The 57,671-nt window shown below is 37.3% G+C and carries 50 protein-coding genes and 1 tRNA gene (2 of these 51 cut by a window edge); 26 read left to right on the top strand and 25 right to left on the bottom strand.

The features are described from left to right. From asnB to DRF61_RS17255, 15 genes are all read left to right on the top strand, one after another. On the top strand, positions 1 to 1,248 hold the 3' portion of the coding sequence (gene asnB, locus DRF61_RS17325; protein ID WP_111959288.1) for an asparagine synthase B. The gene continues 423 nt to the left of window position 1, outside the view; only the last 1,248 of its 1,671 coding nucleotides appear in the window; its start codon lies beyond the left edge, outside the window; its stop codon occupies positions 1,246 to 1,248. A gap of 284 nt (positions 1,249 to 1,532) precedes the next feature. Continuing rightward, complete coding sequence (locus tag DRF61_RS17320) at positions 1,533 to 2,345, top strand: hypothetical protein (RefSeq protein WP_111959286.1); 813 nt, start codon at positions 1,533 to 1,535, stop codon at positions 2,343 to 2,345. Positions 2,346 to 2,484: 139 nt separating this feature from the next. Further along, positions 2,485 to 3,888 (top strand): MFS transporter, encoded by a 1,404-nt coding sequence (locus tag DRF61_RS17315; protein ID WP_111959284.1) that lies wholly within the window; start codon positions 2,485 to 2,487, stop codon positions 3,886 to 3,888. A gap of 96 nt (positions 3,889 to 3,984) precedes the next feature. Beyond that, the gene (locus tag DRF61_RS17310) at positions 3,985 to 4,860 is read left to right on the top strand and encodes a pirin family protein (protein WP_111959281.1); all 876 of its coding nucleotides are present in this window, start codon (positions 3,985 to 3,987) and stop codon (positions 4,858 to 4,860) included. A 140-nt stretch (positions 4,861 to 5,000) separates the two neighbouring features. Next, a complete protein-coding gene (locus DRF61_RS17305; protein WP_111959278.1) occupies positions 5,001 to 5,312 on the top strand; it encodes a GNAT family N-acetyltransferase in 312 nt (103 codons plus the stop codon). Positions 5,313 to 5,371: 59 nt separating this feature from the next. Next, entirely contained in the window at positions 5,372 to 6,271 is a 900-nt protein-coding gene (locus tag DRF61_RS17300; RefSeq protein WP_111959276.1) for a pirin family protein, read from the top strand. Between the two features lie 23 nt (positions 6,272 to 6,294). Beyond that, on the top strand, positions 6,295 to 6,834 hold the full coding sequence (locus tag DRF61_RS17295) for an NADPH-dependent FMN reductase (RefSeq protein ID WP_111959274.1): 540 nt from the start codon (positions 6,295 to 6,297) through the stop codon (positions 6,832 to 6,834). After that, positions 6,827 to 7,405, top strand: coding sequence for a TMEM175 family protein (locus DRF61_RS17290; protein WP_111959272.1), 579 nt, complete (start codon positions 6,827 to 6,829; stop codon positions 7,403 to 7,405). The genes DRF61_RS17295 and DRF61_RS17290 overlap by 8 nt, the downstream gene beginning before the upstream one ends. A 2-nt stretch (positions 7,406 to 7,407) precedes the next feature. Then, positions 7,408 to 7,626, top strand: coding sequence for a (4Fe-4S)-binding protein (locus tag DRF61_RS17285; RefSeq protein ID WP_111959319.1), 219 nt, complete (start codon positions 7,408 to 7,410; stop codon positions 7,624 to 7,626). After that, on the top strand, positions 7,626 to 8,021 hold the full coding sequence (locus DRF61_RS17280; protein WP_111959270.1) for an OsmC family protein: 396 nt from the start codon (positions 7,626 to 7,628) through the stop codon (positions 8,019 to 8,021). Before DRF61_RS17285 ends, DRF61_RS17280 begins: the two co-directional genes overlap by 1 nt. Before the next feature lies 1 nt (position 8,022). Then, positions 8,023 to 8,310, top strand: a complete 288-nt coding sequence (locus DRF61_RS17275; protein WP_111959268.1) for a GNAT family N-acetyltransferase — start codon at positions 8,023 to 8,025, stop codon at positions 8,308 to 8,310. A 112-nt stretch (positions 8,311 to 8,422) separates the two neighbouring features. After that, a complete protein-coding gene (locus DRF61_RS17270) occupies positions 8,423 to 9,982 on the top strand; it encodes a sodium:solute symporter (RefSeq protein WP_111959266.1) in 1,560 nt (519 codons plus the stop codon). A gap of 48 nt (positions 9,983 to 10,030) precedes the next feature. After that, positions 10,031 to 10,720 (top strand): SGNH/GDSL hydrolase family protein, encoded by a 690-nt coding sequence (locus tag DRF61_RS17265; RefSeq protein ID WP_111959264.1) that lies wholly within the window; start codon positions 10,031 to 10,033, stop codon positions 10,718 to 10,720. A 272-nt stretch (positions 10,721 to 10,992) separates the two neighbouring features. Beyond that, positions 10,993 to 11,847: a transketolase gene (locus DRF61_RS17260; RefSeq protein ID WP_262510838.1), complete on the top strand. Its 855-nt coding sequence runs from the start codon at positions 10,993 to 10,995 to the stop codon at positions 11,845 to 11,847. An 86-nt stretch (positions 11,848 to 11,933) separates the two neighbouring features. Next, complete coding sequence (locus tag DRF61_RS17255) at positions 11,934 to 12,881, top strand: transketolase family protein (RefSeq protein ID WP_111959260.1); 948 nt, start codon at positions 11,934 to 11,936, stop codon at positions 12,879 to 12,881. Positions 12,882 to 13,021: 140 nt separating this feature from the next. On the opposite strand, the gene DRF61_RS17250 is transcribed toward DRF61_RS17255, so the two are convergent. From DRF61_RS17250 to DRF61_RS17240, 3 genes are read right to left on the bottom strand one after another with little or no spacing between them, the layout of a single operon-like run. Continuing rightward, entirely contained in the window at positions 13,022 to 13,534 is a 513-nt protein-coding gene (locus DRF61_RS17250; RefSeq protein WP_228452518.1) for a hypothetical protein, read from the bottom strand. After that, complete coding sequence (locus DRF61_RS17245) at positions 13,531 to 13,995, bottom strand: hypothetical protein (protein ID WP_111959258.1); 465 nt, start codon at positions 13,993 to 13,995, stop codon at positions 13,531 to 13,533. Before DRF61_RS17245 ends, DRF61_RS17250 begins: the two co-directional genes overlap by 4 nt. A 30-nt stretch (positions 13,996 to 14,025) precedes the next feature. Continuing rightward, positions 14,026 to 14,553: a hypothetical protein gene (locus tag DRF61_RS17240; RefSeq protein WP_146896885.1), complete on the bottom strand. Its 528-nt coding sequence runs from the start codon at positions 14,551 to 14,553 to the stop codon at positions 14,026 to 14,028. 482 nt (positions 14,554 to 15,035) lie between these two features. Between DRF61_RS17240 and DRF61_RS17235 the strand changes: the two genes are divergently transcribed. The 4 genes from DRF61_RS17235 (at position 15,036) to gwsS (ending at position 18,392) form a co-directional block, all read left to right on the top strand. Beyond that, positions 15,036 to 15,245 carry a TIGR04139 family peptide modification target gene (locus tag DRF61_RS17235; protein ID WP_111959254.1) on the top strand — a complete coding sequence of 70 codons (210 nt, stop codon included), beginning with the start codon at positions 15,036 to 15,038 and terminating at the stop codon, positions 15,243 to 15,245. A gap of 87 nt (positions 15,246 to 15,332) precedes the next feature. Continuing rightward, the gene (locus DRF61_RS17230) at positions 15,333 to 16,229 is read left to right on the top strand and encodes a hypothetical protein (RefSeq protein WP_111959315.1); all 897 of its coding nucleotides are present in this window, start codon (positions 15,333 to 15,335) and stop codon (positions 16,227 to 16,229) included. Beyond that, positions 16,226 to 17,128: a grasp-with-spasm system ATP-grasp peptide maturase gene (gene gwsG / locus DRF61_RS17225; protein WP_111959252.1), complete on the top strand. Its 903-nt coding sequence runs from the start codon at positions 16,226 to 16,228 to the stop codon at positions 17,126 to 17,128. The genes DRF61_RS17230 and gwsG overlap by 4 nt, the downstream gene beginning before the upstream one ends. Before the next feature lie 172 nt (positions 17,129 to 17,300). Then, positions 17,301 to 18,392 (top strand): grasp-with-spasm system SPASM domain peptide maturase, encoded by a 1,092-nt coding sequence (gene gwsS, locus DRF61_RS17215; RefSeq protein WP_111959248.1) that lies wholly within the window; start codon positions 17,301 to 17,303, stop codon positions 18,390 to 18,392. Here gwsS and DRF61_RS17210 read toward each other — a convergent pair. The 3 genes from DRF61_RS17210 to DRF61_RS17200 form a co-directional block, all read right to left on the bottom strand. After that, a complete protein-coding gene (locus tag DRF61_RS17210) occupies positions 18,389 to 18,766 on the bottom strand; it encodes a hypothetical protein (protein ID WP_111959246.1) in 378 nt (125 codons plus the stop codon). The two genes, gwsS and DRF61_RS17210, sit on opposite strands and share 4 nt — an antisense overlap. A 70-nt stretch (positions 18,767 to 18,836) precedes the next feature. Further along, positions 18,837 to 19,307 (bottom strand): Lrp/AsnC family transcriptional regulator, encoded by a 471-nt coding sequence (locus DRF61_RS17205; RefSeq protein WP_034703315.1) that lies wholly within the window; start codon positions 19,305 to 19,307, stop codon positions 18,837 to 18,839. Between the two features lie 134 nt (positions 19,308 to 19,441). Then, positions 19,442 to 24,232 carry a translocation/assembly module TamB domain-containing protein gene (locus DRF61_RS17200; protein ID WP_111959245.1) on the bottom strand — a complete coding sequence of 1,597 codons (4,791 nt, stop codon included), beginning with the start codon at positions 24,230 to 24,232 and terminating at the stop codon, positions 19,442 to 19,444. Positions 24,233 to 24,236: 4 nt separating this feature from the next. Between DRF61_RS17200 and tsaD the strand changes: the two genes are divergently transcribed. The 3 genes from tsaD to DRF61_RS17185 are packed head-to-tail and all read left to right on the top strand — an operon-like array spanning position 24,237 to position 26,407. Next, positions 24,237 to 25,253, top strand: coding sequence for a tRNA (adenosine(37)-N6)-threonylcarbamoyltransferase complex transferase subunit TsaD (gene tsaD, locus DRF61_RS17195; RefSeq protein ID WP_111959243.1), 1,017 nt, complete (start codon positions 24,237 to 24,239; stop codon positions 25,251 to 25,253). Beyond that, positions 25,250 to 25,660 (top strand): hypothetical protein, encoded by a 411-nt coding sequence (locus tag DRF61_RS17190; protein WP_111959241.1) that lies wholly within the window; start codon positions 25,250 to 25,252, stop codon positions 25,658 to 25,660. The genes tsaD and DRF61_RS17190 overlap by 4 nt, the downstream gene beginning before the upstream one ends. A 45-nt stretch (positions 25,661 to 25,705) precedes the next feature. Further along, positions 25,706 to 26,407, top strand: a complete 702-nt coding sequence (locus tag DRF61_RS17185) for an RsmE family RNA methyltransferase (protein WP_111959239.1) — start codon at positions 25,706 to 25,708, stop codon at positions 26,405 to 26,407. A gap of 54 nt (positions 26,408 to 26,461) precedes the next feature. Here the strand turns inward: DRF61_RS17185 and DRF61_RS17180 are convergent, their stop codons facing one another. Further along, on the bottom strand, positions 26,462 to 27,133 hold the full coding sequence (locus DRF61_RS17180; RefSeq protein WP_111959237.1) for a TrmH family RNA methyltransferase: 672 nt from the start codon (positions 27,131 to 27,133) through the stop codon (positions 26,462 to 26,464). Between the two features lie 81 nt (positions 27,134 to 27,214). Between DRF61_RS17180 and DRF61_RS17175 the strand changes: the two genes are divergently transcribed. Both DRF61_RS17175 and DRF61_RS17170 read left to right on the top strand, forming a co-directional pair. Beyond that, the gene (locus DRF61_RS17175) at positions 27,215 to 28,231 is read left to right on the top strand and encodes an asparaginase (protein ID WP_111959235.1); all 1,017 of its coding nucleotides are present in this window, start codon (positions 27,215 to 27,217) and stop codon (positions 28,229 to 28,231) included. Positions 28,232 to 28,286: 55 nt separating this feature from the next. Beyond that, positions 28,287 to 28,373: transfer RNA gene (locus tag DRF61_RS17170), tRNA-Ser, on the top strand. Positions 28,374 to 28,543: 170 nt separating this feature from the next. Here the strand turns inward: DRF61_RS17170 and DRF61_RS17165 are convergent. The 10 genes from DRF61_RS17165 to DRF61_RS17120 all read right to left on the bottom strand — a co-directional run bounded on the left by DRF61_RS17165 (position 28,544) and on the right by DRF61_RS17120 (position 47,528). Then, complete coding sequence (locus tag DRF61_RS17165; RefSeq protein WP_111959233.1) at positions 28,544 to 29,242, bottom strand: hypothetical protein; 699 nt, start codon at positions 29,240 to 29,242, stop codon at positions 28,544 to 28,546. Positions 29,243 to 29,544: 302 nt separating this feature from the next. Further along, complete coding sequence (locus DRF61_RS17160; protein WP_111959231.1) at positions 29,545 to 31,077, bottom strand: M20/M25/M40 family metallo-hydrolase; 1,533 nt, start codon at positions 31,075 to 31,077, stop codon at positions 29,545 to 29,547. Positions 31,078 to 31,632: 555 nt separating this feature from the next. Next, positions 31,633 to 32,049 (bottom strand): hypothetical protein, encoded by a 417-nt coding sequence (locus DRF61_RS17155; RefSeq protein WP_111959229.1) that lies wholly within the window; start codon positions 32,047 to 32,049, stop codon positions 31,633 to 31,635. Beyond that, on the bottom strand, positions 32,046 to 35,624 hold the full coding sequence (locus tag DRF61_RS17150) for a DUF6443 domain-containing protein (protein WP_111959227.1): 3,579 nt from the start codon (positions 35,622 to 35,624) through the stop codon (positions 32,046 to 32,048). Before DRF61_RS17150 ends, DRF61_RS17155 begins: the two co-directional genes overlap by 4 nt. Positions 35,625 to 35,753: 129 nt before the next feature. Beyond that, entirely contained in the window at positions 35,754 to 39,440 is a 3,687-nt protein-coding gene (locus DRF61_RS17145; protein WP_146896889.1) for a DUF5977 domain-containing protein, read from the bottom strand. 6 nt (positions 39,441 to 39,446) lie between these two features. After that, on the bottom strand, positions 39,447 to 41,015 hold the full coding sequence (locus DRF61_RS17140; RefSeq protein WP_111959223.1) for a T9SS type A sorting domain-containing protein: 1,569 nt from the start codon (positions 41,013 to 41,015) through the stop codon (positions 39,447 to 39,449). 243 nt (positions 41,016 to 41,258) lie between these two features. Continuing rightward, entirely contained in the window at positions 41,259 to 42,701 is a 1,443-nt protein-coding gene (locus DRF61_RS17135) for a TolC family protein (RefSeq protein WP_111959221.1), read from the bottom strand. Next, entirely contained in the window at positions 42,688 to 45,882 is a 3,195-nt protein-coding gene (locus tag DRF61_RS17130) for an efflux RND transporter permease subunit (RefSeq protein ID WP_111959219.1), read from the bottom strand. The genes DRF61_RS17135 and DRF61_RS17130 overlap by 14 nt, the downstream gene beginning before the upstream one ends. 22 nt (positions 45,883 to 45,904) lie before the next feature. Next, positions 45,905 to 46,990: an efflux RND transporter periplasmic adaptor subunit gene (locus tag DRF61_RS17125; RefSeq protein ID WP_174772333.1), complete on the bottom strand. Its 1,086-nt coding sequence runs from the start codon at positions 46,988 to 46,990 to the stop codon at positions 45,905 to 45,907. Between the two features lie 148 nt (positions 46,991 to 47,138). Continuing rightward, positions 47,139 to 47,528 (bottom strand): hypothetical protein, encoded by a 390-nt coding sequence (locus DRF61_RS17120; RefSeq protein ID WP_111959218.1) that lies wholly within the window; start codon positions 47,526 to 47,528, stop codon positions 47,139 to 47,141. Between the two features lie 559 nt (positions 47,529 to 48,087). Between DRF61_RS17120 and DRF61_RS17115 the strand changes: the two genes are divergently transcribed. After that, entirely contained in the window at positions 48,088 to 48,480 is a 393-nt protein-coding gene (locus DRF61_RS17115; RefSeq protein WP_111959216.1) for a hypothetical protein, read from the top strand. 30 nt (positions 48,481 to 48,510) lie between these two features. Further along, positions 48,511 to 48,948, top strand: a complete 438-nt coding sequence (locus DRF61_RS17110) for an META domain-containing protein (RefSeq protein WP_111959214.1) — start codon at positions 48,511 to 48,513, stop codon at positions 48,946 to 48,948. Between the two features lie 73 nt (positions 48,949 to 49,021). Here the strand turns inward: DRF61_RS17110 and DRF61_RS17105 are convergent, their stop codons facing one another. The 8 genes from DRF61_RS17105 to DRF61_RS17070 all read right to left on the bottom strand — a co-directional run. Beyond that, entirely contained in the window at positions 49,022 to 49,279 is a 258-nt protein-coding gene (locus DRF61_RS17105; protein WP_111959212.1) for a SemiSWEET transporter, read from the bottom strand. 86 nt (positions 49,280 to 49,365) lie between these two features. Further along, positions 49,366 to 50,400, bottom strand: a complete 1,035-nt coding sequence (locus DRF61_RS17100; protein ID WP_111959210.1) for an NAD(P)/FAD-dependent oxidoreductase — start codon at positions 50,398 to 50,400, stop codon at positions 49,366 to 49,368. A gap of 54 nt (positions 50,401 to 50,454) precedes the next feature. Next, entirely contained in the window at positions 50,455 to 51,393 is a 939-nt protein-coding gene (porN, locus tag DRF61_RS17095; protein WP_111959208.1) for a type IX secretion system ring subunit PorN/GldN, read from the bottom strand. Positions 51,394 to 51,413: 20 nt separating this feature from the next. Further along, positions 51,414 to 53,006, bottom strand: coding sequence for a type IX secretion system motor protein PorM/GldM (porM, locus tag DRF61_RS17090; RefSeq protein WP_111959206.1), 1,593 nt, complete (start codon positions 53,004 to 53,006; stop codon positions 51,414 to 51,416). Positions 53,007 to 53,059: 53 nt separating this feature from the next. Continuing rightward, a complete protein-coding gene (gene porL, locus DRF61_RS17085; RefSeq protein WP_111959204.1) occupies positions 53,060 to 53,752 on the bottom strand; it encodes a type IX secretion system motor protein PorL/GldL in 693 nt (230 codons plus the stop codon). Positions 53,753 to 53,809: 57 nt separating this feature from the next. Next, positions 53,810 to 55,231: a T9SS ring complex lipoprotein PorK/GldK gene (gene porK, locus DRF61_RS17080; protein ID WP_111959202.1), complete on the bottom strand. Its 1,422-nt coding sequence runs from the start codon at positions 55,229 to 55,231 to the stop codon at positions 53,810 to 53,812. 108 nt (positions 55,232 to 55,339) lie between these two features. Beyond that, a complete protein-coding gene (gene glmS / locus DRF61_RS17075) occupies positions 55,340 to 57,193 on the bottom strand; it encodes a glutamine--fructose-6-phosphate transaminase (isomerizing) (RefSeq protein WP_111959200.1) in 1,854 nt (617 codons plus the stop codon). An 18-nt stretch (positions 57,194 to 57,211) separates the two neighbouring features. Then, positions 57,212 to 57,671 carry the final stretch of a DUF4270 family protein gene (locus tag DRF61_RS17070; RefSeq protein ID WP_111959198.1) on the bottom strand. It continues 1,148 nt past the right edge of the window, so 460 of the gene's 1,608 nt are visible here — the last part of the coding sequence; the start codon falls outside the window, past its right edge — the gene reads right to left on this strand; its stop codon occupies positions 57,212 to 57,214.

Here is a 57,671-nt window from a genome sequence, read left to right as displayed (position 1 = left end):
ATCTGCCCTCTTTACCAGGGATGGGATAAAAACGGAAACTATTATGTCGCTTCTGAATTAAAAGCGTTGGAAGGCATATGCAAAACCATCGAGACATTTCTTCCCGGGCATTTTGTATACAGCCCGGATGGAACAGAGCTTCAGCAATGGTACAAAAGAGACTGGGAGAGCTTTGACAGCGTAAAAGACAACGAAACCGATATTTCAAAAATAAGAAAAGGCCTTGAAGATGCCGTTCACAGACAGTTGATGAGTGACGTTCCTTATGGGGTTCTCCTTTCCGGAGGTCTGGATTCATCTGTTATTTCAGCAGTTACAGCAAAATTTGCAAGACAGCGAGTTGAGAGTGGTGACACTCAGGAAGCATGGTACCCGAGGCTTCACAGTTTTGCAGTAGGCTTAACAGGCTCTCCAGACCTGGCTGCAGCAAGAAAAGCTGCAGACCACATCGGATCCGTTCACCATGAAGTTAATTTCACTGTTCAAGAAGGATTGGATGCAGTACGTGATGTCATTTATCATCTGGAAACTTATGATGTGACGACCATCAGAGCTTCCACTCCGATGTATCTTCTGGCCAGAGTGATCAAATCCATGGGGATCAAAATGGTTCTTTCCGGAGAAGGTTCAGATGAGCTGTTTGGAGGATATCTGTATTTCCACAAAGCACCGAGCGCGAAAGAATTCCACGATGAGACAGTAAGAAAACTAGGCAAGCTTCATTTATATGACTGTTTAAGAGCCAACAAAGCCCTAATGAGCTGGGGAATTGAAGGCCGAGTTCCTTTCCTGGATAAAGAATTTATGGACATTGCCATGGCTGTCAACCCAAAAGACAAAATGATCAGTGTTGAAGAAGGAAAAATCGAAAAATGGGTGCTACGAAAAGCTTTTGAAGATGTTCTTCCAGAATCTATTGTCTGGAGACAGAAAGAACAATTTTCAGACGGCGTGGGCTATTCATGGATAGACACATTAAAAGAGGTTGCCGAGAAAGAGGTTACTGATGAGATGATGGCCAATGCAAGATTCAGATTCCCGTTGAACACTCCTCAAAACAAAGAGGAATACCGTTACAGAACCATCTTTGAAGAACATTTCCCAAGTGAAACGGCAGCAGCAACGGTTCCATCAGTTCCTTCAGTGGCCTGCTCCACTCCCATTGCTTTAGAATGGGATGAGGCTTTCAAAAAAATGAATGACCCGAGCGGAAGAGCGGTGAAAGTACATGAGACAAGTTATAAATGATGAATTCGGGATGCGTGATTCGGGTTTGAGAGCCTGAGCGTTTTTAGTGTTGGCTCTTAATTCAACAATTATTCCTAAAATCTACAACCTCCCGTCTAACATCTAAATCTCTAATTCCTGATCCCTAATATCTAACTTCTAATTTCAAAATTTTATCAATCCTGTAGAAATACAGGATTTTCTTTTGAATAACGTTAATAATATCAATATAATTTAACTGACAATCAAAAATAATATCTAAGAAATAATTATATTTGGACAACGAAAATATCAATTATAAAAAAATGAGAAGAAATCTTACTGTTTTATTTGCCTTACTATCCATCAGTTTTGCTTTTGGACAGGGAAAATATGGCAAATACTTAAATTCAAAGAAGCTTGCTTTGTCTTATAAAAGCGTGAAAGATGTAGATAAGGATGACTATTATCAGCAGTTTTATTGGCTGGTAAAGGCAGAACAGCTTAAAACGTATCCTCACCTTAAAGATGTAAAACCTGTTGTTTTGTATGAGTTTGTAAAAAAAGTAAATCCTCAGAATCCTACCAAAAAACTGGATGACAGAGGAAAAGAGCTCAGAGCCACTGCAGAATTATCTTTGAATCAATATTTTAAGAACAAAAAATTTGAGAACAACTCAGTTTTAATGTACAACCTTGAAACTTATGTTGACCCGTCTAAAGGACAGTTCTATACCAAGGTAGATCCCGAAAAAATCAAAGAGCTGGTTCCAAAAGAGCTTTTTGCTTTCAACTCTTTAAACAGAAACTTAGGCGAAGAAAAAACATATTACCTGTGGATTGATAAGAAAAAAGATGATTTCAATATTGTAGATATCATCCCTGACGAAAAAGAGAACAAAGCTTTCTATGCAAGATTAAAACAATATCTTCCGAGCTATAAATTTTCCAAATACGTTCCATCGGTTAAAAAAGGAAACAAATCAGACAAAACAGATGTTGACTACTACTACATTATGCCGTTTGAACAGAACACCGATAATATTGAGTATAAAACAAAAGATTTCAAAACTTACATCTTGAGCCAATACAGAAAAGCCGGCGATGAATGGAAAGGAGTAGAAAAACCTAGAAAATAAATTAAAAAGTCCTGTGAAAATTCACAGGACTTTTTTAATTTTATATCAAATTCTTTATCTAAGGATCAGACTGATTAAAAACAAAAACTGATTCAATAAAAACAAATCTGGAACTCATCAGGTTTCCAGTCTATACCGAATGACAGAAACAAACCCACAGCCGAACTCCGTAAAAAAAATACTTCCACTCATTCTGGCCACTGCTATTTTCATGCAGATGCTGGATTCCACGATCCTGAACACCTCCCTGCCCTCCATCGCAAAGGACCTTAACGAGTCTCCGCTCAATATGCAGAATGCAATCATCAGCTACGTTCTGACCCTGGCAGTTTTTATGCCTGCAAGCGGTTTTCTGGCAGACAGGTTCGGAACCAAAAAAGTATTTATTTTTTCTCTGGTCCTTTTCAGCTTAGGTTCCCTGTTCTGCTCCATGTCGCAAAATCTTACCCATCTGGTTATTTCAAGAGTAATCCAGGGAGTCGGAGGCAGCCTGATGACACCAGTGGGAAAGCTGGCGCTGATCAAGACTTTCGATAAAAACGAATTGCTTAAAGCAATGAACTTCGCCATTATTCCTGCACTAATAGGGCCTGTACTTGGTCCGCTGGTCGGAGGCTATATGGTAGATTATCTTTCATGGCACTGGATCTTCCTGATCAATATTCCCATCGGAGTATTAGGAATTATTTTAGGCTTAAAATACATGCCGAATTACAAATCTACTGATGTTGACTTTGATTTAAAAGGATTTTTAATTTTTGCTGCTGCATCGCTGCTGCTATCTATTTCGCTGGAATTGTTCGGAGATATGCAGAATATCAGTCCGGTACTTTTTGTCTTTATTCTGGGCTTTTTATTCCTCTACTATTATTACAGACATGCAAGAAGAGGCGGAAACCCTATTTTTCCTCTGGATCTGTTCCAGGTAAGAACATTCAGGGTAGGAATTGTCGGAAACATGGCTACCCGTTTAGGGATCAGCTCCGTTCCGCTTCTGCTTCCCCTGATGATACAGATTGCCTACAAACAGTCGGCAGTAACTTCCGGGTGGATCATTGCTCCAATGGCGCTTACCGCCATATTCGGGAAATCATCCGTTATTAAAATTTTAGACAGATATGGTTACCGGCAGACTTTAATGGTCAATACATTCATTATCGGAACCCTGATCTGCCTTCTTGCCATTCCCAATATCCATACATCATTGTACTGGTTTGTCCCAATTATTGCCATACTAGGATTTTTCAACTCCATTCAGTTCACTTCGATGAATACAATCTCTATTGCAGACCTTAGAAACTTCCAGACCAGCAGCGGCAATTCACTGATATCAGTCAATCAGCAGCTGGCTATCGGCTTCGGGATCGCTTTCGGATTGATTGTTTTAAAATTATTTGAGAATTCTGATCTGATTGAGGGCGAAATGCACAATGCTTTCCGATACACCTTCCTTACCATAGGTATATTGACCATCATATCAGGCTTTGTTTTCAGAAGGCTCCACATTTCGGATGGAAAGAATATGAAATCTAAGGAAGACTAATAAGTTTCTCCCAACTTTTTACTTTTACGAACTTAACACAGATCAATGCAGCTGAATCTTTGCTACCGTACTTTTGTTATATAAATTCACAATATTATGACAACGAAAAAAGTAGAAATCGTAGTATCCCCAAAACCTGCACACTTTGTAGGCGACGGTTTTAGGGTTCATAATTTTATACCGGGGGTGCAGGGATTGGACATGAAAAGAATGGACCCTTTCATTATGCTTGATTACAATTCAAAATTCCATTTTAACGGTTCTGAAAGACCCAGAGGTGTAGGAGTTCATCCGCACAGAGGCTTTGAGACCGTGACCATAGCATACCAAGGTAAAGTAGAACATCATGACAGTGCCGGCGGAGGCGGAATCATAGGTGAAGGCGATGTACAGTGGATGACTGCAGCAAAAGGAGTTCTCCACAAAGAATATCACGAAACAGAATGGTCCAAAAAAGGTGGTATTTTTCAGATGGTGCAGCTATGGGTTAACCTTCCCGCCAAAGATAAAATGAGCACACCAAAATACCAGGCTATAGAAAATTCAGCCATGGAACGTGTTGATCTGGGCGAAAATGGTTTTATCGAGCTCATTGCAGGAGAATATACCGGACATATAGGTCCGGCGAAAACTTTCACCCCATTGAATATGATGAATGCCAAGTTAAAAACCGGTGGAAAAGCTGAATTCAGTTTTCCTGCTCATTTCAATACAGCAGCATTGGTCATTGAAGGAAGCATTACTGTAAACGGAGAAGAAAAAGTAGCGGCAGACCACTTTGTTTTATTTAAAAATGAAGGCGAAACATTCAGCATCGAAGCTCAGGAAGACGCAGTAATACTAATCATCAGCGGAGAGCCTATTAATGAACCGATTTATCCTCACGGGCCTTTTGTGATGAATTCAAGGGAAGAAATCATGCAGGCTTTCGAAGATTTCAACACCGGAAAGTTCGGCTTTCTGGAAGACTAGAGAATTAAAATTATCTTAATCTTAGATTCTTCCTTTTTTACTAACTTTATATACTTGTGTTTGGTGAAATGTAAAGACGCACAGTTCAAACTATTTTGTGTCTTTACAATTCCGCCAACCGACTTACAATACAAAAAATTATGAAACCAGAATTTGAAAATATACCTCTTGTAAAAGCGGGAAAAAGATTTGAAATAGAAATCAACGGACATTTTGCATTTATTGATTACCGTGAAATGGGCCACCAGATTGCTTTAGTACACACGGAGACAGACCCTGAGCTTGCAGGAACCGGGGCAGCTACTGCCGTAGTAGAAAAAACATTGGCTTATATTGAAGAAAACCAAAAAAAGCTTCTTCCGTTCTGTCCATATGTCTTTGCTTATATCAAAAAGCATCCGGAGTGGAAACGTATTGTTGATGAAAGATTTGAAGGTTACGACAAACTGTAAGCACACATCTAAATATCTATTCATTAACTTAAACAGAATTCAAAAACATTTACTTTATTATGTCAAATATCGGACTTATCATAGAAGAAAAAGCAGCAGATATAGGAAATTTTCTGGTGGGAAGACTTCTTCCTTTTCGTGAAAAAAGAGCAGTTGGACCGTTTGTTTTCATCGACCATATGGGACCTTCAGAGCTGAAGGATTACCAGAATCTTGATGTTCCACCTCATCCACATATTGGGTTATCCACTTTAACTTACCTTTTGGAAGGATCTATTTTTCATAGAGACAGCATTGGAAGTGCCGTTGAAATAAAGCCGGGAGCTGTGAACTGGATGACCGCCGGAAAAGGCGTTGTACATTCAGAGAGAACCCCTGAATATCTTAGACACAGCGATAAAAGACTTCACGGATTCCAGATCTGGGTAGGCCTTCCAAAGCACCTGGAACAGTCGGAACCTACCTTCCATCATATTGAAGCAGATGAAATTCCGGTATGGGAAGAAGACGGAATTCAGTATAAACTGATTGCAGGTGAAGCATTTGGAAGAAAATCTGCAGTTCCAGTTCACAGTAAACTGTTTTTTATCGAGATCAAAACAAAAGAAGCGAAGAAAATAAGCATCGGAAAGGATCTTTATGGTGAAGCTGCCATGTATGTCCTGGACGGAACGGTTTCCACAGAAGGCAATTCTTACGGTTCCAAGCAATTGATGATCGCTAAAGACACCAAACTTTGTGAGTTTGAGATGAGTGAGAACGGCACAGTATATCTTTTCGGTGGTGAACCTTTTGATGAGGAGCGTTTTATATTCTGGAATTTTGTGAATTCGGATAAGGAAATGATCGATCAGGCAAAAGTCAACTGGAATGATCAGAACCATGACACATTTCCTCTGGTTCCTGGTGATGAAACAGAATATGTTCCACTTCCTAAGGCCATTTTAAACAGAAAATAACGGTTATTACAGATTAATAAACCATGAAAATATTAGCATTTGCGGGAAGCACATCTTCCACTTCGATCAACAGGGAACTGGTAAAATTTGTTCTGAAAGATTTCCAGGATGAAGAGATCAACCTGATAGACCTCAATGATTTCACGATGCCGGTTTTCTCTGTGGATCTTGAAAAGAAGGGATTTCCAGATGAAGCCCATAACTTTTTAAAAGTGATAGAGGAATGTGACGTCATCATCTGTTCGCTTGCGGAACACAACAGGTCCTACAGCTCGGCTTTTAAAAATGTTTTCGACTGGTCTTCAAGGATCAATGTCAAAGTATTTCAGAACAAACCGATGCTTCTCATGAGCACTTCTCCGGGAGGTTATGGAGGCGGCAATGTCATGAATACCGCAAAAACTTTTTTTCCGCAGTTTGCAGCAGATATCAAAGATACGTTCTCGCTTCCTAAGTTTTATGAAAATTTTGACCTGGAAAGCGGGGTTATCAATCCCGATATGCTTAAGGAACTTAAAACTAAGATAGAAAACTTTAAAAAAGAGGTTAAAAGCAATGACTAAGGGAAGACTGGAGGCTTTCAGTGATGGTGTTCTGGCCATTATCATTACCATTATGGTCCTTGAACTGAAAGTGCCGGAAGGAGGCAGCTGGGCCAGCCTTAAGCCTCTTCTGCCCAGGTTTCTCGCTTATATTTTCAGTTTTATTTATGTTGGAATTTACTGGAACAATCACCATCATCTGTTTCAGGCTGTAAAAAAAGTGAATGGAAGCATTCTATGGGCCAATCTTCATCTGCTGTTCTGGCTTTCGCTGATGCCGATCGCTACGGAATGGATAGGAACCACTCATTTTGCAGAGAATCCGGTGGCAGCTTATGGGATCTGTCTCATCATGTCTGCGGTAGCCTATACGATTTTAGAGAACCTGATTGTCCGGCATGAAGGTGAAGATTCCAAGCTTAAAGAAGCCATACATTCAAAGTTTAAAGAATATATCTCGATCGTATTTTATGTCCTCGGAATCGCTGTTTCATTTTTTTATCCTTATATTGCCATAGGTTTTTATTATCTCGTGGCTCTCATATGGCTGATTCCGGACCGAAGAATCGAAAAATCACTAAAAGAAAATTAAATATGGAAACACACGAATATCCCAACGGCAGCATCACTGTCATCTGGCAGCCCCAGAAGTGTATCCACTCGGCTGTCTGCGTAAAAATGCTTCCCAAAGTCTATAATCCTAAAGACAGACCCTGGATAAAAGCTGAAAACGCAACCCCTGAAGAACTTAAAAACCAGATAGACCAATGCCCTTCAGGAGCATTAAGTTATAAATTCAATACAAAACAATAATGGCTGTAACCGTAAAAGCAAGTTTAGGAAAAACAAAATATTATACTGAAGTAACGGCCGGCGAAAACCAGATCATTACCGATGAACCCATAGATAAAGGCGGTCAGAATAAGGGTTTCAATCCACTGGAAATCCTGGCAACATCTCTGGCAAGCTGTACTGCTGCCACTTTAAGAATGTATATCGAAAGAAAAGAATGGGACGTGGAAAACATCAACGTAGAAGTAGAGCTTGAAAATTTTCCTTTAACGAAAAGAGCTGTATTCAAAAGAGACATCAGTTTTGAAGGTATTCTGGATGATGAACAGCTGAAAAGACTGCATACCATAGCCGATGCCTGCCCGGTACATAAAATTTTAACCAACGATATAGAAATACTAACAAAATTCTCATAATATGACCGAAGTAAAACAAAACAACGACGAAAAACACGGAAGTTTTGAGGCTTTCATAGATGGAAAACGCGCAGGCGTAATGACTTATACCTGGGCCGGAGAAGAAAGATTTATCATTGACCACACTGAGGTGGAAGAAGCCTACAACGGAAAAGGCGTAGGAAAGGAAATGCTTCTGGCAGCAGTAGATTTTGCAAGGAAAAACAACAAAAAGATTATTCCACTCTGCCCGTTTGCCAAAGCAAGTTTTCAGAAAAGTGAAGAACTGCAGGATGTTTTAGTCAACTAACGCTAGTTTTTGTCCTAAAGATACAGACCTTTCAGATGTTTTACTCTGAAAGGTTTTTTCTTTTTGACCAGAACAGAAAAAAACTATATTTGCTAAAATTTAAAATTTCAGCATGAATTCAGGAACTATCCTTTTGCTATTTGTTTTTATCTATTTCGTTGGTCTTTTGGTGATTTCCTATTTCACAAGCCGGAATTCTGATAATCAATCATTTTTTATTGGTAATAAGAAAAGTAAATGGTGGCTCGTTGCATTCGGGATGATAGGAACCAGCTTAAGTGGAGTTACCTTTATTTCAGTTCCGGGAACAGTCGGGAAAATGACAGGCAGTGAATATATTTTCGGAGGCTTTGAATATTATATGATGGTGATTGGCTTTTTCATAGGGTATTTTATAGTTGCAGCCATATTGCTTCCGTTATATTACAAGATGAATCTAACCTCCATTTATACGTATTTAGGAAGAAGATTTAATGTAGAAGCTCATAAAATAGGTTCGATATTTTTTATCATTTCCAGAGCTATTGGCGCCACAGCAAGATTATATCTGGTTGTCAACGTTTTACAGATATTCCTGCTTGAAGGCCTGGGCGTTCCATTTTGGGTAACGGCTCTTGTACTCTTGCTGATGGTTCTTTTATACACTTTTGAAGGCGGCGTAAAAACAATCGTAATTACTGATACCTTACAAACTTCCTTTATGATCATCAGTTTGGTTGCCTGTATCGTTTATATTTTATCCAATCTGAATTTATCCTTTGGTGAAGCATACACCATTTTAGAACAGAAAAACTATACTCATTTTATCAATTTTGATCCCAATTCCAAAACATTTTTCCTTAAAACCATTTTAGGAGGGATTTTCATTACGATCGCTATGACGGGCCTGGATCAGGAAATGATGCAGAAGAATATTTCTGTAGACAATCTTCAGAATTCAAAAAAGAATATGCTGACATTCGCGGGAACTCTTCTTTTTGTCAATCTTGCTTTCCTGTTTTTGGGAGGCTTGCTTTATCTTTTTGCCTTGCAAAACGGTGCAGAATATGGATTGGCAAAATCTGAAACGGTAACCAACATTTTCGGATTCAAAGATGCGGCAGGAAATATAAAAAATATTATGGGAGACGACCTCTTCCCCGCTTTATCGCTTCAGGGACATTTCCCAATGGTGATTTCCGTTATTTTTATTATCGGGCTAATTTCAGCGTTATTCCCTTCGGCGGATGGTGCACTGACGGCAGTAACCAGTTCATATTGTGTAGATTTATTAAACCTTAATGAAGATAAAACTAAAACGGAAAAGGAAAAAAAACACCTTCGTATGAAAGTTCATTTAACTTTCACCGTAGTTTTCTTCATCCTGATTATGGTTTTCAAAGCCATGAATGATAAATCAATCGTTTATCTGATTATGGAAATTGCCGGCTATACTTACGGACCTCTTTTGGGACTTTTTGCTTTCGGAATTTTTACCAAATTCCAGATTTCAAGAAAGTATGCCATTCTTGCGGTTACAATTTTGGCACCTGTTATCACTTATTTAATTAATTTATCGGTGACCACTTATACGGATTACAGAATTGGTGTAGAGCTGATTGTACTTAATGGCCTGCTTACTTTTATTGGTTTATGGCTGGTAAAAAACAAACAATATTTAAAAATAGTCTGATCAGGAAAATAGTTTTAAAGTCTTAGTCATCTTAAAAAAATAACACGTATGAAATCATCAATATTTCTAGCCATTGCCTTGCTTCTATGTGAATTAATAAATGCACAAAGTGCTGTTGATTTTGCCAATCTTGCCAAGTACAAAGATGACAATACAGCAATTTTAAATGCAAAGAAAAAAGTGGATGTGGTCTTTATGGGAAATTCCATTACTGAAGGCTGGGTAAAAAACCATTCAGCATTTTTTGCTGATAATAATTATATAGGCAGAGGAATCAGCGGCCAAACCTCTTCACAGATGCTCCTCCGTTTTCAAAATGACGTTGTATCCTTAAAGCCAAAATTGGTGGTAATTAATGCCGGTACTAATGATATTGCCCAAAACACAGGAGCTTATGATCAGGACTTCACCTTTAACAATATTAAAGCAATGGCTGATATGGCCCGAAGCAACGGAATTAAAGTAATCATCGCATCTGTGCTACCTGCAGCTGCATTTCCCTGGCGTAAAGATATCACTGATGTATCCCAGAAAGTGGATGCCTTAAACAGCAAGTTAAAGCAGTACTCGCTTAACAACAAACTCGTTTTTGTTGATTATAATACGGCAATGCGTAATGAGAAGGGCGGTATGCGTGAAGGTCTTTCAAAAGACGGTATCCATCCTGAATCTGCCGGTTACAGCATTATGGAACCGTTGATTAAAAGTGCTGTCAATAAAGCATTGAGTAAAAAATAAAAATTACATTTTTACTCCTTATTTTAGCAGTAAGCATGTTTCAATTTATTAAAAAGTTTGTTTTTATTTTTAATCTATTAAGAAATAGAGACTTGAGAACACCCTAATGCAGGAACGGAACTTTTCTAAAATTTTTCAACTACATCTATTACAAGAAGACTGTTAAAATCAGTATTTCTTCGAAATAATTCTAAATCCGGATCATCAATCCGGATTTTTGCATTTCCGTAAGCCGTTAAAAAATTGTAAATTCGCGTGCAAATAAATCAGATATAATGAGTAAAAGTATCGAAGAGTTAAAATCTCTTACTACGCAGATCAGAAGAGACATTTTAAGAATGGTTCATGCTGTAAATTCAGGACATCCGGGCGGAAGTTTAGGATGTACGGAATACTTTACAGCGCTTTATGGGAATGTAATGAACTATAATCTTCCTTTCACGATGGAGGGGAAAAATGAGGATCATTTTTATCTTTCAAACGGGCATATTTCGCCGGTTTACTATTCTACTTTAGCGAGATTTAATTTCTTTCCGGTAGATGAATTGAGAACTTTCAGAAAGCTGGATTCAAGACTTCAGGGGCATCCTACTACCCATGAGGGTCTTCCGGGGATCAGAATTGCTTCGGGATCTCTTGGCCAGGGACTTTCTGTGGCACTTGGTGTAGCAGAAGGGAAAAAACTGGACGGAGATAAGTCTCTTGTATATACGCTTCACGGAGACGGCGAACTTCAGGAAGGTCAGGTTTGGGAAGCTTTGATGTATGCTGCTGCCAAGAAAGTGGACAACATCATCTCAACTATTGACTACAATGGACGCCAGATCGACGGAGATACGGATGATGTATTAAGCTTAGGAAATTTGCACGCTAAGCTTGAGGCATTTGGATGGACTGTTTTGGAAGAGAAAAACGGTAACGATCTTGAAGCTGTTATTGCGATCCTGGAGAAAGCTAAAACTGAAACAGGAAAAGAAAAACCTGTAGTAATCATTCTTCATACAGAAATGGGTGCTGGTGTGGATTTCATGATGGGGTCTCACGCATGGCACGGAAAAGCTCCGAATGATGAGCAGCTTAACACTGCATTCAAACAATTATATCTAGAAGCTCCTGCTGATTATTAATAATAAATGATGAATAATCAATGATAAATGATGGTTTAAATCTTTAAGGAAAACATTGTTTATCACTATCAAAAACTTTAGTAAAAATGAAATATACATATACAGAAAAAAAGGATACGCGTTCAGGATTCGGAGCCGGATTAGCAGAACTTGCCGACAAAAATCCTAATGTAGTGGCACTTTGTGCAGACCTTATCGGTTCTTTGAAAATGGAAAAGTTTATTGAAAAAGCACCGGAAAGATTCTTTCAGATAGGTATTGCAGAGGCTAATATGATGGGAATTGCTGCTGGTTTGAGCATTACAGGAAAAATTCCTTTTACAGGAACTTTCGCGAACTTCTCTACTTCAAGAGTGTATGATCAGATCCGTCAGTCTATCGCTTATTCAGGAAAAAATGTAAAAATCTGTGCATCGCACGCTGGTCTTACTTTAGGGGAAGACGGTGCTACCCACCAGGTTTTGGAAGATATCGGTATGATGAAAATGCTTCCGGGCATGACGGTAATCAACCCATGTGATTACAACCAGACCAAGGCCGCCACCATCGCTATTGCAGAGCACGATGGTCCTGTATATTTACGATTCGGAAGACCTACCGTACCTGTATTCATTCCTGAAGATATGCCTTTCGAAATTGGAAAAGGAATTCTTCTTCAGGAAGGTACTGATGTAACGATTGTTGCAACCGGACATCTTGTTTGGGAATCTCTTGTAGCAGCTGATGAGCTTGAAAAAGAAGGTATTTCTTGTGAAGTAATCAACATTCACACTATTAAACCGCTGGATGAAGAAATCATCATTAAATCTGTTGAAAAAACAGGTAAGATCGTTACAGCTGAGGAGCACAACTATCTTGGTGGTTTAGGAGAATCTGTTGCGGGAATGCTTGCCAGAAAGAGACCTACAAGACAGGAATTTGTTGCAGTAAATGATACTTTCGGAGAATCTGCTACTCCTGCAGAATTGATGAAGAAATATAAGATCGATGCAGCTGCTGTGAAAGAGGCTGTGAAGAGAATTTTAGCGAACTAAGATAAGCTATATCATATAAATAAACCCGGGCTGTTTCGAAGAAACAGCCCGGGTTGTTTTTTAACCACCCCGTCAAATCTTTGATTTGTCACCCCTTCCAGAGGAGGAGAAAATGGCTACAGCACTCATTTTAGATCATATTATTGTGGCCTATTTATAGGAATATCAAGTACATCAAGCACAGGATATAATATATTTTCCAGGAATTCCTCTTCTTTTACCCTGGATGCCTTAGAACCTGAAAAATAATTGCTGATTCTGTAGTTTTTAACAAACTGATTTCTTTTTTTTCCGATAACATAAGAGTAGGCACCACTTTCATCATTAATGAAATAAGTCATTTCATCAAAGCTCATGATTTTTTTAGTGAGAAAGAGCCTTCTATAAATGCTCTTCTCCCGTTTATCGAAAATATATTTTACCGGAACTTTAAAAAGAAGATCCCATAAGAAATAAACCATATAGACTCCCCATATAACAGAAGCAATGGTAAAGGTGTTTTCAGATAGTATATTTCTGAAATAATACATCACCGGAATTGCAAGAATTCCAACGCCTAACCACCATCTTAAAGTACGCAGGAAGCTGTAATTAGGCATAAAACTTATTTCACTGCCATTATCTTCAAATTTATATCGGTCTTTGGTATTCATCGCAAGTTTTCATTTAAACCCATAATATCTTCGGTTTCGTTCACCATTTTTTGTATTGCTTTATGGGTAAGGGCCTGCCCTATCATAAATTTCTGTTCTTTTCCATTAACCTCAAAATAAATATTTAGAAATACATTCATAGGAATGAACCCAAGATATTTTGTCGTCAAAACTTCAAAATTTATAAAATCCTGGAAAGCATAGGTCTTTGTAGAAACAAAAACACTGGGTTTACAAGTAATCGTCTGCTGTTGCGGATCGATCACAAACTTTTTTACAAAAAAATTAGCAATAATCAGTCCTACAACCACAATTAAGAATAGGCCCAATAGAGGGAAATTATATTTATAAGCAAACCCTGCAGCAATAAATATAAGAATAGCCAATACCGCACTAAATATGGGCTGGTTTTTGAAGATAAAAAGGTTTCCTTCTTTTTTGTAGAATTGATAAGTGTTCATAATAAATAGTAATGTATTTTAATGTTTTAATTATTTTTTATAACGTTCTGCAATCTCATCGTTATTAATAGTTTTAAAAGTATTCAGGTCTGTTCTGAAGTAGCTGTCATGAATTGAAAAATAGGCATCAACTATAGCTTTTGATTGTTCAGCAGCTTTTTTCCAGCATTCAAAGAACCAGTTTTCAAACAATCCGTATTTTTCATCATTATATTCATCCCAAAAATCATCGAAGTCATCTTCTTCCTCATATTTCTCCTGAAAATCCGAAGCTTGTGTCCATATTTTTTCCGGAAGAAAAGAATTCCATTCTTCACTTTCACCGGCCTGTTTTTTCTTTTGGCAGGACGGAGCCGCCGTGTGGGTAATAATATCTCCTTTTTGATCTTCAGCCCAGAATACAATATCTAAATAATTGTATTCATATTCAAAATATAGGGCTTTGATATCTGTTTTAGTCTTTCCACTGAGAAAATCTACATTTTCTCCTTTAAGCATTTGTACAAGATCTTTAATGAGTCCGTTCCTAATTTCCTCAAGATGATTTTTTAACTCCATATTGAGTTGTTTGAGGTTTTCATACATTGATTTTGTCATTTAAGTTTTGATGCTGTTGTTAGTATGCAAAAATAGATGAAAAAATAAATCTTCCAGTCATGATTTAATGTATTTTATAAACCATTTTTTTGTATGTACAATACGTCATTAACATGTACAGCAGTGATATCAGATTATTTATTTAATGATTCAATTTTATAATGTTCAAACTCAAATTTCACAGTCTGTAATGGATAAAATTACCCGACCCGGTGTTTTTTAAGATTTATTTAAACATGTACAATATGTCTATAAATTCACAAAAAAATTACAAATTACTCACATTGAAGAGATATAATTATTTATAGTTTTGAAATAATCAACGTTGATTGAAATTCGATATTTCGCCTGTAAGTGTACAGTATGGGATGGAGTAAAGAATGACAAACCCCATGTCAGGGCTTATATGGCAACACAGATTTTAACAAAAAAATTATTCAATTATGAAAAAATTAAATGGTATGAAGAACTTTTCTTCATTGGAAAACAAAAAACTGAAAAATTTACAGTCGATTCAAGGAGGAGATGATTCAGCACGAACTTCATCACAAACTGAATGTGGTAACAACTGTTCTGATACAACATACTATAAAGATGGAGTCAAAACAATGACTTTAACTGTTGAGGGAGCCAATCCAACTACTGCTTATTAATTAGTACAAACAGGACTGTTCAGGTCCTGTTTGTTTATCTGTTCGAACAAGTTTTAATGATCAATGCTTGTGATAGCAAATCTGCATATGAAACAAAATCAAAATATCAGATACCTGAGTCTAACTTCAATAATTATCTGTTTTCTCTTTTACTGCTGTAAAAGCAAGAATTATATTATCTACTATAACAAAGTAAACGAAATCGACAGCATTTACAGAATGGCCAAACAGCCTGAAAAAGCCATAAAAAAATACAAAAAACTGTTCAGGAAATATCACCCCCTCAACCAGGAGCGTATAGAGGAATATGAAACCTACATCAGGGTTTCAGATAAATATAGCAAAAATTTCGGAGGCCAAAAAAGCCTTTATCGCCTGATTCCTTTAATTGCTCCTTACTGGAGATATAAAAAGGAAGATAAGGACTTCATAAATCTTTATAAAAAATATGGAATTGACAGCCTGAACATAGAACAGAAAGTTGCGCAATGGGAAAGTAAGCATGACAAGACGCTGATTGATTCGTTTGTTGTTGCAATTGGCCGGGATCAATATAATAACCGTTCTAACAGTTCAGAAATCTTTGAAAATGATCTTAAAAATGCTGAACTATTGAAATGGACTTTTGAGAACCATGGTTTTCCTTCTAAACAAAAAATTGGTTTATACTACAAGGATACTTTTATGCCGATGGATGTAATACTTCTTCACATGGCAGATTATGATGAATACCATCCGTACTTCAAAACAAAAATCCTGGAATATGTAAAGTCCGGCGAGTGTCCTCCACGAGATTACGCTGCTATGGTAGACCGAAATAACCTGCATCATAAAATCCCTTATACCTACGGCGTTTATCAGGGATATCAAAATATAACCGATTCAGCGAAAGTAAACCGGAACCGGAAAAGTATTGGCCTTCCAAGCCTGAAATACCGGAACAAAATAGCAAAAGACTTTTCTGATAGCCTGAAAACCAAATGATACTGATATTTTCTGATAATAACGACAGAACAACGATAGAAGTTATACGTTGGCTGGTAGCACTTAACAAAGACTTTATTCTTGTGAATGAGGATGAGTTTTTTGACATTAAAGCTGATAAAAAGCGGTTCTTTCTGCAAAGCCAAAAAAACAGCTTTTTTCTTGATGATATACAAAGCGTATGGTACAGGAGAGGAGGACTTTTCTTCAAACGCTATCAGTACAGCAATAATTCTATTAATATTTATATGAATGAAACCCAGCACTGGCTGGAAGATTATATACTTAAGACTTTAGCATCCAAAAAGCATATTAATAAACAAGGCAACAGTCATGTCAATAAACTCCTGGTGCTAGAGTATGCGCAGAATATAGGACTAAATGTTCCTGAGTATTTTTTAGCTGAAAATACCGATGAAGTAATTCTCGCAAAAACCATTACAAAAGCAATTACTGGAAATGCGTCTCTGGATAATATTTTAGAAAATAAAGATGGAATGCTGTATACCAGTATCATTGATAAAAAAGAGAAAGACTCATTCTTCATTTCTTTTTTTCAGGAAAAAATAGAAAAAGATTTTGAGATCAGAACTTTTTATTTGAACGGTGAATGCTATTCAATGGCTATTTTTTCTCAGAATGATGACCAGACAAAAACAGACTTCAGAAAATATAATAACGAAAAACCGAATAGAAATATCAGATATTCTCTCCCAAAAGATGTAGAAGACAAGGTTCAAAAGCTAATGCAGGTGCTGGATCTCAATTGCGGTTCTTTGGATTTTATTAAAAGCGGAGATCTCTATTACTTCCTGGAGGTAAATCCTGTAGGACAGTTTGCGAATGTAGCCTATCACTGTAATTATCCCCTATTTAAAAAAATTGCCGATTATTTATGAAAGAAAATTTTGGTGAAAAGCATAGACTGCCTTTATCATTTAAACAGATGGAATATTGTGAACACATAAGTAAAAAGAACAATAAAAACATTATATACGTCCTGAAAAGTGAAAAATATCAAAGTAATTTTTATGTAAGAGAGAAACCCGTAAAACCATTAACCCGATTATTATGAGATATTTCAATCTATTTTCAAATATACTAGTTACGAAAGGCGCAGGCAGAATTTTAATATCAGATCTTCAAAGGAATGTATCGGAACTCTATCCATTGGAATTGTATGATATTATAGAGGAACTAAAAAAACATTGTATAGAAAATATCATCGATGGTTACGACGAAGAATCCCAAGTTATGATTAACGAATATTTAAATATTTTGTTACAAAATGAGTATGGATTTATTACAGAGGATAATTGGGACAAAAATTTCCCGGCTCTTTCCTACGATTATGATGAGCCCAGTATTCTTACAGAAATTTTCATAGAGTTTTCAGAAATTGCTGCTTTGAAAAAAATAAAGCAATCAGCAGAACATCTCAGGATAAAGCATTTGGTTCTTTACAGCACAGAAAAATTCACAGCTGAGGATTTTATAGAAATTGATCAGATCTTTGCTACTTCCGTTTTATCTGGCATAGAAATCTTTTCTCCATTCCATGAAGGTGTAAATAAGCTTTTTGTAGGTACTCTTCATAAGAATACGGAGAGAATATATAATATCATTTTTTACAGTTGCGGAAAAAAGCCTTTCAAAACAAAAGATGAATTTAGATTTAACTTATACTTTACTGAAGAAGAGGTGAAAATTTCCTCCTGCGGAAAAGTAGATCTAAAATATTTCAACACTAATATTTCAAAAGTAACAGAAGCCATAAATCATAATTCCTGTCTCCACAAAAAAATAGGAATAGATATAAACGGCAACATCAAAAACTGCCCTTTAATGGTTGAAAACTTTGGAAACATCAACGACATCAGTCTTGAGGATGCAGTGATAAAGCCGGGATTCAGAAAATATTGGAACCTCACCAAAGATAAGATAGAAATCTGTAAAGACTGTGAGTTCAGGTACATTTGTACAGACTGCAGAGCCTATACGGAGCGAAATCATACAAATAGTGAAGGATTAGACACTTCTAAGCCTCTGAAATGCGGTTATGACCCTTATACAGGAAAGTGGGAAACATGGAGCAAAAATCCTTTAAAACAAGAGGCAATACGCTTTTATGAGCAGCAAATAAATCTAAATGCAGGCCTCTAGCGGAAAAACTTCCATTTTGGAATAATTGCCAGCATCCCGAAGCCCGTAAACAGGAAAAGATTGGTTACATCCGTATACAAGAATGTGGACAGGTAATAATTATGCATAAAAAAATGCAGTACCAGTAATGCAGGAAACATAAAAATCCCAATTTTTCTATAGAAGAACATCAGGATAAGCCCGAGCATCATCAGAGCATCAATAGAAAAAATAACAAAAAAATACCATCTCGGAATCTGAAGATATTCATGCTGAAGATATTCATCGATATCAATTCCCAACCCCATAATAGTAAACAGCATTAATGCTGCAAATGCTGAAATAAAGCCCCATCCTTTCTTTGGATCCTCGTCAAAGTAACTGTATTCTTCCATAGCTACAAAAATAAAGAACTTATGAATATATTCATAAGTTCTTTAATATAATCTTCGTTTAAAATTTGAATTATATAGAAATAGCGTTGATCAATCTGTTTTTGTCGCTCAAGTACTCTTCCATAGAGATCATACTTTCGGTTCTCATTACATCTTGAATGTCGTCTATCTGATAGATAATTCTTTTCGCATCTTCCGTATTCTTAGCTCTTACTTTACAGAAAATGTTATATTTTCCGGAAATAACGCTCGCTTCGATTACATTTGGAAGTACTGAAAGCTCTTTCAATACCTCTTGAGTGCGGTTTGATTTTGTCAAAAGGATTCCAATGAAAGCTGTAAAGTGATAATCCAGCTTGCCATAATCGATATTAAGAGATGATCCCAAAATAATACCTGCATCCTCCATTTTTTTCACTCTTACGTGAATTGTTCCAGCAGAAACATCCATCTGTTTTGCAATTTCAGTAAAAGGCATTCTTGTGTTTTCGACTAAGAAATCAAGAATTTTCTTGTCTATTTCGTCCAGTTGATAGTTCATATTAGTTAAATTACAATTTTCTTAAAAAATCTATGTATTTGTTGCAAATTTATAAAAAATAATTTAACTAAAAAAATTATATCAAACATTAACAATAATTAACACGGATGATAAAAATCATTAAAATATTACGATTATTTACTAGTCGATTTTGTAGAATCTGTTTTTATTTCCGCTTTAGCTTCTGACTGTTTTTTATCTTTTTTCCTCTTTTTAAAGAGAGAATTAAAGCTTTTGCTCCACACAACTCCCCCACCATAGGCCTGATTTGCAGAACCATTGGTACTTACCATCCCAATATTGGTAGGCTTGGAATACCCTCTTAGGACAAGACTTCCATCATTCTTTTTAGAAATATCATATTCAATAGATCCCTCACCAGAAAGATAATTGGTCTGTGTACCTTCTGTTTTTGTCAGCGGAATCCCCAGTCCGGTTTTAATGTTTACCCTTGGTGAAAGGGCCACACTCACCCCGGCATTGGCCCGGTCACCAGTGTTGGAATTTTGGTCACCTTTTACATAATTCAAATCGATCTGGAATTCGTTGCTCATTGTATTAAGAACTGATCCCAACTGTTTCAGAAGCATATTGTATCCAGAAGATTCCGCTACACCTGCCACATCAAAATCCACTCCTCCACTGTTCGAAACATTAAATGTGCTCAGCAGCAGGACGGAACCAAACTGAAGCACTTTTTCACCTTCCTGGCTCATCTTAGCTGCCAACGTCTCTTTTACCTGGCTGGAAACATCAAGGGCAGTCACGTTCAGATCAATTTTAGGATTGATGAGAGACTGGGTAATATTGGCCTGAAGCAGTACACTGATCGGCTGCAGTTTCCCCATGCTTAAATATTCCCCTGCATTGGAAACCATTCTCACATAATTGGCTGTAATATCGAGTGCCGGCTTCATCGCATCACCATCCCATCTGATGCTGCTGTTCTTTTCTATTTGGAAGGTCTTATTAAGAATAGCTTTGGAAACAAATGTTCCGTTATCTACTTTATAAGTACCATTCATGGCAATGTTGCCTTGTCGCCCCATCTGGAACCTCAGCCTGTCTGCAGTTCCTTTTACAGTGATATTACCTACATCATCACCCACAAGAACATTCACCGTAGTTCCTTTATCCACATCAAGACTGAAGTCGATGCGCATATTAGCTCCCGTCTTCTTCTTTTCTTCCAGCGTGATAAGCCCGTCTTTTCCTTCTTTCAGGAATCTCAGCATTTTAAATTCTTCAACATTGGATGTCGAGCTGGAATTAAAGGTAAAATTACTTCCGTTCAGGGCTTTCATATTAGGAGTTGAAATACTCAATCCGGAAACAGGTCCGTCTACATAGAGATCTCCCTGACCGTAAACCCTTCCCCAAAACAGATCATAATCTTTCTGGCTCGTATTCAGCATAAGAAGATTGTCAGCCCTCATTACGAGGTTGACCCCCATTGACGAAATTGTCTCAAACTGGATCGCACCTGAAATTGTTCCCTTAGAATTCGATCTTCCGTCATGAACTTCAATATTGTTAAGAATGGCAAGTCCACGGGAAAGCGGAATCACTGTATCATCAAATGAATAATCTACTCCGGTAAACAGGAGCTTTAAACCGAAACCTTTTAAAGCAATATCCCCGCTATAATCAAGATCACTCAACTTTCCGTTGATCTTCAGATCACCTGTAGCTTTCCCTCTGATATTTCCGAAAACAGTCTGAACAAACTGCTGGGTAAAAGCAAGGTCAAAATCCCGCATTTCTGCAGTGAGATCAATTGTAGGAGAAGCAGTGTTATTATTGACGGTACCTGTCAGATGAAGGTTGTTATTTCCAAGAACCCCTGCTGAAGCTACCTTTACATCTACGTCATACACATTCAGAGAGAAACCGTTTGTAGCAGAAATAGTAAGGTCACCCATCTGGTTTCCGTTCATCACAATATTATCTACAGTAAGATCTACAATTGGTTGCAAAGTGCTTTTATCCATCTTGATCTTTACACTTCCGTTTGCCAGGCCTTTTATTCCCATAGGATTTCCCCCGGACTGCATTTCAAGAAGCTTTTCAATAGCAAATTCGTTAATCTCTGCGTCTAAATAAAAGTCTTTGGCGGATTTGAACTGTGCCTCTTTAATAAACAGGGCACTTTTATCTGAATATATACGCAGGTTCCTGATATCGAAATCTCCTGCGTTTTTTCTGTAAGTAATGGAATGATCCAGTTCGGGGCTTGTATCTATTGCCCAAGTCACCTCATTAAATTTAACTTCTGTAGGTTCAAACCTGAAAACGTAATCCCCGGCAGCATTCGTAGACTGATCTACGTTAATAGCATAAGCTTTAAGATTATCATTCAAATCATCCTCAGGACTTCCATGCTTGAAGGTAGTGGCCAGATGAAGAGCCGTATTGTCTTCATTTTTACCTTTAAGTTCAAAATCCTTAATAATATTGTTATTGTATACCAGTTTGCTGACCCTTGCATACAGCTGTTCATTAAGGTTTGCCGTATTGATCCTCACCATCACGCTGTCGATCATCGCACTGTCTCTGGAAATATTATTTCTGTCATTAATTTTGTATTCAGGATTGGCGGCGGCCAAAGCTTTGTCTGCATCCGAAATTTCTTCCTTCTTCGTCATAATATACTTCAGAGAGGCTGCATCCAGATTCAGGATGAGATCATTTGAATCTCCGTTGTATTCTCCTTCTATCACAGCACCCTGCGGAAGCTTCAGATCGGGCAGGAAATAATTCACAACGCCCTGCTGAACATCAAAATTCATTTTAAAATTCTGACCTCTGTATAATTTTCTCGGTGGTGGGCCTACGAGAATTCTTCCGATTCCATTCTCTACCATACCCGCAAGATCGGCAAGGTTATATCTTCCTGATATTTTACCGCTTGCAGCGCCAGGTGCATCCACATCAATGACACGTCCGCCGGCTTCCACAAAAGTTTTCAGCTTGGCGTTTGGAATAATGTATTTTTGTGTGGCTGTGGCAAAGTGAAGATCATTGGCATCCACATCTAAAGTCAAATCGTTAATATTAGACATAGACATTTTACCTTCCACCCGTCCGCTCACGATCTGGCTTCCCGGTTTATTGGTAAAATAATTCATATTCAGAGAAGTGACATCTGCATTTACATTCATCGCGACCCTTGAGGTACTGAAATCAATAAGCCCTTTAATCGTTGCTTTAGCCTGCTCATCATTCACGGTGATGAGTCCATTATATTTTTTATGATCCAGCAATCCGTCAAGATACACATTACTGATCTGCTTATCCATAATTTCGATGCTGGTGATCTGGGATTTCGTGGTCAGACGCATTGTATTCACGTCAAAACTCTGTCCGTTAAGATCAAATTTACCGGAGATCAGGCCAACACTTTTATTCTTGGTGATGACAGAGGTATTCAGGTCTTTTACTTCGAGATATCCCGAATATTTAGGCATTGCCGTACTGTATGCGGTAAGTGAAAGTTTAGAGATCTTGGCCTGCCCTATTCCTGTCATCAGGTTTCCACTGGAAACGTAAACCTGCTCAGGAGTTACCCTTGCTGCTCCGTTATATTTCAGCTTCCCGAAATCATCAGCAAAGTTCTTCATCTTTTTAGAAATAAATGAAGGCATCATGGCTTTTAGATCCTTATAAGTAAAATCGGTAGAAAGATCGTTCGTTTCAATGGCAAAATTTCCTTTCAGCAGTCTGTCGACCTTCATTGTTTTGGTTGCGATATTGACGTCAGGATTTCTGATCAGGAAATTCTCTAAATGAAATTTATTTAAAGGACCGGTCATTTTCCCGGCAAGGTTGAATGGCTTAAAATTATCCCAGTTGGTCACAAAATAACTGATATCATATCCGCTCAGCTGACTTCCCTGCTGGATTTCCATATCCCAGCGTACACGGTCTGCAAAATCTGCCCATGAACCGTCATGAAGATTAAATTTGATATTTCCCTGGAGCAGTGAATGATCAGTATTCAGGGTAAGGTCTTTTAGTGACAGAAATTCAGGTGTTAAAGAAAGTTCAGTAGAAAAAGTATCTACAAAATGAGATTTCCCCCATCTGTTAGTAACGAAGGACATATTATTAATCAGTGCCGAAATATTGGCCCCGTTAACCTTTACATTAGGTGCTTTTAAATTAAAATTTGTGGCAGTAAGCCATTTTCCAGGTTCTCCCGGAGAGTTTTGACTTACAATAGACACCTTTGAATCAATGATCTGTACACGGGAATCGAGCTGAAAAGGAGGCTTTTTAGGATCTCTTTTCTTCCCACTGTCGAAAAGCTGTGTAAATCTGATAAAATTGGAAATACTGTCCCCTTTATAGGTGATCACCTTTACATCTGCATTAACCAGGGTGAGGGAATTAAAGCTTAGTGAATTACTGTTTCCTGAAATAGCATTGTAAGCGAGAGACATCCAATCTGAATTGGCGCGAAATTCTCTTGCTTTGATAAATTCCAGCCCTTTGTAGTCTTTTATTTTTAATCCTTTTATAGTGACGTCTCCAAAATAATCTACTTCTACACTCTCTGTAGACATCCCTGCTTTAAAGTCTTTATTTACGATCTGAAGCGCCTGATTGGCTGCCCACCGTTTGGTTACCGGAAGGTTAATGGCAGTAAGTATTCCTCCAACAAGAATAACTCCCAACCAGAAAAGGATCAGGAGAAGTTTTGCCCACCAGGAATAGCTGGTGACATCTTTTACAGCCTGCTTTCCAAATTCTTCAGCCGTTTCTACAGGATGATGAATAGCATCTGATGCCAGTTCAGACGCTTCTTTAACGGTCTCCTTTACAGCCCCTTCTACATCCCCAACAGTCTTCTGTACCTGATCACTTAGGTTCTCAGTTACCGATTTTTTATTCTCATTCTCGTTATTATTCTCTAACTTTGCCATTATTATGAGCGACTCTATAATTTTAGGTATTGAATCGTCCTGCGACGACACCTCAGCAGCTATCATCAAGGGAAACTGTATTCTGTCCAACATTGCTGCGAATCAGGCCATCCATAAAGAATATGGAGGTGTGGTCCCGGAACTGGCATCGCGAGCGCATCAACAAAATATAATCCCCGTTGTTGAAAAATCTCTTACTAAAGCAAATATACAACAAAATGCTATTTCAGCTATAGGATTTACACGCGGTCCCGGACTTTTGGGATCACTTCTTGTAGGAACATCATTTGCTAAGTCTTTGGCAATGAGCTTAAATGTTCCATTAATTGAAGTTAACCATCTCCAGGCACACATTTTAGCCCATTTCATTGCAGATGCAAATCCTATGCCGCCTCAATTCCCTTTTCTGTGTCTTACGGTAAGCGGAGGTCATACGATGATTGTATTGGTAAGGGATTATTTTGATATGGAAATTATCGGAAAAACAATAGATGATGCTGCAGGAGAGGCTTTTGACAAGATTGGAAAGATTTTCGACCTTGATTATCCTGCCGGGCCTATTATAGATCGATTGGCTAAGGAAGGAAATCCTGATGCTTTTACATTCAACAAACCTAAGATGGAAGGCTATGACTATTCATTCAGCGGGATCAAAACTTCCGTTCTTTATTATATTCAGAAAGAGGTAAAAAAAAATCCGGATTTTATTAAAGAAAATCTGAATGATCTTTGTGCTTCGGTTCAGAGAACAATCATTGAAATTCTGATGACTAAACTTGAAAAAGCCGCCAAAGAATTGAATATAAAAGAGGTGGCCATCGCCGGTGGAGTTTCTGCCAATTCTGCTTTGAGAAAAGTAATGGAGGACAATCATGAAAAATTAGGCTGGAATATCTACATTCCAAAATTTGAATATACAACTGATAATGCTGCGATGATTGCCATGGTTGCTCAATTGAAGTTTGAAAGAGGTGAATTTACGGATCTGAGAACTTCCGCAACTGCAAAATATGATTTATGAAAATACTATTAGAAGAAAAAATACTGGGAACGCATTCTAAAAAAAACTCAAAATATTATTGGGTTTTAGAAACCGTTATAGGAAAAAATGAAGTGACAGAAAAATCTGAGGACGAAGATTATTTAATGATAAGTTCAGAAATTGGATATGTTCAAAATATAAAGGAAGAGATTATAGAGAAGATCAATTCAGAAAATGTATTTAGTTTTACTTACGAACCCAAAGAAGGAGATTACTTATCCATCAAAAATAATTTAAGAAAAAACGAATATTTGAATTTAATTTTTATGAATAATAAGTGGGTTGAAGAAATTTACGCATGTTCATATAGAGATTGTGAAGGCGATATTTATACCACGATAAAAACCGGTGTAGCATTTATAAGCGATAATGAAATTACCTTTTAATCATCACTTATCAATACAATTCAGGCGCATTCTAAATATCAATATATGAAACTTTTTTTTGGCGAAATCAATAACGGAAAAGCAATAATTAATGATGAAGAACAACAGCACATTGTGAAAGTTCTCCGTATGAAAGATGGTGAAGAAATTTACGTAACAGACGGAAAAGGAAATATTGCTTCCGGAAAATTAGTTATCGAAGGAAAAAAAGCCGGCTTAGAAGTTTCTGAAATTAAAACCAATACTCAGGATTTTAGTCCCCGACTTCATATTGCCATTGCTCCGACGAAAAATATCGACAGGATCGAGTTTTTTGTGGAAAAGGCTGTGGAAATGGGCATTTCAGAGATCAGTATTATTATTACAGAAAAAACTGAACGTAAAATTATTAATATTGATAAGCTCAGAAAGCAGGCTGTTGCTGCTTCCAAACAAAGCTTGCGATTCCATTTCCCTGTCATTAATGATGCGGTGAAGCTTACAGATTTCTTAAAAAACATTGATCCACAGCATACTTTTGTAGCGCACTGTCATGAAAATCTTGAAAGGATTGAGCTTAACCACATTCCTGCTCTGGAACAGATCACTTTTTTGATTGGCCCTGAAGGGGATTTTTCTGAAAAGGAAATTCAATTTCTGTCCGACACTAATGTAAAAGCAGTTTCACTTGGAAATCAAAGATTGAGAACGGAAACGGCGGGTGTATTTGTGGCGGCGTGGAATTATTTCAATATGATGAAAAATTAGAAGTTAGAGGTTAGAAATTAGGAGTGTCTATTTATCAATAAATTAACAAATTCCCTACATTTCCAGGTTATGGTCTTTAAGATATTTTTCGAAAATCTGCTGGCCGCTTCGCATTGAATTGACTGCCCATCGGATCTTCATTTTCATCAGTTTTTCTTCGTTCAACTTATAATCAATACCTGATTTAATCAGTTTCTGTTTCAGTTCGTACATACAGATACCTGCGGCTACGGAAACGTTATAACTCCTCGTCAGACCGTACATCGGAATAGCCAGTGTTTCATCTGCAAAGTCTAAGACTTCTTCTGACACGCCTTCTTTCTCAGTTCCAAATACAAGAGCGATAGGTTCTGTGATTTGATAATCGGGAAGCATAACCGCATTTTTTTCAAGGGATACGGCCAGAATTTTATATCCTCTGTCTTTGATATTCTGCAATGAAGCTATATTTTTAGGCATTTTCTCTACTTCTACCCAGGTTTCGGCACCTTTGGTTACAGTAAGGTTAGGATCGAAAACATTTTCCTCTTCCATAGCCACCACCTTGTGAAACGCATTTGCCTCTACTGATCTTATAATAGCTGCTGCGTTTCTGAACTGGTAGACATCGTCCATCACAGGAAGGACAAAATCGGAACTTTCTTTGGAGAAATGTTCTATTTTTGAGAGTCTTTCCTCTGTTAAAAACTGCTTTAAATATTCAAAAGTTTGCGCTAAATCTTCCATTCATTTTCAAATCTTTGCAAATTAACGTAATTTTGAGCTATGAACCTGAACGAGGCTCAATTTCTTAGAAAAAAGTAATTCATGAAACGAAAAGTCCTGCTCATTTATACCGGGGGAACCATCGGTATGGAAAAAGATTATGAAACCGGAAGCCTCCGCGCATTTGATTTTGGAAATATTTTCGAAAAAATGCCTGAGATGAAATTAATGGAATGTGAAGTATTTGTGCATCCATTTGCCAAACCGCTGGACTCTTCGGATATGGGACCTGAGGAATGGAAGGTTATTGCCAACTATATTCTCAAAAACTATGAACTCTATGACGGCTTTTTGATCCTTCACGGAACGGATACGATGTCTTATACAGCTTCTGCTTTAAGTTTTATGTTGAAAGGACTGAGAAAGCCTGTAATCATGACGGGCTCACAGCTTCCGATCGGAGATCTGAGAACGGATGCGAAGGAAAACCTTCTGACAAGCCTTTATTATGCCAGTCTTTATGAAAATGATGAAGCGGTTATTCAGGAAGTTGCTGTTTATTTTGAGTATAAATTATTAAGAGGGAACAGAACATTGAAATATTCTGCGGAGTATTTTGATGCTTATGCGAGTCCGAATTACCCGATATTGGGACAATCCGGCGTTCATTTAAATATCATTAAGGATAATCTTTACCGGTGTGATCCTGATATAGAATTTCATGTAGATGAAAATATTTCTGAAGATATTCTTTTCTGGAGAATTTTTCCGGGCATGCATCTGAGCCATTTTAAAGAAATCCCTAAAATGAAGGTTCTTATTCTTCAGGTTTTCGGTTCGGGAACTATTTTCAGCAGTGAAAAAACACAGGAAACGCTTGAGGAAATCAGAAATAACGGAACAGAAATCGTTGTGGTAAGTCAGTGTATTTCAGGAGGTATTTCGTTCGGAAAGTATGAAAACAGTAATATTTTTTCAAGGATCGGAGCGATCAGCGGAAAAGATATGACAGCAGAAAGTGCCATCAGTAAAGCGATGCACCTGATAGACAATCCGAATTACTCCGGAACCTTTGCAGACAACTTCACGAAGAGCCTTTGTGGAGAAATTACTGAGTAATTTTAAATAATAATTTGCAGATTCCAGAAATTACCCTATTTTTGCAGTCTCAAATAGAGAGGTGTCCGAGTGGTTGAAGGAGCTACCCTGGAAAGGTAGTATACGGGTAACTGTATCGAGGGTTCGAATCCCTTCCTCTCTGCAAAAAGATAAAGGTCTTAAACTTAATTGTTTAAGGCTTTTTTATTTTACTCATGCTATTAAATAATGAGCGAAATAAAACAAAATCCCGGCATTTCTGCCAGGATTTGTCTGGAAAACTGTTGAAGTTCTTCCATCAATATAATTAGATATGAATGTTTGGTGTAAAATTTAATTGCAGATCGTGAGAAACTGATGGCTCATCTGTACTTTGAACTTGGCCTCTGATTTTAATTTAGCGTAAACCGTGTGCTCAAAGGCCTGTACGGATTTCAGTTTCTTATCGATATATTCTGCGATCTGCACGACAGAAAAAATAAAATCCCGATATACTGCAATATCCACCGTCTGTCCGTAGCAAGGAAGATAAGCCTTCAAAAAAGGAACTGCAGCCTGATGCCTGTTGTAATTCACACAATATCCTGCGCCTTCCCTTGCGGTAACAACCTCACAGTCGTTGATATAATCCAGGATTGTTTTATTTCCGTCCAGAACGCTATCGTTTTTTAACAGGTATCTGTTGATTTTGTCCAGAATATGCTGGGCGTATTCCATCATGGTGATGGTTTTCCAATCAAATATATGGTTCATTCCTTTTGCTTTGAAATGTTTTTCATTTTCACAGTTGGTGCAAAAAGAAATTCCGATTTTTTCATGATAAGGCAAAAAACAATCTTTGATCTCCATGGAAGCATCAGCCAAAAGCTTATCGTCCGCAAAGCTGTAATACAGATAAGGGCTGTAAAGATCTGCAAGGGCCTTCAGATAATCAATTTCGCTGGCGTTGTGATATTTTTCAAACCATTGTTCAAGGGCGTCGTAATAATGGCTTTCAAATTCTTTAAATGTTAAGTAAAACGGCAATTCCATAGCTCTGTAATTTTGATATGACAAAGCTATTGCTGTAATGCGACAAAACTTGACGTGTTATTTTTTTTTGAGAGTCAAGATTTCAGATTTCAGACATGAGATTTTTGATGAGGCTAAGACTAAAACTAAGGGTGATCATAAGACTTAAACCAATTATTTAAAATCTTTATACAGCAACGGTTAACTTTTAAGATGCCGAAATACACAATAGCGACTCCTACTTTAACCCCCGTAATCCAAATCCCGAAACTCTAAGACACTCAAACTCTCCGACTCTCTAACTCCCATCCCGTACCCCGAAATTATTTGTCGTAATTCGTCATCATGTATTCAAAGTAATGGATCATTTTCAGGTAGTTTTCAATACTGATATATTCATTGGTGCTGTGGATGCTTTGCTGTTCTGAGCTGTTAATCCTGATGGGCATAAATCTGTAAATATTTTTGCTTACGATCTGGTATTTATAAGCGTCGGTCCCGGCCATAGTAAGATACGGAGTCACAATGGCCCCCGGATAGATCTCTCTGACTCCGGCTTCTATTAATTTAAATCCTTTTGTATTAGAAGGAGAAACGGCAGAAGCTTCTCTGGTATTGTCGATCTCTTCTACCTCAACATCAAAACCTTCTGTGGCTTTTGCAATATGATCATGAACATCTTTAACTGTATTTCCGGGAAGAAGCCTGAAATTAACGATAAATTCCACTTCGGGAGAAAGAACATTGGTTCCATCGCTTCCTTTCATCATCGTTAAAGCAGTGGTTGTACGTACTAAGGCATTGGTCGTATTATTTTTGGTAAGCTGGGATAAAAGAAGAGGTTTTAGCAGCCACTGGTTAGAGAGAGCCAGCCTGGTGGTCCATGGCATTGCTCCGCCGATATTGTCAAAAAAGCCTTTGATGAGTGGGGTTATTTCAGGCTTCATCTGATCGTCTTCAAGACGCTGCATGATCACTGCAGCTTTTCCTATTGCGCTTTCCATAGGCGGCATGGAGGAATGTCCCCCAAGTCCTTTAACTTTTATTTTTGCGGATAAAAACCCTTTTTCTGCACAGCCCACCACTGCGATATCTGAATTTACTCCAGCCACATTTCCTTTCCGCATGATCAAACCTCCTTCGTCATAAACTGCGTCGAACTGAAGTCCTTTTTTCTTAAAATAATCTGCAATCTGTACAGCTCCTTTTTGTCCGCCCACCTCTTCATCAAAACCGAAAGCCAGATAGATGTCGCGTTTAGGATTTTTTTTGCTTTTAATCATGGTATTGATAGATTCCATGAGGGAAAAAAGCATTCCCTTCATGTCGATGGCTCCTCTTCCATAGATTCTGCCATTGGCTACAGTCCCTGAAAAGGGTTCGAAGTCCCAGTCTTCCGCTACTTTAGAAACCGGAGGCAAAGGCTTGTCATCAGGCCTGAAAATATTCTGATCTTTATTTTTCACATCGGCATCTCCGGGAGGTACGACGTCTATATGGGAAGGAAAAAGTATAGGTTCCAGCGAAGGGTCACTTCCTTTAAGCCTGAAAACCAAAGCATGGGTATTGATCTCTGTATTTTCGGTATACTGATAAACCAATGGATAAGATGCTTTCAGGTATTGTTTAAACTGATCAAAGGGAGCGTAATTGAATTCGCCAAGGCTTCCTGTAGAAACTGTAGGTATCTTGATCCCTCCTGACAACCGAAGTACGGCAGAATCGTTCTTCACAGGCTTCCACCCTTCTGAAGTTTCTGCTGTCATTTTTTTGAACGGGTAAGTATACATTTTGATCAGCAGTACAGCTACCAGAATAACAAGGATTCCGAGAATGATTAAAAGGAACTTTTTCATGACGATAAGATTTGTGTGGTGTTGATTGTTTAACAAATATACCAAAGAAAACTGCTATAATTGCAGTAAAATCTAAGTATTTCCCTAACATTAGATATAAATTACTTTTGTCAATTCCAAAGTCCGGAATTGATATCAAAAAATAGATTGTTATTTTCCAGCCTGAATTTGTCGATAGCTTGTTTTATAGAATTATTTATTGAAAAACACAAAAAACTTAAAGACTTCTTTAACAAAAACGTAGCCGCATTATAATACAAAAACCCCTTGCATTTTGCGAGGGTTTTGTTTTTATCTGCCACACGATACAATCGTGCGGTAGCGAGGGAAGAAGTGGGATAGAAAGGATATAGGAGATTGTTTTCATGGGTTGTCTTTGTGTAAATTTAGTTTTTAATTTTTAACACAAAACCCCCGCAAAACTGCAAGGGTTTTATTTCTATCTATCGGCACGAGTGAGACGCTTGTGCCAACATGAGGCTGGCTCACTTTAATACAGGCTTTTATTTTGTTAGAGGTTGCAGAGACAATACCCCACACAACAATTCAAATACATTATAATAAATCATATAAATACCCCTCTAAGTTAAGCCTTTGTAAGATTTGTATAGATACTAAAATATAAAGACCTATTCCTAAAATCATACTAATTGGTAATATTATAAAATAGCACCAAGTAGGTAAATATTGTTTTTTATGTTTATTTCTATTTAATATATTATTTAATGTTACTTTATTATAGTATTTCTTAAATATTATAATAAGAATGACCGCAACATATATTATATATAAAAATTTTATAATATTTTTACCTATCCCTTTAAATAAATCAATACACAAGCCATAAATTGGTGCAAATAAAAACATATAAACAAATGCAATATATAAACAACTTACAAATGTGGCCGGATAATCTTTATTTAAATAAGCAATATAAACTCTATAAAAAATATTTTCTTCTATCTTTTTCATTTCTTTGACCAATCTATTAATGCTCCATCATCTTTATCATATTTTTCTTCAATGTAATTATCCAAGTGATCTCCTATTGATTGACCAGTAATTCCCTTTGTAACCATATCTGCACCAAAAAAAACACCTCCAACAACCCAACCCCATCCAGGAACGAAACTCACTCCTGTTACGGCAGCATCCAAAATGTTAGACGCTTTTATTTGCTTACTATCAACTACATCATAAATTATAACAGCTCCTGCAACAGCTCCTCCTGCAACGCCTATACCTTTCATTGCCTTTGGAATTTTTGCTCTATACCAACTACTAGTACTTCCAGGAATTTTTAATCCTGTAGTTGTTTTAATAATTTTTTTAGCATCCCATACAAACTTGCTTTTTTGAGCTGTTGACATTCCTTTCCAGGTAATATTTTCAAATAATGAAATATCCGTTGTTGTAAGATCAAAAGCATCTTTCTGACTATATGGAGCCTTTGTAACTAAAACAGATTCAACAACGCCATCGTTATCGTGAGCATCCGAAGCAGTTAGATCAGAATCATTACCTTTAGCATATGATATCATATTATCCCTATCATTTATCGCATAACTTCCATCTTTCTGCTTCTTAATTGATCCATGTAGATCATGCTCTCTTCGGTATTGTCTAGCTTCTTTTCTACTTTCAAATAAACCTTTAGGATCGATATATCTTAGCGGATTATCATATGCATATCTATAAGAAGTCCAACTCGAAGCTAATTCCGAAAGTGGATCAAGTGATGACCATCTTCCAAGATCTGGCATATATTGTCTAAAACCATAATCATACATTCCCGTCTCCTGCAACTCCTTTCCGTTGTACTTATACTTATACGCAGGATTTCCCGACAAAACATTATACCCTTCATGTTTCAATCCAAACGGATAATAATTACTCTCCTCAATGATCTCTGCTCCTGAGCCGTTTTTAAAATAACTCAACCTGACATTTCCAAGATGGTCAGTATAATTATACACATACTTTCCGGTCTCAAAATTAAAATATCCCTCAGCAGTTGGTAAAAATTTCAACGTTCCATTTTCATACTGGAAACCGTCTAAATAATCTGTGGTATCTGTACCGAAGATCTTTTTTACTTTCACCCCATCTGCCCTGTAAGTGTAATCTGTTATTTTAGAGTTTTGGGTAATCTTTTCCGGTAAATTTAAATAATTATATTGAATAGAAGAAATACCTTTATCCTGCTGAACCGTCATATTCCCATTCAGATCATAGATAATTGTACTTCCGGTACTTCCTGATGAAAGCGGATATCCGCTTAAAGCATTACCCGTTCCCACTTCTTTAAGATAGGTTAACTTATTGCTCTGCTCACCATTTTCGTAATGGTATTCAAGGTTATCCATGACTTCTGGTGCCGTATAGCCTGGAAGCTGTTTTCCTCTTCTGAGCAGGGTTTTAATATTTCCATTCAGGTCATAGGTAAACTGCTCATGGTATTCTCCTCTGTCTAAATTCATGGCATCCCAGAAACGTCCTTCTTTAAGACGGTTAAGGGAATCATATTCATAGGAATAATTTCTCATTACTGCATCGCTTTGGGTAATCCAAGACATCTGAGAGATGTTTCCATTGTATCTGGCAGAACCGGAGAACTGGCTGTCCGGTCTGTTATACCTCAACTCGTAAGCAAAGAGTTTATTCTGCAGATCGGAAGGTTCATTAAGTTTTGTGAGCCACCCTCTGATATTGTATGCATATTTAACATTCTGCAAAGCGCTTCCTGTAGTATTCCCTACATTTTTTGTCTGTATCTGGCCAAGATCGTTGTAAAGGTTTTCTGCAAGGAGTTCCTGTGCTCCTCCATTTACTTGATGCCAATGCCTCACAAGTCTTTCCTGATGATCGTACTCAAAAGTTTCTTTGATATTTACTTTTGTGCCATCTGCAGCTCTTTTATGCTCGGTAAGTGTGTATTCCGGGGAACCTGAGAATTTCAGTAGACTTTCTGTTTTGGTATATCCTCCGAGATGGTTTACAGAATAGGTAGATATCACTCTTCCTTTCCTGTCATAATAAGTATAGGTCTTTGTCCAATTATCGTTTTCAACATTTTTTACATAAGAGGCTGTAGGCAGGCTCTTGGTACTAACATTCGAACTCTGAACATCCTGAAGTAACACTTCCTGACCTAAAATTGTTGCCGGAATGGTCGAAGCATCAGGATAAGTATCATAATAATTGACTGAAAGGACCTTATCAATACTTGTAGGATAAGAAACGTTTCCGTATCCTATATTCATTCCGTTCAGAACAAGATTTCCTCCACGGGTTTCATAAGAAGCACTCACCGGCTGGTTATCAATGTATGTCTGAATGTTCTGTCTTGAAGTTCCATCTCTCGAAATTCCAGTGTAAACAACTCTTCCGAACTGATCATACTTGGTAAAAGTCCATGAGTTATCTGCTGTAAAATTAGGTATCCCGTTTTTCAGAACAATATCCCGGTACAGAACAATCTGGTCTTTTTTGTTGTAGACCATCTGCTCTGGACCTTTGCCCGGAAGCTTCTTTTCTACCAGCCTGTTTCTGCCGTCATACTTATACTGATAACATAGGTGGTCTAAAGCTGTAGTAGAAATTGATGCAGAAGCAGAAGCCAAAGGAGGAATTACAAACGCCAGCTGATCATATTCATTGTACACATAATAAGTGTCTGCATTTTCTGAAGAGCTTATGACTTTTCTGACTAATAGGGTTTGTCCCTTACCGTTTTTGTATTCTATGGTTTTACCATTATCTTCATCCGTAACGGTATTTTTGTACAGTTGTGCTTCTCCATAAGTTCCTGGTGTACTTAATACTGAAGAAGTAGCTCCATCAACCCAGTTCGTAACGGTCGCATATTTTTTCACTTCCCCTGCTACATTGGTATCATACCCGAAAGTAACAGGTTTGTTCTGCCAGTCGGTACCTGGGTTTTTCTGGCTCAGGAGTCTGTCAAGCGGAGAATTTTCCAAATTTTGATGACTGAATGGAAAGGAATCATTAATACCGTTTGACTGATAATACGCATTGGTACTTCCTTCCACTGCAGTCTGGATATTTCCATTCTGCGAGGACATAGGCACCGGAAGCCAGCTGTCTACCTGTCTGCCAAATCCATCATAAGGAATATGGGTCACCAGATCTTTTCCGGTAGGAGTAGATTTAATGCTCACTGACTGCTTAGGTCTTCCAAGGCCATCAAAAAACTGGACACTTTGTATCTGCTGCAGAGATCCGTTTGAAACTTCGGTAGGCACTAAATACTGTCTGGTATATACATAATTTTCAGTATTTGAAATATTAGTCGAATAATCAACGGTGATAGGCGTATAGGTATTCCCCGGATTATTGGAAGAAGATCCTCCAATATAGGCTCGAAATGTCCCGCTTACAGAATTAAAGCTGAATCCCGGAAGCATACGTATACTTTGAGGATCTGCTTTTTCCGTATTAGGAACAGGAGGAGAATTCAGGACCACCTGTCCATAGTGATAAATACCCAGTATTAATCCTATGCTTATATATATTTTTTTATACATAATCTTATTTAATGATCAGGAATTGTTCTTTTTAACTGATTATTGGGCAATAATGGAGTTGCCACATGGTTTACAACTCCTGCTGATATAGGTATATCAACAATGAATATTATTTTTTTCATGATGTGTTTATTTTTGATATTCAAATAAGAAATTCAAAGGATTAGTAGAAGATGCATCTACTGTTCCTGAGATCAGGGTTGCAGTACAATTTCCTGTTGTGTCAATAAAAATGCTCCATTTACGATTAAAAGAACTCTCATTAAATGTTATTGTTCGATTTACAGATGGTACACATTCTGGTCCCACCTTACCTATATTCACACCATTTGCCCAATTCTGCCAAATACCATAACCTGAGAAATAAACTTTAAAATAAACAGTTCCGTTTACTGTTGTAGTAGAATTATTACTAAACTGCGGGTTGCCTATAACCGAGGAAAATATAAAGCTACATGAAACAGGAAAAAAACAGGGGCCATTTTGATTAGCCATGTTTTGACCATTAATATTAATATCGTCTAGTGCTTTTTGATTAGCGGCTAATATGCTTACATCAGTATAAGTGCCTGCTGGAACAATATAAGTATATGTCCCTCCAATTCCATTTCCTGTACAATTTGTTCTTGTGAATGTCTCACTTTTTTCTTCGTTTGGATAATTCGTAGATGCAATTGTTGCATATCTATACTTGAACTCTTTTAATATCTTATTGTTGATATCAACAATTTTTTCCAATCTATTAGTCATATCATATTTATAATATTCTCTAATTCCTGAAGAGGGTGTAATGCTTGTCACGCCAATTAAAGGGTCATAAGTATAAGTTGTAATTTGATAATTAGCCAAATTGGCATTTTTTCTTAAATTATCTTCTGCTGTTATTAAGGCCTGTTCATTTACAGGATTTAATGCATCATCATTGGATGTTGAAATAATATCATTAATATACATTGCAATATTGTCGTAATTAGCGCCTTCAATTCTTGCTATTGGTAATGTATAATTATATCCCCAAATAATAGACACAGGAGTCCCATCTTTTGCCGTATATTGAATAAGGTTTCCTTTTAAATCATATTTATTCAATGTTACTTCCGTAAAAGCAGAAGAACTATTTAAAAGATCATATGATTTTACAGATTTAGGGAGAACAAAATTACCTATTTGTGAATCAGGCAATGAAGTTGGATAAACAGTTTCTGTTTTTGATAAAGTTTTGGCAATTCCATTATTTGTTTGGGTGGTAATTATTTCTAACGGAATTCCAACCATATTTTTACTGAGCATAAGCTGATTACCTTTTTCCAGAGCATAACTATATTTAGTTTCAGTAAATGAGGTATCTGGATATGAAGTTTTTTGTATACTTGGCTGATATTTGTTATTATATGTAGTTAAAGTTTTTGTTTCTACATAATTGTTTGATCCTGCTGGAAAATATTCTTTAGTATTAGTTGATTCCAGTAAAGATTTATACAAACTTATTGTATAGTTGTGAATGAGTCCTGCATTAATGTTAGCTGGAGAGCCTCCCACTCCGTCCATATATAATCCACTAAAATCGAGAATTCTTCCTTCTAAAAAATATGTATTTAAGTTATCATTAAAATTACTCTTATAGTTATATACCTTTTCATTAATTAACTGATTATTATTATCATAACTGATACTTTTAATTAAATTTCCATTTTCTAAGAATTGTAGTCCCCCTTTAGAAGTTAAATTAATGCATGATTTTTGGAAAGTATTGTAAAAATAGTTTTCAGTTTTTCCTTTTCCTGTTACCTGTTCTGTTACTTTGGAATAGCCTACCGCAGTACCTTGAGAAAGAGTTGACATACCCTGAGATGGAATCCCTTCATAAATAGATATTTTAAACGGTTTCTGTGCTCCTGGAACCCAAGCCATGCCACAGTCAGTATTCGGTTCAACAGGCCATGATGAACCAATATCAAAAATTCTAAAGCATCGATTCTCTATTTCATAATACTTAGGAAGCTCAGCTAAAATGCCATTTGAAGTTAATTTTGTTCCATTATTAGTGAATTCATCATAAATATAGTTCTTAACAATAGGCTCTGCTCCTGGTTTTTCTTTTGTTTTGATGCTTTTAATTCTTACTCCTCCACCCGAACTGTAATTATTTTCAATACCAGGATTTGTATTATTTATCAGAGACTGTAAAGGGTAATTGGAAAAAGTATTAGGCTCATATTCAAACTCTGTTTTCCCTCCTGTAGGGTAAGTAATACTAGTCAATATCCCCGCTAAAGATTGCAATGATGCTCTTCGGTCTGCTAAATAATGTTTGTTATTAGTAGCCCAATTAATAGTCATGATATCATTTTGAGGCTGGCCACCAGCTGTTAGACCACCATCAGTATATGAATATCCTGTTGCATCATTATCAAAAGAGGTAATATTAAATATATGTCCCTTTAAATACTTTGTTGGGTCTGGGATATAGGTGTCACTATTATTCTGTCCATTAAAGTAACCCCAAAAATCGAGTGAGAAACTTAATTTATTTGGAAGATTGGTAGAGTTGTATTCAAATGAATGTTTTTGATTAGTTATGGATTCGGTTACATCGAGAAGCCTTAGTCTATGTGTAAATATTTTATTATTAGGAGCTCCCAGCCATGAGGCAATTGAACTTGTATTCAGATTATCATTTGCAATCAAATAATCATAGTTAAAGTCAAATTGTTTTATGAGCTTGTAAGTATTATAGATTTTAATTGAAGATATTTTTTTTGAATTATTAACATCCTCTCTGTCAGACCAGGCGAATTCAATTTTACCATTAGAAAATTCAATTTTTTCAATATAACTCTCATCTATTGTTTGTTTATTACAAGTAGTAATCCCACCTTTAGAAGTATACCCTATTGTATAATACATAGTGTTATCTAGTCTGGTATTTTTACAACCTGAGAGCCTGTCAGAATGTGAAATCGGCAAATAAGAAAATTTGACTTCTTTACCTGACAGATCTTTAATTTTAGTCAAATATTTAGACGCCCCCGTTATATAAGTTCCTGTTAGAGGTGTACTTACTTCTTGTGCTCCATCAAAAAAATAGGTTGTACCAATCTCGTTAATTACATTGAAATTATTTCCATTTTGATTAGGAACATATCCTGAACTTGGAATCAATTTAAAATTAATATTTTCTTGCCCTACTATGAGGAATTTTGGATAATCAGTTTGAACAGTTTTTGCTCTATCTAAATATGCTTTATAAGTTTTACCAGGTAGATTAATTAAAAATAGATCGGGTTGAAGATCTGTTTTATAATATACTTTACCTCCATTATCACTTATACCTATATTGGTTGTATAAAATGAGCTGGTCTGGCTTGTTACATTAAGATCTGGATTGACGATGCAACCTTCTGAAACGGAAGCCATTGGAGCTACACTTATATTACTGTTATAATAATATCCACGGTAAGCAAAATCGTTCCCTCCAGCCATAATCTGCGAAACTCTTCCACCTGCATTTAAAGACCACCCTAAACCAATTGAAGATGCCTCATCATTTACCTTTATTCCTCCTGCATGATAAGATATTGAGATAGGCACTTCAATATCACCTTCTTTTATAGTGTAAATAGGTATTGATATGTCAGGAACTCCTGTGTACAGAGAAACAGGTGTTTCTGAATATCTGAATAAAGCAGCTGCATTTGGTGACTGGACAGCAATACTATTTACAGCATTTTGTATTAAAAGACTACTTGTCTGCCCCAAAGCTGTAATGGCTGGCAAAATTAAAATTAGGACTATTAATTTTTTTATTTTTTTCATTTGTGTTTATTTCTTAATAATTTTCGCACTTGCTGTTTTATTAGTATCCGTTTTTATCATCACCAGATAAGCCCCCTGTATCAAATTCTGAGTATTAATCTTAGTAACCTTATTCTTAGTCTTTAAAATCTGAAGCTGTCTCCCTCCCATATCATACAGCATAATATCAGCTTCTTTAAAGTCAAAGCCTATTTCCACATACGCATAGTCTGAAACCGGGTTGGGATAAATCTTGATGTCCTGCTTTTCAATCAACTGATCAAGCTGTTTATCACCCAACTTCACGATCTTCCAGTTCTCTTTTCCAAGTTCTTCTGCGCTGGTTCCAGCCAGAATAATGGAGCCATCTCTGTTCAGTTTTATATCAGACAATCTTTCCTCACGTTTTCTGGATTCGCCTTTTACATGTTTTCTCCACTGTTCATTACCGTCCTGGTCCAGATACAGCATCCAGAAGGTTTCATCATCAGTCTCAATTTTTCCTTCTGCCTGGGTATACCCTCCTAAAAGAATTCCTTTTGTGACATCTTGGCTCTTGGCTCTTGAATCTTGACTCTGGATTACACTCGTTCCCATCAGAATATCTCTGTTCCCAAAATTGTAAGATTTCTGCCAGATCTCTTCCCCTCTTTCGTTAAGTGAGATAAGCCATAAATCTGTACCTTCTTCTATTCCAACTGTCTTAGATCCTGATCGTTCGGATCGGCTTTCTCCTCCAATAATATATCCGTTTGAGGTCAAGGCAAGGGTTCTGATGTGGTCATCTGCTTTGCCACCAAAATTCTTTTCCCATTCAACCTTTCCATCCTTGTTAAGCTTGATTACCCAGTAATCTCCTTCACCAAAGTTTTCGGTTTTCTTTGAGCCACCTGTAGCACTTCTGGAATAGATTCCTAGCAAAGCTCCGCCGTCTTTCGTTGGAATCATTTTCTCTACTTCATCTAAACCTTTTCCTCCTAAAACTGACTGAGAGAGTTCTTTTCCATCCTTATCGAGTTTTACAATCAAAACATCTTTTGAACCATAACCCTTAGCTGAATTCTGAACGTTACCAGCTACAAAGAATCCTAAATCTGTAGTCTGAATCACAGATCTGGCTTCCTCATCGGAAGAACTTCCTAATGTTTTTTGCCAAAGCTCATCACCAAATTCATTTAATCTGATGATCCAGATATCAGATCCTCCTTTGGAATCTTCTTTTTTATTAAGCCCTTTGCTTGAATACGAGGTCCCGGAAATTAAAAATCCTCCGTCTTGGGTAGCAACAGAAGCTGACAGATAATCATGATTTTGACCTGAAAAGTATTTTTCCCATACTTCTTCTCCCTGCTGATTTAATTTGACCAGATGGAAATCGTAACCGTTATTTTGTTTACTATTTGAGGTCCCTGAGTCCGTCGAGGAGCCGGATTGAATACTGCTTCCTGTAATTAAATATTGACCGTCAATGGTTGTTGTAACCTGGCTTAGAAAATCCTGGGTGGAAGACTTAATGTCTTTCTGCCACAATACTTCCTGGGCAGACAGGCCCAGAACTATGCACATAGTAAATGCACTCATGTAGAGTTTTTTCATCTATTGGTGTTGTTAGTTAATATATTTTTGCAAATTTAACATTTTTTAACGCATTTCAAGTCCCACCCTTGAGATTTAATCTAAATTTTTATATACAAGAATATTTTCTGTCTATTTCAAACAACCAGTGAATAAAATTAATCCTAAATGCAATAAAATCTCATTCATAAAAAACAAAAAGAGCCAATCCCCGAAGGGATCAGCTCAAAACATTAACTGTTTTATTGATAGAATTATGATGTCTTATTTCCAGCCACCCCCTAAACTTTTGTAGATGTCTACAACGGTGCTCAGCTGTTTCTGCTTAGCTTCAATCAGCTCCATTTTGGCATCCAGAGCATCTCTCTGATTCAGAAGAACCTCAAGATAATCCGCTCTTGAATTTTTGAATAACTGATTCGCTATATCAATAGACTGATCAAGCGCTTTGGTCTCCTGCGACTTCAACTGATAGTACTGATCTATATTCTTAACCTTTGACATAAGATTCGCTACATCCAGATAAGCGTGTAAAATCGTTTTGTCATATTCGTACAGCGACTGTATTTGTCTTGCATCAGCAGTCTGAAAGTTCGCTTTGATTGCACTTTTATTAATTAATGGCCCGGCAAGCTCCCCAGCCAGACTGGAAGCAATAGACTCCGGCAACTTAACCAGATAAGAAGGTTTGAAGGCTTCCAATCCTAATGTTGCAGAAATTTCCAGTGACGGATAAAATTCCTTTCTTGCAGCCTGTACATCCAGTTTTGCAGCTTTTAATTCCAGTTCTGCCTGTTTAATATCCGGACGGTTAGCTAATAACTGAGACGGTATTCCTGTGTAAACAGTCTGTGGCATTGTAGACATAAAGCTTTCTTTCGTTCTCATGATAGGCTGAGGATATCTTCCCAAAAGCGCATTAATCTGGTTTTCTTTCTCTGTGATATCCTGACGAATCGTATATTCTGCAGCTTTGGATTTTGCCAGTTCCGCCTCAAATTTCTTAACAGCCAGTTCCGTAGCCGCTGCAGCTTCTTTCTGAATTTTGGAAATTTCCAGCGCTCGTTCCTGCAGCTTAATATATTGCTGAATAATATCTAATTGATTATCCAGCGCCAACAATTCATAATAATTGTCCGCTACTTCTTCAATAAGATTGGATAATACAAAGTTTTTCCCCTCCACGGTAGAAAGATAATGAGCAACAGCCGCTTCTTTTTCAGTTCTGAGCTTTTTCCAGATATCAATCTCCCAGTTGGCCATTAATCCGCCTTCAAAATTGCCCAAAGGATCGGGCATTTCTTTTCCGGGTTCTATTTCTGTAGTGGCATCACCGGCTCCTTCACTGGTATAGCGGCCAGCTTTTTTTATTCCAGCTCCTATTCCGGCTGATACCGTTGGTGTCAGTTTTCCTTTTTTAGCCAATACCCCACTTTTCGCAATTTCAATTTCCTGAAGTGTAATCAGTAATTCCTGATTGTTTTTCAAAGCGGTTTCGATTAAGCTCACCAGATTTGGATCTGTAAAAAACTGTCTCCAGGGAGTTGTCCCACTGTTTGCGCTGACATCCTGTTGCTCTTCCTGATTGAAATTCTGAGGCAGGTTTTCTTTTACTTCATCTTTTATAACGGTGGCCATAGGAGCTCTACAGCCTACGAGGATAAGCGATAGAGCAATGGCTGCTATATATTTATTATAAATCTTCATGTTTGTTATCGTGTTGATAAGGTTCAGTTTGTTCTGTTAAAGGATTTTCCTCTTCATATCTTGCCAGTCTCGATTTCTCTGCGATGGTTCCGAAAATATAATACAGCCCCGGAATAATCATCAGTCCGAAAATAGTTCCTATCAGCATTCCTCCTGCAGCTGCAGTACCAATTGTCCTGTTTCCTACAGCTCCCGGTCCGGTTGCGATTACCAATGGAATAAGGCCTGCAATAAAGGCAAATGAAGTCATCAAGATTGGACGGAAACGGATCGCCGCCCCTTCGATAGCCGCTTTCGCTACAGGAATTCCTTCTTCTGCTTTCTTCTGAACGGCAAATTCTACGATCAGTACCGCATTTTTACCTAACAGACCAATCAACATGACCATGGCTACCTGAGCATAGATGTTATTTTCCAGACCTAGTAATTTCAAGCATAAGAATGCTCCAAAAATACCTGTCGGAAGCGATAAGATCACCGGCAGCGGCAGAATAAAGCTTTCGTACTGTGCTGCAAGGATCAGATATACAAATCCGAGACAGACCAGGAAGATAAACACAGCCTCGTTCCCTCTGCTCACTTCATCTTTGGAAATACCTGCCCAGTCAATACCAAAACCTCTAGGAAGGGTCTTATCCGCCACCTCCTGGATTGCTTTAATAGCCTGACCGCTACTGTATCCCGGAGCCGGAGTTCCACTTACTTCTGCAGAATTATACATATTATGTCTTGTAATTTCTGACAATCCATATACTTTTTCCATTCTCATAAAGTCTGAATACGGAACCATCTGGTCTTTATCATTTTTCACATATAGTTTCAGGAGATCTGTAGGCAAAGCCCGGTATTGAGGACCTGCCTGCACAATTACTTTATAAGGTCTGTCGAAACGGATAAAACTGGTCTCATAGTTAGACCCTATTAAGGTAGACAGGTTATCCATTGCATTTTCTATCGTTACTCCTTTCTGTTCCGCAAGGTCATTATCTACCTTCAACATATACTGAGGGAAACTTGCAGAATAGAATGTAAATGCAGATCCAAGCTCAGGACGTTTTTTCAGTTCTCTTACAAAATCATTACTTACCTGTTCCATTTTATGGTAATCTCCGCTTCCTGCCTTATCAAGCAAACGGAGCTCAAAACCTCCTGCGGCACCATAACCCGGAATGGAAGGCGGCTGGAAGAATTCTATATTGGCACCGGGAATATTTTTGGCTTTTTCTTCAAGCTTTTCAATAATCTCAGCAGCAGATTCTTTTCGCTCTTCCCAGCTTTTAAGGTTGATCAGACAGGTTCCTGAGTTGGATCCGGTACCTTCCGTCAGGATTTCGTATCCTGCCAGTGAAGAAACGGACTGTACACCATCGATATCTTCAGATTCCCTTAATAATTCTTTGGCAATCTGGTTGGTTCTTTCCAAAGTAGATCCCGGAGGGGTCTGAATAATGGCATAGATCATTCCCTGGTCTTCCGCCGGAATAAATCCTGAAGGAAGTGAGTTGCTTAAGAAATATGTACAGGCACAAAATGCCAGAAGTAAAGGAAGCGTGATGGATTTTTTCTTAACCGTTTTATTCAGCATTTTCTCATACTTCCCGGCACCTTTTGTAAATAAATTGTTGAATTTATCCAGGAAAATGGTAATTGGGGTTTTCTTTTTGGCTTTTCCGTGAGTGTTTCTTAAAATCAAAGCACATAAAGCCGGAGTCAGTGTCAAGGCTACAACCCCTGAAAGAATAATCGCTGAAGCCATGGTAATGGAAAACTGACGGTAAAATACTCCCACCGGACCGGACATGAATGCAATCGGGATGAATACGGATGCCATAACCAAAGTGATTGCGATAATCGCCCCACTGATTTCATGCATGGCCTCTTCCGTCGCCTTTAATGGGGAAAGTCCTTTTTCTTCCATCTTGGCATGGACGGCTTCAATCACTACGATTGCATCATCGACAACGACCCCGATGGCCATTACCAATGCAAAGAGCGAGATCATGTTTAGCGTAATTCCAAATGCGGACATGACGGCAAATGTACCAACCAGTGAAACCGGAACCGCCAGCGCAGGAATTAAGGTTGAACGCCAGTCTCCAAGGAACAGGAATACCACGATTGCTACCAGGATAAAGGCTTCAAATAAGGTATGAATAACCTTTTCCATGGATGCATCCAGGAATCTGGAAACATCATAACTGATGTCGTAATGCATTCCTTTCGGGAAGTTGTTTTTCTCAAGATCTTTCATCAAAGTTTTTACATTTTTGATAACGTCACTTGCATTGGAACCGTAAGACTGTTTTACAGTGATCGCTGCAGAAGGCTTTCCATTCAATGTAGAATAGATATCATACATTGAGGAGCCGAATTCTATATCAGCCACATCTTTTAATCTTACAAATTCTCCACCCGGTTTTGCTTTTAAGATAATATTTCCGTAATCTTTTTCATTATTGAAACGTCCGGAATATTTCAGAATATATTCAAAGGACTGGGAGCGTTTTCCTGAACTTTCCCCTGTTTTTCCGGGGGAAGCTTCCAAACTCTGCTGGTTCAGGGATTCCATCACTTCGTCTGCGGAAATGTTGTAAGCGGTCAGCCTGTCCGGTTTAAGCCAGATACGCATAGCATATTCACGGGTTCCGAGGATATCTGCGAACCCTACTCCACTTACCCTTCTCAATTCAGACATCACGTTGATATCGGCATAGTTGAAAAGGAATTTCTGGTCAGCTTTCGGATCATCACTGTACAGGTTAATGTACATCAACATGTTGGGTTCTTCACGGGTAATTTTTACCCCTTCACGCACTACCAGAGGCGGCAGCTTGTTAACAACGGAAGATACACGGTTTTGAACGTTTACCGCAGCAACATTGGGATCTGTTCCGAGATCAAATACGATCTGAATGGAAGCTTCGCCATCGTTACCGGCATCGGAGGTCATATATTTCATACCCGGAACTCCATTCAGGCCTCTTTCGAGGGGAATAACTACTGATTTAATCAATAGTTCGTTGTTGGCTCCCGGATATTCTGCGGTGATATTTACTTTAGGTGGTGAAATGGAGGGAAACTGGGTCACTGGAAGTTTTACCAGCGACAGAATCCCCATAAATACAATGATCAGTGAGATCACAATAGACAGAACAGGTCTGCGGATGAATTTCTTAAACATACTGCTTCGTTTTACGAGTAGACTACTCTGCTTTTAGTTTCAATGACTGAAGAACTTTTTTAGGATCCTGGAATTTGGTCTGTATTTTTTGGTCGTCTTTTACTTTCTGTACCCCTTCTAAAAGGATTTTATCTCCTTGTTCAAGCCCTGAAGCTACCACATAAAGATCCGGCAGCTCGTAAGCTATTTTTATATTTCTGGATTTTGCCATTCCCTTTTTATCGATGATGAATACATATTTCTGATCCTGAATTTCATAAGTCGCTTTCTGCGGAATGATAAGCGCATTATGCACAGGAAGAGTCATCTGTACTTTTCCGGTTTCGCCATTTCTAAGCAGTTTGTCGGGGTTCGGGAATTTTGCTCTGAAGGCAATATTTCCTGTTTCATTGTCGAATTCTCCTTCTATGGTCTGAATTTCTCCTTTCTGAGAAAGCATTTCGCCATTAGCCATAATCAGAGATACCTGATTGCTCCCTCTGTCGGCAGCGTGTGTCTGATAAGTTAAATATTCAGGTTCTGAAACATTGAAATAGCTGTAAACGTTGGTGTTGTCTGATAAAGAAGTTAACAGATCACCTTCGTCTACAAGGCTTCCCAGTTTTAAAGGAATTCTGTTGATTACCCCTGAGAATGGCGCTTTGATATCTGTAAAAGATAAATGGATCTGTGCCAGTTTCATTTCAGCATTGGCAGCATCCAACTTAGCTTTGGCCATTGCTCTTTCATTTTTAGAAACAATGTTGTTACTGGCCAGGGTGCTTGCATTTTTTAATTCGATGGTAGCCTGCTCTACTTCTGCTTTCGCTTTTAATAATTCAGCCTGGTACAGCTGAGGCATAATTCTGAACAGGGTCTGTCCTGCGTGTACATACTGTCCTTCATCTACATAAATTTTTTCAAGGAATCCTTTCTCCTGCGCACGGACTTCGATGTTTTTCACAGACTGGATCTGGGCTACGTATTCTTTATTAATCACGGTATCCATTTTTACAGGACTTGTGACGGGATATACTGTGGCTTCTTCTTTTTCTTCTTTCTTCTGACTGCAGCCAACAGTCAATAAAAGGGTGCTTATCGCAATGCCTGAGGCAACTCTTTTGATCATAATTCTAGAGTTTAATATAAATCGTTAATGTTTTGAAAATAAGAATGTTTGGTAATAGAGATCCTGCGCCATAAGATTATTGGCATATGCAACGCAGGATATTTCCTATCCGGACTGAGGACAGAAAATAAATTGGGAAAAATGAATTTTAAATTCTGATAGAACGGATCAGAATGAATGTTTTAACATTGGAATAGAGCGAAAGAAAACCGTGAAAACCAGGTTTTCTGCTTTTAAAGGAACGAAGGCCAAAAATATAAACAAGACTGAATACTCCTGCAAATACAGCAATAATCTGTATGGTGTCAGAAAGCTGAAAATCTTCTTCAGTAAGTTCTAAGCTGGCATTGTCTACATTGTCTGCCATCTGCTGTACGGAGAGTTTTTCGAAAGTCTGGTTCAGCTTATTGGCTTTTTTAGGCATATGGTGAGAAACATGACCTGCATAGTCATTTCGAAGTGTTTTAACGCTAAGCCTGCTTTCTACTACGAAGAGCAGAAAAAGGCCAGTCAAAAAGTATATTAGAAAGTTTCTCATTTTGAAGTGGCAAATGTACATTTAGATATGTATATCCTCATAGCAGATTAACAAAATTTAACTCTCCTTTAAATTAGCTGAAGAAAAAAATTTAGCCATTAGAAATACTGAAGTTCTTGTTGAATCTAAATAAAGAGTTTCAAAATAACTATTTACAGAGAAATCTAGAATTGAGTAATTATTTTTAACTGAATATGAAAAAGAAGGAATTCTAAACGGCATGATTTAAATCATTTTTTACTGGGTATCAGCATCATATAATTTTAATACTTTTGCAATCAATTAAAACAACAAATGTACCTATGAAAAAAACTGTACTATTTCATTCTTAAAGCCGACAGCTCAAAGAGCATTCTTGCGGTAGTTTATTCTTTACAAATCTTTAAAAATCCGGTCTTTTTATGATTTATAAAAACGCCTGTAAAGAACTGTAATGCATAACAGATAAAAATATCAGATTAATTTATGTAAAATTAACATATATTTATTAAAAATATTTGTAAATTTATATAGTATTAATATCACTATTTCATGATACACTTACCAATCACTTATCACTATGAAAAAATTATTTACATCGGTCCTTATCGGGCTGGCAGTCCTTTCCTCAACAGCGTGTAAGCATCCGGGCAAAGAAGCAGAGGTACTTACAGAGACAGTACCGGAAAGCAAAGATGAAACTTCAAAAGATGTTTTCACCGACAGTTATGGGGAAAAAATTGAGGTCATCATCAATCATACAAAAGGTACGGCAACAGTACATCTGGAGGGCAAAACCTATGATCTGAAAAAAAGTGATGCGCTTCCTGAGTATACTGCTAGCAACGAGGAATATCAGTATTCAAATATCAAGGGAAATATCACTTTACTGAAAAAAAATGTAGATATGGTCCTGTTCCATGCAAAACGTGAAGCAAAAGGATCCGGCTCTACAAAAATGGCTTCTTATTAATTTAATCACCAACCTTACACAAAATATATTATGAAAAACTTATATTATTATTTGTCTGCTCTTTTCTTATTTGTATTTCTTACGGCATGCAAAACAACACCAGCTACTGAGCAAAAGCCAACAGATATTACAGGAAAAACTTGGAAGCTGACGGAACTGAACGGACAGCCGATCCGGCTTAAAAACCCAAAGAACAATCCTTACTTTAAGCTTAATACGGAAGGTATGAGGTATGAAGGTCATGCCGGATGCAATGGATTTGGAGGCACTTTTGAGATTAAGCCTGATATGATGAGAATTAAATTCAACCAGGGAATGTCTACGATGATGGCCTGTGAGGATCTTGAAACTGAACAATTATTTACAAAAGCAGTACTTGCTGCAGATAATTATTCTGTAAACGGCAATACGCTGACATTGAATAAGGCAAGAATGGCTCCTTTGGCTAAATTTGTTCTTCAACCATAATTAAATTAAAATTTTACGATATAAAAAAGACGTTTTACAATTTGCGAAACGTCTTTTTTTATTATAAATTCTCTTAAGATTTTTTATAGATCATATAGCAGATCAGAAGGCTTATATTGACCAGAACAGCAAAAGCATTTGATAAAATAATGGGCAGCTCATCTTTTATAAAGCCGTACCAAACCCAGAGCGAAAGGCCTGTAATAAGCACTATGAGCATGACCAGGGAGATATCATCCACATTTTTCTCTTTTATAACTTTGATCAGTTGGGGGATCATGGAGATGGAAGTAAGGACTCCAGCTATTATTCCCAGGATATTTTCATTCATAGTTTCAATTCTTGTAAAATGTATTTCATCAAATTTCACAGCAACAGTAATAAATTGAAAGGCCAATAGTATTACTTCCACCTTACCTATTTGAATCTTTCACCGGAGACTTCTTCGTGAAGCGGAATATTGTCTTCAATAAACTGATACAGGCTTTTTGAAAAATAACAACCATTCAGAATTCCTCTTGCCCCAAGGCCATTGAATACATACAGGTTTTTGTGTGATGCATGTCTTCCGATAATAGGTCTCCTGTCTTTTACTGTCGGCCTGAAACCAAAATTCACTTCTTTAACTTCAAAATCATACGGATAAATTTCCGACAGTCCATTCACAAGCTGTGTAACTGCAGATTCGTCAACATGATGATGAAGCTGTTCTCGATCGTAGGTTCCGCCATAGAAATGGAGTCCGTTATCTGTTGGGAACAAGAAATGTTTCTTTTTGATCGTAATATCTTTTGGAATTTCTTCGGAGAGTTTTACTTTGATGTGATGTCCTTTGTTGGGAATAACAGCTATATCTGAGAAAAAAGGATTTTCTTTCACTCCCATTCCTTCACAAAATATAATATGCTTACACTGAAAATCTTTATAAGTAGCTGAAGAAGCATCTAATTTTTCATAATCAAACTTTTCTTTAATCAAGAGTTCTTTTTTTTCTAAAAAATCAAATAGATCCCCGAAAAATCCACTTACCTGAAGTCTGGCAGACTGATTGACCTTTCCCGTGTTAAAGTCGTTTTTTACTACCTCTAAATGATCGAATTTTTTATCAAGGAAGCTAGAAAGTTCTTCGTTATCTGATTTTTTGAGCCAAAGGTTCTGCTCATTCCCGTCATGAAAAACCCGGTGGATGGGTGAATTGATGAGATAATTTTTCCCGGTATAAGATTCTATTTCATTCAGAGTGTCTTTCAGAAAGTCAATTTGTTCCTGTGCTTTCCAGAAGGTCGTAAATTTTTTGAGGACCACCGGATTGATAATTCCGGCAGACACCTGGGAAGCACTCTTTCTCTCCTCTGAAAAGAGTACAAAAGATTTGTTATGCTTAATCAACTGATGAGCAAAAAACAATCCCGCATATCCATCTCCAACAATAATATAGTCTACATGTTTCATAATAAAAAAACCTGAGTAAAAGTACTCAGGTTTTGTATAAATATCAAGTGAAATCTAGTAATTCCACATATCATTTTCCATATTCAGGATCTGCGCCTTGATTCTTTCGCTTTCTTCCAACTGATCTTCAGCATCTTTAGGAATATAGTCCTTGATAGTACCATCACCTAAACCGCTTGATGATTTGTAAATAACTGAAGAGAATCTCCTTGCATTGATGATATCATCGAAAGACAGGTCAGCAGAAGAATTCTTTCTGTTATAAACATAGTTGTTTGCCAGAATATCTCTTGCATTCGGATAGTAGATCCAGAATAAATCGATCAGCTCATCATTACTGGCAATCGGCTTACCATCTGGTCCAATAACTCCCTGTACAGCAGGATCTGGTCCCATTGCTGCAATTCCCAGAGGTCTGTATTTCATCTGTCCGTCTCTCTTATCGATAAACCACATCCCCATGATCTTAAGGACTTTTACCTTTTCAGTAGTAGTCTTGAAGACGTCGGTATATTCTTTTTTCTCCTGTTCAGTTAACTGTCTTCCGGAGTTAAGAATATCAATGGCAGCATCGTTGATTACTACTTTTTCAAGTCTTTTCTGAATGCCTTCCGGTGAAAGTTTCACGGTAAAGTTTTCATCATCATAAACCTGCTCAATCTTCCCTGTCAATGCACCATCTAATAATAACTGGTATAAAGATCTGGTAGGCGTAGAAAGAAGCCCATCCGGATTGTCATAATAGAATGGCTGGTTGATCTTATCATTCATATCAATGATCTCCCAAACAAACATACTCTTAAGGATATCTTTATCTTCTACAAAACCATATTCAAGAGGCTTTACTGTGTTATCAATAATAGTATCACCAACTTTTTGTTTGTTTTCCTCTCTCATCTGTCTGAACTCTTCTGGAGAAGAAGCATTCAGAATAGTCTGGGATAAAGCAAATCCCGAAACTAATACTAAAAGGCTGCTAATATATTTTTTCATAATAAATTACAATTTTAGTCCTATTGAACATTAATAATTATAGGAGTAATGTTTTTAATCTGCTGTCCTTCTAATCCTTGTGCTGTAGCTTTAATTTCGAAAATTGAAACTACATCTCCAGATCTAAGATTTTTAACTAATCCTGCAGCATCACTTAATGAATTTCCATGGATCAGTAATGCTGCTCTTCCAGGAACTCTAACCATAAACTGGGTAACATTGAATGAAACCGGGAAGTCGAAGTCTGGAATCGCTGCCTGTACAGACTGGTTAGGAATAGAAGTTGCCGGCATCGACAATACATTCTGTCCTCTCATCTGACCTTGTGGTGGCGGCACATTTTTAATTCTATATTCAAATACCTGAGATACGGATTTTCCATAAGGATCAATTCCGGATAATGTCAATCTAACTACGTTACCTGTTGTAGGCTTCACGATCCATTTTCCTGGACCTGTATTTCTTACAGATGCTCCCGGAGCAGATAATGAAAGTTTAGAATTATCAGCACCTAAGATAGATCCTGAAACAGGGTTCTCAAGTCCTCTATACATTACGTTCATTTTATCAGCAGAAAGTAATAATCCTTTTTCAAGTTTTACTTCTCTTGGACCTGCGATTACATTATACGTGTGCGTCCATGGGAAACTCTGAGGTTTTCCTGAAGCATCCGTTAAGGTAATTGTTCCTCCTAATTTATGTTCTCCGATACCAGAACCTGATATTGAAGTGATACCCTTACCATTTTCAACTCTGCCTACACCAGAAATACTGATCTTGTTGCTATTGGAATAAGTACCTAACATTACTTTTACTTCTGCCTGTTTTCCTGCCTGGATATCTACCGGACCTGAAACAATAGGCTCATAGCTTGAGAATTTGATATTCGCATCCACTTTCTCCTGAAGTAATAATGCCAATGCATCGGACTGTACGTTTCTAGCATCATTCTGGATGATCTCAAGGTTTGAAATCGCAGCGATTAACGGCTGGTGATAGAATTTATTCTGAAACCAGGTCTTATCATTTGGAGATTTTCCTTTAGGATATTCGGCAATCAGAGATTTATTAGCTCTGTCCACCAAATCTTTTAATTGCGCATTGCTGCCAAAAGTTGCATTGATATAATTTCTTACATCATCAATTTTAGCTTTCAATTCTAAAGCTCCTTTTGAAGGTGCATTCTCATCTCCTTCTTTGAAGAAGTATTCTGTAGTCGCCTCATTGTTGTTCAATGCTGCGAAATTCTCACTTACATCAATCTCTTTTCCTGTTTTTGGATCTCTATCATGGAAATCGGACTGTTTTTTCAAGGCATCTTTAATACCCTGAGCAGATGATACCAATAAATCGATTTTACCTTTTAAAACTTTATACTGTTCCCAAGGCTGTGCATAGGTATCCGGAACCTGCTGAGCTTTAGCCTCTAACGTTTTTTCAAAGATTTTTTCATTCTTTTTTTCCGTTAAAGTTCTTGTTTCATTCAAAGCTCTGGTAGAGTCATAGTATGATCTGATGATTTCTGCATCAATATTTAGGGCCATCATCGCGATGAACACCAAATACATCAGGTTGATCATCTTCTGACGAGGGGTCTGTTTTCCTTGTGCCATTCTCTTTTCTTTTAGTTTTTGATTAAGTAGTTAAATTTAGAAATGGTTAGGAATTAAGACTTCATAGCAGTAAGCATACCACCATAAACTCTGTTTAAGCTGTTAAGATTAGTTGTTAAACCTTGTAACTCTTGATTGAATTTTTCAGACTGCTCTGCAGATTTCTGCATATCAGCAACATATTTGTTAGCAAATTCAGATTGTTTTTTACCGTTTTCAAGCTGCATTGCATATAAGGCATTCATGCTTTCCATATGTTGAGCTGCTTTGTTAAGCTGATCATTATATTTATGAGTGGAAGCAGATACGTCCACAGTCTGGTTGATCTGATCAACAGAGCTGGAGAACTTATCGATACCTGTTCTAAGTCTGTCAAATAACTGAACATCTAGTTTTGCTTCCTGAAGCATTTTGTCTAATTTATTTGAAAGAGAATTTTCTAATTCTGCAAACTGCTGTGCATTGCTTTTGGATGACACATTAGAGTGTAAAGGGTTTGGGTTGGCATGCTTATCCAATAGTTCAGGATATACATTTTCCCATGCATAAGACTCTTCAGATTTCGGAGGGTCAAATGCGAAAATAATAAAGATAATAGCCTCCGTGATAAGACCCACTGTAAGAGCCATATTACCATTAATTGGTCCCAAGGTAATGTGAGTAATTTTAAGCCAAGCTCCAAGAATTACAATTGCAGCACCGAATGAATAAAAGAAATTCATCCAAGCATCTTTAGTCTTAAACATATTAAGTTAGTTTTTTTAATGTTAAATAAAATTGTTATTGAAAAATTGTCTGGTTAATTATCTGTTAACTCTTCTTGGTTTAACAGCTGCTTCAGGAATATCCTGTACAGTTCTGAATCCGATATAGCTTCTTGCAGAATCTTTTCTTTCCCAATCTCTAGCACCTGTCATAAGGGCATATCCTATATCTTTCCAAGATCCACCTCTTACAGACTTCTTCGTATCTATTTTATTCTTCGTAGAAGGATTTAATGTAGAAGAGAATCCATAAGAAGAGTTGTTATACGCAGATTCTGTCCATTCAGAAACGTTTCCAGCCATATCAAATAACCCAAATCCATTTTTCTTAAATTTCTTTACTGGAGCTGTATATGTATAAGTACCTTTTTTATCGTCTTCCATATAGTTACCTCTCTTAGGTTTGAAGTTGGCAAGATAGCAACCTCTGTCATCCATTAAGTATGGACCTCCCCAAGGATAAGTAGCATTTTGCATTCCGCCTCTGGCAGCATATTCCCACTCGATTTCTGTAGGAAGACGGAACTTCATTGGTCTTTGTTTTTTTCTTTTTAAGCTTTCGTTATAATCTGTTTTCAGTTTAGATCTGAAGTTACAGTAAGCTCTTGCCTGATCCCAGGTTACCCCAACTACAGGATAATCTTTATAGGCTTTGTGCCAGAAATATTGCTCGAACAATGGCTCGTTGTAAGCAAAGTGGAAATCTTTTACCCAAACTGTAGTATCCGGATAGATCGCAATGCTTGAACTTTTAAGGAAGTTGGCTCCTCTTTCGTTCTCAGCAAGTGCAGCATCCATATCTTCCCACTGATAATTGTATTTTAGTTTACTAACGTCTAAAATTCTTTCGTTTCCGATTCTAGAAGAAGCAGGCAGATACATAGATTCCAGAACTTCTGCATATTCTACATCAGGATACTTTCCGGTACTCCAATGTAAAGGGATTTTCCAGTCTAGTCTTTTAGTTGCATCATAGCCTCCATCTTCTCTTCCTCCCTGGCCTTCTAAATATTCTTGATAAGGTGTTAAATTTTCTTCTTTTTTAGCAAGGTATGCATAGTCACCGATGCTAGCTCCTCTACGTCCGCCTTCTTCACCGCCTTCCCCAGCAGCTTCAGCTAGTAGAGTTCTCGCAATGGAATCTCTTACATAATTGATAAATACTCTGTACTCTGCATTGGTAGTTTCCGCTTCATCCATGAAGAAAGAGGAAACAGTAACAGTTTTCAACGAAGCTTTTTCAGGAGTATTTGTTGGGTCCTGATCTGCAAGACCAGCAACAAATGAACCTGCAGGAATACCAACCATTCCAAATGGTCTTTCCGCAACAAATGATTTCGTTTTTTCTCTTGGTATCAATTCTCCTTTTGTTCCAGGCTTCCCTACAGAAGAACTGCCACCACCTGAACAAGATACTGATGCTACCGACGCAGACAATAATAAAAGAAATATCCTTTTCATGTTAATTTTTATAATTAAGCCGTAAATATATAATTTTTTTAAGAAACTTTTAAGATTTTTTTTGAAATAACGGAAGAAATCTAAATTTATTTTATTTACAACTGTTTTTTATTCCACGGTTACAGATTTTGCCAGGTTTCTCGGCTGATCTACATTGGCTCCTCGGTATACAGCAATGTAGTAAGCCAATAGCTGCAAAGGCACAGATGCTACGATTGGCGAGAAACATTCTGAAGTCTCAGGGATTTCAATAACATAATCTGCCATTTCACTTACCTGCTTATCTCCTTTGTTAACTACAGCAATCACTTTTCCTTTTCTGGCCTTAATTTCCTGAACGTTGCTTACAATCTTATCGTAATGTCCTTTTTTAGGGGCAATAATAACGATTGGCATGTTCTCATCGATAAGGGCGATAGGTCCGTGCTTCATTTCTGCTGCCGGATATCCTTCTGCATGGATATAGGAGATTTCTTTCAGTTTTAAAGCGCCTTCCAATGCCGCAGGATAATTATATCCTCTTCCCAGATAAAGGAAATTTGTTGTGTTTATAAAGTCTTTTGCAATATTTTGAGTTAACTCGTGGGTTGTACTTAAAACTTCTTCTATTTTTTTAGGGATAGCATCCAATTCAGCGATTAAGCTCATAAATTCAGCGTTTCCTAAATTACCGTTATGTTTTCCTAATTTTAATGCAATTAAGCTAAGGATGGTAAGCTGTGCAGTAAATGCTTTTGTAGAAGCAACACCAATTTCCGGCCCTGCATGAGTATATGAACCTGCGTCTGTAATTCTTGCAATTGAAGAATCCACTACATTACAAATACCATATATAAATGCTCCTTTTTCTTTTGCCAGCTTCAATGCAGCCATTGTATCTGCTGTTTCTCCAGATTGAGAGATTGCAATAACCACATCTTTATCCGTAATAATCGGGTTTCTGTATCTGAATTCTGATGCATATTCTACCTCTACCGGAATCCTTGCATATTCTTCAATAAGATATTCCCCGATAAGACCTGCATGCCAAGAAGTACCACAGGCAATAATAATAATTCTGTTCGCATTTTTAAATCTTTCCAAATGATCCCAGATACCGGCCATTTTTATAATCCCTTCATCCACAAGAAGTCTCCCTCTCATTGTATCATGAATAGATTTAGGCTGTTCAAAAATTTCTTTAAGCATAAAATGCTCGTATCCGCCTTTCTCAATCTGTTCTAAGCTTAATTTAAGCTCCTGAACTTCAGGTTCAATTCTTGAGTTATCATTAATCGTTCTGATGTCTACTCCATTTTCCAATGAAATTGTAGCCATATGTCCTTCTTCAAGATAGATCGCTTCTTTGGTAAATTCTACGAAAGGTGATGCATCAGAAGCAATAAAGTATTCTTTATCTCCCAGTCCGATTGCCAGTGGAGAACCAAGTCTTGCAACTACCAGTACTCCCGGATAATCTTCATGAAGCACAGTAATAGCATACGCTCCATATACTTCATTCAAAGCATATCTTACAGCTGTCGGGAAATCTGTTTCAGGCTTCAGATCCATGAAATATTGGATAAGATTCACCAATACTTCTGTATCTGTTTCGGATTTGAAAGTAAATCCTTTTTCGCTAAGCATTGTTTTAATAGTATCATAGTTTTCTATAATACCGTTATGTACAAGAGCGATTTTTCCGTTGTTTGATAAGTGAGGGTGTGAGTTTCTATCACTTGGAACTCCATGGGTAGCCCATCTGGTATGTCCCATCCCTATTTTAGCGGTCCCTTTTAACTGTGATGAAATATTGACTAAGTCATCTACTTTACCTTTTGTCTTTTCTACTTCAAACTTATTGTTTGAGCCTTCCAAGACAATCCCTGCACTGTCATATCCTCTATATTCTAATCTTCTAAGACCGTTGATTACAATGTCATACGCATCTTGAAACCCTGTATATCCTACAATTCCGCACATATTTTGTCTAGTGTTTATTTATTTTTTAGTACCGTAAGTGATTTTTAATTGAATTCTGTTAGGATTCGTTTTATCCGATCCAACATAAACTCCTCTTTCTGTTGCAAATGCTCTGGATGTATATTTATAGCCAAGGAATGAAGTCCCTGTACTTATAAACTGCCCAATATTAACAAGCAATGTCTTATTTTCAGCAGTACCTTCAACAATTTCTTTTACTGTTTTTGTTATAGTAAAATCATAATAAGAAGGATTTTTATCTAAATTATAAGACTTTAACCATGTAAATCCAGCATCTATATCTGCAATAAATCCTGAAGAAGTAAGTACTTCTGTAGCTGGATCTTTCTTATCAATAGGCAAAATAGAAAAGTTATTATTTGTTCTTCTATAATTATTACTCCAGGTTGCAGCATCTGTGAAAATTCTGATTTTAGCACTAATAATTGCTGCTTTATCATTCTGATATAGCGTTTTA

The sequence above is a fragment of the Chryseobacterium lathyri genome (assembly GCF_003290185.1).
In the GTDB taxonomy this organism is placed as follows: Bacteria; Bacteroidota; Bacteroidia; order Flavobacteriales; family Weeksellaceae; genus Chryseobacterium; species Chryseobacterium lathyri.
Note: the sequence above shows the minus strand (reverse complement) of the source record. Positions and strands in the feature narration are given on the sequence as shown.

Excerpts from the sequence above, each read along its gene's own strand:
- DRF61_RS17250 (WP_228452518.1), bottom strand. The coding sequence starts at position 13,534 with ATGAATACCAAAGACCGATATAAATTTGAAGATAATGGCAGTGAAATA.
- DRF61_RS17120 (WP_111959218.1), bottom strand. The coding sequence starts at position 47,528 with ATGAGAAACTTTCTAATATACTTTTTGACTGGCCTTTTTCTGCTCTTC.
- DRF61_RS17110 (WP_111959214.1), top strand. The coding sequence starts at position 48,511 with ATGAAAAACTTATATTATTATTTGTCTGCTCTTTTCTTATTTGTATTT.
- glmS (WP_111959200.1), bottom strand. The coding sequence starts at position 57,193 with ATGTGCGGAATTGTAGGATATACAGGGTTTCAAGATGCGTATGACATT.
- DRF61_RS17270 (WP_111959266.1), top strand. The coding sequence starts at position 8,423 with ATGAATTCAGGAACTATCCTTTTGCTATTTGTTTTTATCTATTTCGTT.
- DRF61_RS17115 (WP_111959216.1), top strand. The coding sequence starts at position 48,088 with ATGAAAAAATTATTTACATCGGTCCTTATCGGGCTGGCAGTCCTTTCC.
- DRF61_RS17150 (WP_111959227.1), bottom strand. The coding sequence starts at position 35,624 with ATGTATAAAAAAATATATATAAGCATAGGATTAATACTGGGTATTTAT.
- DRF61_RS17145 (WP_146896889.1), bottom strand. The coding sequence starts at position 39,440 with ATGAAAAAAATAAAAAAATTAATAGTCCTAATTTTAATTTTGCCAGCC.
- DRF61_RS17285 (WP_111959319.1), top strand. The coding sequence starts at position 7,408 with ATGGAAACACACGAATATCCCAACGGCAGCATCACTGTCATCTGGCAG.
- DRF61_RS17185 (WP_111959239.1), top strand. The coding sequence starts at position 25,706 with ATGAAACTTTTTTTTGGCGAAATCAATAACGGAAAAGCAATAATTAAT.
- DRF61_RS17230 (WP_111959315.1), top strand. The coding sequence starts at position 15,333 with ATGAAACAAAATCAAAATATCAGATACCTGAGTCTAACTTCAATAATT.
- DRF61_RS17320 (WP_111959286.1), top strand. The coding sequence starts at position 1,533 with ATGAGAAGAAATCTTACTGTTTTATTTGCCTTACTATCCATCAGTTTT.
- DRF61_RS17155 (WP_111959229.1), bottom strand. The coding sequence starts at position 32,049 with ATGAAAAAGATAGAAGAAAATATTTTTTATAGAGTTTATATTGCTTAT.
- DRF61_RS17175 (WP_111959235.1), top strand. The coding sequence starts at position 27,215 with ATGAAACGAAAAGTCCTGCTCATTTATACCGGGGGAACCATCGGTATG.
- DRF61_RS17205 (WP_034703315.1), bottom strand. The coding sequence starts at position 19,307 with ATGAACTATCAACTGGACGAAATAGACAAGAAAATTCTTGATTTCTTA.
- DRF61_RS17265 (WP_111959264.1), top strand. The coding sequence starts at position 10,031 with ATGAAATCATCAATATTTCTAGCCATTGCCTTGCTTCTATGTGAATTA.
- DRF61_RS17315 (WP_111959284.1), top strand. The coding sequence starts at position 2,485 with ATGACAGAAACAAACCCACAGCCGAACTCCGTAAAAAAAATACTTCCA.
- tsaD (WP_111959243.1), top strand. The coding sequence starts at position 24,237 with ATGAGCGACTCTATAATTTTAGGTATTGAATCGTCCTGCGACGACACC.
- porL (WP_111959204.1), bottom strand. The coding sequence starts at position 53,752 with ATGTTTAAGACTAAAGATGCTTGGATGAATTTCTTTTATTCATTCGGT.
- DRF61_RS17305 (WP_111959278.1), top strand. The coding sequence starts at position 5,001 with ATGAAACCAGAATTTGAAAATATACCTCTTGTAAAAGCGGGAAAAAGA.
- DRF61_RS17100 (WP_111959210.1), bottom strand. The coding sequence starts at position 50,400 with ATGAAACATGTAGACTATATTATTGTTGGAGATGGATATGCGGGATTG.
- gwsS (WP_111959248.1), top strand. The coding sequence starts at position 17,301 with ATGAGATATTTCAATCTATTTTCAAATATACTAGTTACGAAAGGCGCA.
- DRF61_RS17280 (WP_111959270.1), top strand. The coding sequence starts at position 7,626 with ATGGCTGTAACCGTAAAAGCAAGTTTAGGAAAAACAAAATATTATACT.
- DRF61_RS17310 (WP_111959281.1), top strand. The coding sequence starts at position 3,985 with ATGACAACGAAAAAAGTAGAAATCGTAGTATCCCCAAAACCTGCACAC.
- porN (WP_111959208.1), bottom strand. The coding sequence starts at position 51,393 with ATGAAAAAATATATTAGCAGCCTTTTAGTATTAGTTTCGGGATTTGCT.
- DRF61_RS17235 (WP_111959254.1), top strand. The coding sequence starts at position 15,036 with ATGAAAAAATTAAATGGTATGAAGAACTTTTCTTCATTGGAAAACAAA.
- DRF61_RS17140 (WP_111959223.1), bottom strand. The coding sequence starts at position 41,015 with ATGAAAAAACTCTACATGAGTGCATTTACTATGTGCATAGTTCTGGGC.
- DRF61_RS17125 (WP_174772333.1), bottom strand. The coding sequence starts at position 46,990 with ATGATCAAAAGAGTTGCCTCAGGCATTGCGATAAGCACCCTTTTATTG.
- DRF61_RS17210 (WP_111959246.1), bottom strand. The coding sequence starts at position 18,766 with ATGGAAGAATACAGTTACTTTGACGAGGATCCAAAGAAAGGATGGGGC.
- porK (WP_111959202.1), bottom strand. The coding sequence starts at position 55,231 with ATGAAAAGGATATTTCTTTTATTATTGTCTGCGTCGGTAGCATCAGTA.
- DRF61_RS17130 (WP_111959219.1), bottom strand. The coding sequence starts at position 45,882 with ATGTTTAAGAAATTCATCCGCAGACCTGTTCTGTCTATTGTGATCTCA.
- DRF61_RS17160 (WP_111959231.1), bottom strand. The coding sequence starts at position 31,077 with ATGAAAAAGTTCCTTTTAATCATTCTCGGAATCCTTGTTATTCTGGTA.
- DRF61_RS17240 (WP_146896885.1), bottom strand. The coding sequence starts at position 14,553 with ATGGAGTTAAAAAATCATCTTGAGGAAATTAGGAACGGACTCATTAAA.
- gwsG (WP_111959252.1), top strand. The coding sequence starts at position 16,226 with ATGATACTGATATTTTCTGATAATAACGACAGAACAACGATAGAAGTT.
- DRF61_RS17200 (WP_111959245.1), bottom strand. The coding sequence starts at position 24,232 with ATGGCAAAGTTAGAGAATAATAACGAGAATGAGAATAAAAAATCGGTA.
- DRF61_RS17105 (WP_111959212.1), bottom strand. The coding sequence starts at position 49,279 with ATGAATGAAAATATCCTGGGAATAATAGCTGGAGTCCTTACTTCCATC.
- DRF61_RS17180 (WP_111959237.1), bottom strand. The coding sequence starts at position 27,133 with ATGGAAGATTTAGCGCAAACTTTTGAATATTTAAAGCAGTTTTTAACA.
- DRF61_RS17275 (WP_111959268.1), top strand. The coding sequence starts at position 8,023 with ATGACCGAAGTAAAACAAAACAACGACGAAAAACACGGAAGTTTTGAG.
- DRF61_RS17135 (WP_111959221.1), bottom strand. The coding sequence starts at position 42,701 with ATGAAGATTTATAATAAATATATAGCAGCCATTGCTCTATCGCTTATC.
- DRF61_RS17255 (WP_111959260.1), top strand. The coding sequence starts at position 11,934 with ATGAAATATACATATACAGAAAAAAAGGATACGCGTTCAGGATTCGGA.
- DRF61_RS17245 (WP_111959258.1), bottom strand. The coding sequence starts at position 13,995 with ATGAACACTTATCAATTCTACAAAAAAGAAGGAAACCTTTTTATCTTC.
- DRF61_RS17300 (WP_111959276.1), top strand. The coding sequence starts at position 5,372 with ATGTCAAATATCGGACTTATCATAGAAGAAAAAGCAGCAGATATAGGA.
- DRF61_RS17290 (WP_111959272.1), top strand. The coding sequence starts at position 6,827 with ATGACTAAGGGAAGACTGGAGGCTTTCAGTGATGGTGTTCTGGCCATT.
- DRF61_RS17190 (WP_111959241.1), top strand. The coding sequence starts at position 25,250 with ATGAAAATACTATTAGAAGAAAAAATACTGGGAACGCATTCTAAAAAA.
- DRF61_RS17165 (WP_111959233.1), bottom strand. The coding sequence starts at position 29,242 with ATGGAATTGCCGTTTTACTTAACATTTAAAGAATTTGAAAGCCATTAT.
- porM (WP_111959206.1), bottom strand. The coding sequence starts at position 53,006 with ATGGCACAAGGAAAACAGACCCCTCGTCAGAAGATGATCAACCTGATG.
- DRF61_RS17295 (WP_111959274.1), top strand. The coding sequence starts at position 6,295 with ATGAAAATATTAGCATTTGCGGGAAGCACATCTTCCACTTCGATCAAC.